This window comes from Labedaea rhizosphaerae (genome assembly GCF_004362825.1).
GTDB classification, from domain to species: domain Bacteria; phylum Actinomycetota; class Actinomycetes; order Mycobacteriales; family Pseudonocardiaceae; genus Labedaea; species Labedaea rhizosphaerae.
In genome coordinates this window covers 57,672-113,085 of the sequence record NZ_SNXZ01000004.1, presented here as the reverse complement: position 1 = coordinate 113,085, position 55,414 = coordinate 57,672, and the positions used below count along the sequence as shown (strand labels likewise).

Below are 55,414 nucleotides of genomic sequence, written 5' to 3'. Positions count from 1 at the left end.
ACGCGCTCGATGTCCCGGTCGGTCACCGGGAGCGTGCCCTCGAGCGCGGCCAGCACCGCTTCCTGGACCAGGGGGCGGACTTCGTCGACGGTGACGTCGCGGCCCAGTTCCGCGGAGAGCGACGTCACGCCGGCGTCCCGGATGCCACACGGGATGATCCGCTCGAACGCGGCCAGGTCGGCGTTGCAGTTGATCTCGAGGCCGTGCATCGTCACGCCGCGCTGGACGCGGATGCCGATGGCGGCGATCTTGCGTTCGATCCGCTGCTCGTCGGCGGCGAGCCACACGCCGCTGCGGCCCTCGACCCGGCCGGTGGCCACGCCGAGCTGGTCGCACACGTGGATCAGGGCCTGCTCGATGCGCCGGACGTACTGCACGACGTCGATCGGGTCGTCGAGCTTGACGATGGGGTAGCCGACCAGCTGGCCGGGACCGTGCCAGGTGATCTTGCCGCCGCGGTCCACGTCGATGACCGGGGTGCCGTCCTGCGGGCGGTCCTCGGGCTCGGTGCGCTTGCCCGCGGTGTAGACCGACGGGTGCTGCAGCAGCAGCAACGTGTCCGGGCCTTGCTCGTCGGCGCGCCGGTTCACCAGTTCGCGTTGCAGGTCCCACGCGGCCAGGTAGTCGATGGTGCCGAGGTCACGCACGTCCACGGGCTCGGTGGTGGCACGGCAGGAGCGGTCAGCTGCGGTCACGAGATCGAGGCTACGCCAGCGCCCTTGCGCACCGGCAGCACCCGCAACCCCACCCCGCCGAGCAACCCCACCCCGACCACGCCGATCGCCGCGCCGAGCACGTCGGTGCACCAGTGCACGTCGAGCACCACGCGACTGACCATCGTCACCAGCACGAGGACGGCCGACACCGCGACGACCCAGCGCACGAGTTTCGGCAGCAGCCACGACGACAGCACGACCGCGGTGACGGCCACGCACGTCACGGAGACCACGTGCCCGCTCGGGTACGCGTAGTCGGGGTAGGGCCGCGGCCGCTCTCGGCGGTAGACGAACTTGAACCCGGAAAGCGTGCGGCACAACCACATCAGCGCGAAGCAGCGGGTGAGCAGCCACACGGTCGCGAGCCGCCGGCGCCGCCAGTTGATCACCATCAGGCCGATCAGCAGCGCGGAGAACGCGAACGGCAGCGCGGGACCGAGAACCAGGTCGATGCCGTACGCCACCCGGCCCGGCGTGCCGTCCCAGCCGCCGCCGAGCGCGTGCGCGACCGAGGTGTCGAGCCAATCGGGCGGGCCGGACACGAGCGCACCCAGCAGCAGGAACGCGGCGACCAGGACGGCGCCGATGCCCAGCAGCCAGGCCGCCTGCTTCACCTTCCGGTCGCCGCGGCCAGTGCGGTGTCGAGCTTGTCGAAGCGGAACGTGAAGCCCGCCCGGGTCAGTGCCGCCGGGATCGCGCGCTGGCCGCCCAGCAGCGCCTCCTCGGCCAGGTCGCCGAGCACGAACTTCAGCGCGAACGCGGGCGCGACCCACGGCGCGGGCCGGCCGAGCACCCGGCTCAGCTCGGCGGTGAACTCCGCGTTGGTGACCGGCTTCGGCGCAGTCAGGTTCACCGGGCCGGTGACGTCCTGGTGCTCCACGAGGTGCGTGACGGCCGCGACGTGGTCGTCCAGGTGGATCCACGGCATGTACTGGGTGCCCTTGCCGAGCCGCCCGCCCAGCATCAGCGAGAACAGCGGCTTGAGCTTGCCGAGCAGGCCGCCGTGCGGGGACAGGACCAGACCCGTGCGCAGCAGGACCACGCGGGCGTCCGCGGCCGCCTGCGTCGCGCCTTCCCAGCGCTGGCACAGCTCCGCGAGGAAGCCAGTGCCCGGCCCGTGGCTCTCGTAGACGGGCTCGTCGCCGGCGTCGCCGTAGTAACCGACGGCCGAGCCGTTCACCAACGTCGGCACGCCGTGCTTGGCCACGGCCGCCGCGAGCACCTCGGTGGGCTCGGTGCGGCTGTCCAGCAGCACCTGCTTGCGCGCGTGGCTCCAGCGGCGGTCGCCGAGCCCGGCGCCGCACAGGTTCACCACCGCGTCCACACCGTCGAGCGCGTCGTCGTCGATGCGGCCCGCGGGCGGGTCCCAGGAGTGCTCGTCGGGGGCGTGGGCGGCGCGGCGGACAAGGCGGCGCACCTCGTGCCCGGACGCGCGCAACCGCGGCACCAGCGCGCTGCCGATCAGGCCGGACGACCCGGCGACGAGGACTCGCATGGTTTTGATCGTCTCCGACATCGGTTCGGGCTGCACGCTCGGGTGAGCAGAACGACACCGGGGGCACCCACGCGGCGCGTGGGTGCCCCCGGTGACGAGCGGGTTTGCCTACAGGCCGAGATCGGCCTCGAAGTTGCCTTCCTGCAGGCGGTTCTTGACCGCGGTGAGGAAGCGGCCGGCGTCGGCGCCATCCACGAGGCGGTGGTCGTAGGTCAGCGCGAGGTAGACCATCGACCGGATGGCGATCGTGTCGTCGCCGTCCTCGTTGGTGACGACGACCGGGCGCTTCACGACCAGGCCCACACCCAGGATGCCGACCTGCGGCAGCTGCAGGATCGGCGTGTCGAACAACGCGCCCTGGCTGCCGAGGTTGGTCAGGTTGAACGTGGCACCGAACAGCTCGTCCGGGGTGACCTTGTTCGCCCGCGTCCGCTCGGCCAGGTCGTTGATCTTGTGCGCCAGGCCGGTGATGGACAGGTCACCCGCGTCGTGGATGGCCGGGGTGAGCAGGCCGCGGTCGGTGTCCACCGCGATGCCGAGGTGCTCGGAACCGTGGTAGGTCACCTCCTTGCCGTCCTCGCTGATCGAGGCGTTCAGCTTCGGGTGCTGCTTGAGCGCCTCGACCGTCGCCTTGGCGAAGAACGGCAGGAACGTGAGCTTCACGCCCTCGGTCTGCTCGAAGCTGCGCTTCACCTTGTTGCGCAGCTTGGCGATCTTGGTCACGTCGACCTCGACCACCTGGGTCAGCTGCGCCGCGGTCTGCAGCGACTCGACCATGCGCTTGGACACGGTCTGGCGCAGCCGGGTCATCTTCTGCGTGGTGCCACGCAGCTTGGCCGCGTCGGCCGAAGGCTGCACCGGCGCGGACTGCGACTGGCGGGCCGCCGGGGCCTGCGCCGCGGCCGGCGCCTGCTGCTGCGGGGCCGGGGCTTTCTTGGCCTCGGCGGCGGCGAGCACGTCCTGCTTGCGGATGCGGCCGCCGACGCCGGTGCCCTTGACCGAGGCCAGGTCGATGTCGTTCTCCGCGGCCAGCTTGCGCACCAGCGGGGTCACGTACGGGGCGTTGCCGTCGCCGCTGCCGTTGTTGGACGGCTCGGGCTCGGCGTGCTTCGGGGCCGCGTCCTGGCGCTGCTGGTCCTGCTGCGCGGGCGGTTGCGGCTGCTTGGGCGCTTCCTGCTTGGGAGCCTCCTGCTTCGGGGCCTCCTGATTGGACTCTGCCTGCTTGGGCGCTTCTTGCTGGGGTTCGGGCTGCTTGGGCGCCTGCTGGGCCGCACTGGCCGAGTCACCGATCACGCCGAGCTGGCCGCCGACCTCGACGGTCGAGTCCTCGCCCGCGGTGATCTCCAGCAGCGTGCCCGCCACCGGCGACGGGATCTCGGTGTCGACCTTGTCCGTGGAGACCTCGAGCAGCGGCTCGTCCACCTCGACGGTGTCGCCGACCTGCTTGAGCCAGCGGGTGACGGTGCCTTCGGTGACGCTCTCGCCCAGCGCGGGCATCGGCACCGGGGTGCCCTTGCCGTTGCCGCCGGACGGCGCGTCCTGCGACGGCGCGGGGGCCGGCTGCTCGGGCTCTTCCTCCTGCGCCTGAGGCTGCTCCTGCTGGGGCTCCTCCTGCTGCTGGGGCTGCTGCTCCTGCTGCCCGGAGTCACCGGAGTCGCCACCGGACTCGGCGCTGTCACCGATCACCGCGAGCTCGCCACCGACCTCGACGGTGTCGTCCTCGTTGGCGGTGATCTTCTGCAGCACGCCCGCCGCGGGCGACGGGATCTCGGTGTCCACCTTGTCGGTGGAGACCTCCAGCAAGGGCTCGTCCACCTCGACGGTGTCGCCGACCTGCTTGAGCCACCGGGTGACGGTGCCCTCGGTGACGCTCTCGCCAAGCGCGGGCATCTGGACGGAGAAGGCCATGGGTTCGCTGACTCCTCGAGTGGTGCGTGGCTGACGGGTTGGGCGAGGTGATGCGGTCAGCCGTGCACGTGCAGTGGCTTGCCGGCCAGGGCGAGGAACGCCTCGCCGATCGCCTCGGTCTGAGTGGGGTGGGCGTGCACCAGCGGTGCGACGTCCTCGGGAAACGCCTCCCAGTTGTAGATCAATTGCGCCTCGCCGATGAGCTCCCCGACCCGCTCGCCCACCATGGTGATGCCGACGACGGGACCGGCCTCACCCTTGCCGCCGGCCTTGATCACCTTCACGCCGCCGGCCGTCTTCAGGATCTTGCTCTTGCCGTTGCCGGCGAGGTCGTAGACCAGCGTCTCCACGTCGCCGTGGCGTTCCTTGGCCTGCGCCTCGGTGAGGCCGACCGAGGCGACCTCGGGCTTGCAGTAGGTGACACGGGGGATGCCCGCCTCGTCGATCACCCGCGGGTCGAGCCCGGCGATCTCCTCGGCGACGAAGATGCCCTGCTGGAAGCCGCGGTGGGCCAGCTGCAGCCCGGGCACGATGTCGCCGACGGCGTAGACGTTCGGCAGGTTGGTGCGCAGCCGCTCGTCGGTGAGGACGAAGCCGCGGTCCATCGTGACGCCCGCTTCCTCGTAGCCCATGCCCGCGGTGTTCGGGCCGCGGCCGACGGCGACGAGCAGCAGGTCGGCCTCGAGGGTCTCGCCGGACTCCAGCGTGACCGACACCGAGGAGTCGTCCTGGGTGGCCCCGGTGAACCTCACCCCGGTCTTGAACGCGATGCCACGCTTGCGGAACGCGCGCTCGAGCTGCTTGGAGGCGTACTCGTCCTCGGCGGGGACCAGCCGGGGCAGCGCCTCGACCACGGTCACCTCGGCGCCGAAGGAACGCCACACGCTCGCGAACTCGACGCCGATCACGCCGCCGCCGAGCACGACGACCTTCTCGGGCACGTAGTCGAGGTTCAGCGCCTGGTCGCTGGTGATGATCCGGCCGCCGATCTCCAGCCCGGGCAGCGATCGGGCGTAGGACCCGGACGCGAGGACCACGTTGCGGCCGGTGTAGCGGGTTCCGTCCACTTCGACCGCGTTGGGCCCGACGAAGGTGCCGGTGCCCTCCACGACGTTGATCTTGTTGGCCTTGGCCAGGCCCTGCAGTCCCTTGTAGAGGCCGGACACGATCGTGTCCTTGTAGGAGTTCACCCCGCCCATGTCGATGCCCTCGAAGGAGGACTTCACCCCGAACTGGTCACCCTCGCGGGCGGCGTCGGCGATCTCGGCGGCGTGCAGCAGGGCCTTGGTCGGGATGCAGCCGCGGTGCAGGCACGTACCGCCGAACTTGCCCTTCTCCACCAGGGTCACGGACAGGCCCAGTTCGGCTGCCCGGAACGCGCAGGCGTAGCCACCCGACCCGCCACCCAGGATCACAAGGTCAGCGGAAGTGTCAGTCACGGGTTCTCCTCGTAAGGACATCGTCTTGGCTCACATCATCTTGTCACTACCTCGGGCAGGCTTGCGAGCAGGTCTGTCCTGCCGACAGCCGCGTCCCGGCACCTCGCCGGGACGGTTGCGGCATCATCGGAGCAGACCGCTCGGAGGTGGAGGACGTGGGCATATTCGACGCGCTGCGGCGCAGGAACCGGCCGGGGCAGCTGCGTGGGGCCAGCAAGCAGGACACCGCGCACCTGCTGGAGTGGGCCGGGCAGCGCCGGGGCGTTGAAGCGTTCCTCGAGCCGAGGACCACCGTGACTCAAACCACCGTGGTCTTGATCGCCCACGACGGCGAGTGGACCCGCCGCCGGGTCGCCGACGAGGACGCGGCCTACGACTTCGGCCGCAAGAACGGCATCCCGGTGTACGAGGTGACCAAGGTCGGCTATCCGCAGCGGATGCGCGACTACACGGCGCGCCAGAAACGCGGCGAGGTCTGAGGTTCCTGTGGCCCGCAAGCCCTGAATGGCCCATTCGGGGCGTTGAGCGTCAGGGATGGGCCATTCAGGGCGTGTCGCGGGTGAAGCCGTACTGGCGCTCCACTTTGGCCACCCGCAACCGGAACGCGTCGTACCACTGGCCACGGCCGCGCGCCCGGGCCTGGGCGTGCTCCAGGTCCGCGCGCCAGTTCTTGATGGACTCCTCGTCCTGGAAGTAGGCGACGGTGATGCCCACCCGGTCCTCGCCCCGTGCGTAGTCCGCGCCCAGGAAGCCGGGCTGTTCGCGGACCAGGTCGTCCATCCGCTGCGCGGTCTCGTGGTAGCCCTCGTCGTCGGGACCGAGCCGGGAGCTGAAGATCACCGCGTAGTACGGCGGTTCCGGGGTGCCCGCCAGGCCGGGGCCCGGCGGGAGCGCCTCGGACGCCACGTCAGCCCGCTTCGGCGATGTCGGCCAGCACGGCGGCGATGGTGCGCACCGGCACCCCTGTGCCGCCCTTGCTGGTGTAGCCCCACGGCGAACCGCCGTTGAAGGCCGGGCCGGCCACGTCGATGTGCGCCCAGTCGAGGCCGTCCGGCACGAACTCCTTCAGGAAGTGGCCCGCGACCAGCATGCCGCCCCAGCGGTGGCCGGTGACGTTGGCCAGGTCGGCCAGGCGGGAGTCCAGGTCGCCGCGCAGTTCCTCCGGCAGCGGCATGGCCCAGCCGCCCTCACCGGCGGCGCGGGCGAGCTCGGCCACACGGTCGCGGAAGTCGTCGGAGCCCATGACACCGGCCGTGCGGCTGCCCAGCGCCACCACCTGGGCGCCGGTCAGCGTCGAGGTCTCGATCAGGTAGTCGGGCTCGTCCTCGCTCGCGCGCACGATGGCGTCGGCCAGGATCAGCCGGCCCTCGGCGTCGGTGTTGAGGACCTCGACGGTCTTGCCGCCGTACATGCTCAGGACGTCACCAGGTCGGTATGCGCCGCCACCGGGCATGTTCTCGGCCATCGGCACGGTCGCGGTGACCTCGAGCGGGTACTTCAGCTTCGCGGCGAGCACGACGGAGGCGACGACCGCGGCCGCGCCGGACATGTCCGAGGTCATCTCGTCCATCTTGGCCGCGGGCTTGATCGAGATGCCGCCGGTGTCGAACGTGATGCCCTTGCCGACCAGCGCGACCTTCGCGCGGGCCTTGGGACCGCGGTAGGACAGGCGCACCAGGCGCGGCGGGCGGGCCGAACCGCCGCCGACGCCCAGGATGCCGCCGAAGCCGGCCTTCTTCAGGGCCTTCTCGTCGAGCACCTCGACGTCCAGGCCCGCGGCCCGGCCCAGCGCGGCCGCGCGGTCGGCGAACGAGGCGGGGTAGAGGTCGTTGGGCGGGGTGTTGATGAAGTCGCGGGCGGTGGCGACCGCCTCGGCGATCAGCGTCGCGGCCTTGAGCGTGGCGCGGTGGTCCTTGGCGGCGCCGTCGGCGGGGGAGAGCACGTCGACCCGGCCGAGCGGGGCGTCGCCCTTGTCGGACTTGTAGTCGGTGAACACGTACGCGCCCAGCGCGCTGCCTTCCGCGGCGGCCTGCAGGTCGATCGCACCCAGCGTGTTCAGCGCGCGCTTGGTGCCCGACAACGTGCGGGTCGCGGCGCCGCTGGAGCGGCGCACCTGCTCGGGCGTGACGGCGTCGGCGTCACCGAGGCCCACGGCGACGATGACCTTCGCCGCGAGGCCCTTGGGTGCGGGGAGCTTGACGACCTCTTCGGCCTTGCCGCTCGCGCCGACCGCGTCCAGGGCGGCGAGCAGGTCGCCGTCGTAGGCGGCCGCGACATCCTGGGCACCTTCGGCGAGCGCGATCCCGTCACCCTGTCGAGTGAATCCAATGATCACCGCGTCGGCCGTCGCGGTGGCGGAATCGGTCAGGGCCATTTTGGGCAACGTCACTGAACGCTCCTCGTAGGGGACGGTACGACCGGCAGATGGTGACGCATGCTAACGACCTCCACCAGGAGTGACGACACTGCATCGACGAGTTGGCGGGATGTAATCGATCTGTCACCGTACTGGGGTGGCGCGGTCCTCGACCGGTGAAAGATCCGGCGTGCTCGATGCTCTGCGTACCGGTCTCGGTGGCGCGGTGGGGGCTGGGCTGCTGTTCGGCATCGGACCAGGCGCGGCCGCCGCGGGCTGGTGGTTGCTCGCCGGCGCCGTGATCGCGATGCTCGCCGCGTTGTGCACGGCCGCGTCGGCCGCGGAACTCGGCGCCCGCAACCACGGCAGCAACGGGCTCGGCGTCTTGCGCATCCAGCTCGGCGTGCTGCCGGCCCGGATCGCCGCCGTGTCGATGACCGGCGGCCGGGTGCTCGCCGCCGCGGTGGTCGCCATCGTGGCCGGCCGGTACCTGACCCCCACGGCGCCGCTGGCCGGTGCGCTGGTCGTGCTGGTGGTCGGCGCGGTCACGGCGCTGCTCGGGCGCCGCCTTCCGCAGCGGACCCTGGTCGCGGTCGCCGGACCGGTCGTGCTGCTCGTCCTCGCGATCGTCGCGATTGCCTGCTTCGCGATCGCGCCGGTCGGCACCGCGACGCCGGCCGGGGTGGCCGGCGCGGACGACTGGACCGGCATCCTCGACGCGGCCGGGTTCGCGGTGTTCGCGTTCCTCGGCGCCGAGCGTGCGGCGTCCGTGCGGCGCGGACCCGCCGTGCCCCTGGTCGCCGTGCCGCTGCTGATGGTCCTGCTGCTCGGGATCTACCTGGCCGTCGCGGGCGGAGCGCTGCACCAGCTCGGCGGCGCCCGGCTCGCGCTCTCCGGCGCACCGCTGCGCGACGCGCTCGTCGCGGCCGACGGCGCCGGGATCGGTCAGCTGCTCGCGGTCGGCGCCGCGATCGCGGCCGTCGTCGTGCTCAACGGCCTGTTCCGTGAGCTCAACGCCATGGTCGAGGAGCTGGTGGTGGGTCAGGAGCTGCCGGATCGGCTGCGCACCGCGGCCGGCCCGGTCGGGCTCACCGTCCTCGGCGCGGTCGTCGTGCTGACCGCCGTGCTGGTCCGGTGGCCGGGCTGGCTCGCGCCGTCGATGGCGGTCGCGGGCAGCCTCTGCGTGCTCGGCTGGGCGTTCACCAACAGCGCGGCCCGCCTCGTGCCCGACGCCCGCCGGTTCTGGCCCAAGCGGGCGCCGTGCTTCGGGCTCGGCTTCTCCGTGCTGGTGTCCGTGGTGACCGCGCTGGACCACCCGATCCCGGTGGTCGCCGTGCTTGTGTTCGGCACGGCGCTGCTCACCGGGTCGGCCGGTCTCACAGCGTGGCGAGGGCGAATATCAGCAGCGCCACGGTGATGACGATCGTGATCGCGTAAGGCCCGCCTGCCACATCACGCGGGAAGAACTTGTCGTCGTTGCGCTTGTACCACCACACCGCCCACCAGATGCCGCCGCCGATGCCCAGCAGCACGCCGAAGACGTCCAGCCACGCCCAGCCGAGCAGGATCGCGACACCCATGATGAACGGGGTCATGGCGGCGACCGACGCCACCTTGAGATCCGAGCCGATGCCGGCCGATACGGAGTTCTCTGCCTCAGTCACAGTTGCGCATCGTAGGGCGTCCGGTGGGCGACATGTCGATTTCGGACCGAGTCGTTGCGAGATACCGTGCTGGGTATGACCGCACCCATGCCGTTCACCAGAATCCCCAACCCAGCGCCGGCGACCCCGGAGCGGGTCGCGGAGGTAGTGGCACGGCCCGGCTTCGGCCAGTACTTCACCGATCACATGGTGACAGTGCGCTGGAGCAAGGCCCAGGGCTGGCACGACCCGAAGGTCGAGCCCTACCACGACATCCCGCTCGATCCGGCCGCCATGGTCCTGCACTACGGGCAGGCCATCTTCGAAGGGCTCAAGGCCTACCGCCACCCCGACGGTTCGATCCAGTCGTTCCGGCCCGAGGCCAACGCCGAGCGGATGCGTGCGTCCTCGCGGCGCATGGCGATGCCCGAGCTGCCGGACGAGCTGTTCCTCGGTTCGCTGCGCGAGCTGATCGCCGTCGACGGCCGGTGGGTGCCCGAAGAGGACGAGGAGTCGCTCTACTTCCGGCCCTTCATGTTCGCCACCGAGGTCGGCCTCGGCGTGCGGCCGTCGAGCGAGTACCTGTACGTGCTGATCGCGTCGCCGGCTGGCTCGTACTTCCCGGGCGGGATCAAGCCGGTGAGCGTGTGGCTCTCCACCGAGTACGTGCGCGCGGCCCCCGGCGGCACCGGCGCGGCGAAGTTCGCGGGCAACTACGCGGCGTCGCTGGTGGCGCAGGCGCAGGCCGCCGAAAAGGGCTGTGACCAGGTGGTTTGGCTCGACGCCGTGGAGCGCCGCTGGGTGGAGGAGATGGGCGGCATGAACCTCGCGTTCGTGTTCGGCTCCGGTGCCGACGCCCGTGTCGTGACCCCCGAGCTGTCCGGTTCGCTGCTGCCCGGCATCACGCGTGACTCGCTGCTGACCCTGGCCCGTGACCTCGGGTACCAGGTCGAGGAGCGCCGCATCTCCACCGACGAGTGGGAGAAGAAGGCGGCCAGCGGCGAGCTGACCGAGGTCTTCGCCTGCGGCACCGCCGCGGTGATCACGCCGGTCGGCCACGTGAAGCACGCCGACGGCGAGTTCTCCATCAGCGGCGGCGAGACCGGCGAGGTCACGATGAAGCTGCGCGACACGCTGACCAGCCTGCAGCGCGGCCTGACCCCCGACACCCGCGGCTGGATGACCCGCCTCGGCTGATCTTGGTCTTTTGGCTGGATGGCTTTCGGCGGCACCTTCTGGTTGCCTCTGCGGGCTGGTTGCCCCCGCGGGTCATCGCTCGCGGGGGCCCAGCCAGTCCTCGGTGTGCCGGTGACGGCCCAGGTGCAGCTCGTCGAACAGGTCCTCACCCGGGCGCGGGTCCAGGCCGAGCATCGTGAGCGCCTGGTTGATCGGCCATTCCCCGGGTGGTCCGGTCAGTTCGAGCACGTCGGCCTCGTACACCACGATGCCGTCGCGGTAGATGCGCGCGGCCTGCCCGCCGTCGCCGCCGAAGAACCCGGCCTCGACGTGGGCGACCGGGGCGACCATCGAGCAGCCGGCCAGGAGCTTGCGCACCCCCGGCGCCGGGCGGCGGAAGGTGTGCGGGCCCTCGGCGACCTTGGCCAGCCAGTCCCCGGTGACAGGAAGCAGCGCAAGGTCGTGCGGCAGCGCCACCCACTCGCCGGCCCGCGCGAGCACGTGCGGTTCACCGATGACGGCTTCCAGCTCGTACACGCCGGTCAGGGTAAGCCCGTTCGGGCCAGCGGTCAGGTCGGGAATGAGGCCCGCTGGCCACGGGTGGCCCTTCTATTAGGAGCGGCTGCCGCGGGTGTTTGCCGCCGGGTGGTTGGGTTGGTCTCGGGGTGGGGCGGCGAACACCCTTGCCAACGGGGCGGTGGTTTGCGTTGCTTGGGTGGCTGGGTTGAATGGTTTCGTTGCGCCGTTCCCTGCGGTTTGTCGGGTGGTCCCGACGGTGGCCGGGCTGCGTGAGAAACCGGAATATTCCACCATTCTCAACTAGGCCGTTTGGCCGATTGTTGTGGTATGATGGGGGTATGGAGCTGGGGGAGCTTAACTCGACTGTCGCGCAGATGCGGCGGCTGGAGTTGAAGCTGCTCGACGACATTTCCCACCTCGAGTGGAAAGAGTCCGGGTACCCGCAGTTGTGGCGGTTCCTGCAGGACGTCCTGCACGTCACCGCCCTCGAAGCGAAACGCCTCGAACACCACGTTGAGCTGCTGTGCCCAAAGATCGGGATCACCGGACAACCGATCCCGCCGCGGCTGCCTGCCGCGCGGGCGGCGATGGCGGCCGGGGAGATCTCCGGTGCGCATGTCGACAAGATCGCCACCACGGTCCAGCTTGTTCCCGTCGAACACGCCGAACAGGTCGAAGCGGACATGACCGACCTGGCGCGGAGGTTCAACCCGACCCAGCTCATCCGCCTGGGCGAGCGCATCGTCGACGCTCTGAACCCCGACGGTGCCAAGCCGATCGAACGAACGGTGGTCGACGCGCAGAACACGCTGGACCTCTACGAACACCGCGATGGGTCGCTGTCAGGCCAGTTCCGCTTCGGCGGCGAAGACGCCAGCGTGCTGCGCGCGCTGCTCTCCCCACTGGCCAAGCCGCAGCCTCAGGATGACCGGACGCTGAGCGAGCGGCAGGGTGACGCCCTGGCGGAGATCATCGGCTTCGCTGCCGACTCCGGCCAGGCTCCTGCTGAGGGTGGCGAGCGCCCGCACATCGCGGTCACGGTCTCCTTGGAGACCCTGCAAACCAGGATCGGTCGGGCCATCCTCGACGATGCCCGCGCGCTGACCCCGGAGCAGGCCCGCCGCGTGGCCTGCGAGGCGAAACTCATCCCCATCGTGCTGAACAGCAAATCTCAGCCGCTGGATATCGGCGAAACTCGCCGCCTGGCCGATAAACGATTGCGCAGAGCCCTCGCCATCCGCGACGGGGGCTGCGCTGCACCGGGCTGCGCACGAACACCACACCAATGTCACGCCCACCACATTCAGCATTGGGCCGACGGCGGATCAACAACATTGGATAACCTGGTACTGGTGTGCCCTTATCACCATCGGTTGATCCATCACACCGAATGGACGGTGCATATGGATAACGGGCTGCCGGTATTCACCCCACCCCCCTGGCTGCAACGCGCCGGATAAAAGACGCCGCGTAAATTCCTGTAACTCAGCCACCGCCGGGACCACCCTGCTCGCGGCAGGCTGCCCTCGCAACGCAACCCCTCAACCGGGCCACCCACGCCACGCAACCACCGGCCACCGGTGGCAAGGGTGTTCGCCGCCCCCGGCCCTGAGGCCAAACCAGCCACCGGCGGCGAACACCCGCGGCAGCCCCACCCACATGAGACCAACCGGGAACGACCATTTCAACCCGGGTCAGCCACCCAGTCCCAGGCACCACCCCACGGCAGCCACCTTCAGTCGGGGCCATCCCAGTGCCAGGGCATCACCACTACGGCAGCCACCCTCACGCCGAGGACAACCATTTCGGCCCCACCCCACGGCCCCCACCCCTGGCCGAGGCCACCCGGAACACTCAACCTCGTGCGAGCCAGCCAACCCCACATCGAGCGCAGCCGCCCCACCGACAGCGGTCCGGAGTGGACAGGAACTACCGTTGACCAGCTAGAACAGCGTGCAGCCGCACAGCACGATCGTCGTCGCGGCTTCGGCGCAGGCGCCCAGCACGTCCCCGGTGATCCCGCCGAACCGCCGCCGCGTGTGCCGCACGATCACCACGACCACCGCAGCGGCCACGGCCACGGCGACCGGCCCGACCCACGGCTTGTCCGGCACCGCGAACCCCGCGCCGATGGCCACCGTCAGCCACCACAGCACGGCCACCACCGGGTGTTGCGTCCCCGCCACCAGTGCTCCGAGCCCGTCCGGGCGCGCCGCCGGCACGCCGTGCGCGCAGCACACCGCGAACGCGGCCCGCCCGGCCACCAATCCACACAGGACCGACGGCCACCGGTCCGGCACCAGCGCGCCGAACGCCGCCGCCTGCGCGCCGAGCACCACGATCAACGTCACCATGGCGAACGGTCCGGCGCCGCCGTCCTTCATCACGGCCAGCGCCCGCTCGGGCGGCCCGTAGCAGCCGAGGCCGTCGGCCGTGTCGGCCAGGCCGTCCAGGTGCATGCCGCGGGTGGCCAGGGCCAGCACCCCGACCGTCACGAAACCGGCGATCAGGCCCGGCGCGCCCAATGCGGACAGTCCGAAGAGGACACCGACCGCCACACCGCCGAGCAGCAGACCCACGACCGGCGCCAGGGCGATCGCTCGCCCCGCCATCGCCCGGTCCACCGCCGCGGGCCCGCGCACCGGGAGGATGGTCAGCCACGACAGAGCCAGCCGCATCCCACTCACATCATCACGGCGCCGGGAGCGGCACGTCGGGCCCCGGGACGCCGGCATTGTCGAATGTCGCCAACGCGGCTGGCACCCGCAGCGCCATCGACAGCGGCGGGATTGCCGGTGCCCTCGTCCATCAGGGCGCCGGCAGGGGCACGTCGGGTCCGGACACCCCGGCATCGTCGAAGGTCGCCATCTCGGCCAACACGCGCACTGCCATCGACAGCAGGGGGATCGCGGCCGTCGCCCCGGTGCCCTCGCCCAGGCGCATGTCCAGCTCCAGCAACGGCGTCAGGTCCAGCTGGTCGAGCACCAGCGTGTGCGCGGGTTCCACCGACCGGTGCCCGGCGACCCACCACGCCTTCGCGCCCGGCGCCAGCTCCTCCGCGACCAATGCCGCCGCGCCGGACACGAGGCCGTCCAGTACGACCGGCGTGCGGCGTACCGCGGCCCGCGCCAGGAACGCGGCCATGGCGGCGATGTCGGCGCCGCCGGCTGTGCGCAGCAAGGCGACCGGGTCGGCGGCGACGGCCCGCGCGCGACGCAGGCCGTCGCGGATGGCGGTGGCCTTGCGCATCCAGCCTTCGTCGTCGATGCCGGTGCCCCGGCCGACCACCGCGACCGGTTCGGCGCCGGTGAGCGCGGCGATCAGCACGGCCGCCGGGGTGGTGTTGCCGATGCCCATGTCGCCCGCGACCAGCAGGTCGGCACCGCTGTCGATCTCCTCGTCGGCGATGGCCCGGCCGGCGGCGATCGCGGCGGTCACCTCGTCCTCGGTGAGCGCGTCCTCACGGTCGATGGACCCCGACGAGCGGCGGACCTTGTGCTGGGCAACGGGTTCCGGCGTGTCGGCGGCGACCGACAGGTCGGCCACCCGCACGGTCGCGCCCGCGACCTGGGCGAGCACGTTGATCGCGGCGCCGCCGGTGAGGAAGTTGGTGACCATCTGCGCGGTCACCTCGGGCGGGTAGGCCGAGACGCCGTGCTGCGCGATCCCGTGGTCGCCCGCGAACACCACGATCCGCGGCCGCGCGAACGGCTTGGGCGGGCACTGGCCCTGGCACGCGGCGAGCCAGATGCCCAGCTCCTCGAGCCGGCCGAGCGCGCCGCCGGGTTTGGTCAGCTGCGCCTGCCGCGCGACCGCCGCGCGCCGCACCTGCTCGTCCGGCGGGACAACCGCGTACTCGTTCGGCTCGCTCACCCGATCACCCCTTCAGTCGCACCGGCAGCCCGGCCACGAGCAACAGGACCTCGTCGCACGCCTGCGCCACGGCGGCGTTCAACGCGCCCAGCTCGTCGCGGAAAAGCCTGCCAGAGCGGGTTTGCGGCACCACGCCCAGGCCGACCTCGGCCGAGACGAGCACCAGCCGGGCTCGGCATCCGCCCACTGCCTCGACCAACTCGGCGACCCGCGCGCGGACCGGCTCGACCGGCCCGTCCCACGCCCGCGCGTCGTCGAGTTCGCCGGTCAGCCAGGTGGCGAGGTCGTCGACGAGGATCGGCGGGTCGCCCGGCGCGGCGTCCCGCACGAGCTCGGCGACCTCGGTGGTTTCCACGGTGTGCCAGCCTGGCGGCCGCTGAGCGACGTGCTTGGCGATCCGCGTGTCCCACTCGGCGTCGCCCGGGATCCGGCGCGCGGTGGCGACGTAGGTGGCGAGGTCGTCGGTCAGCAGACCTTCGGCGTGCGCGGACTTGCCCGATCTCGCTCCACCGAGGACCAACGTGCGCACGCGGGGCACGCTACCGTCGAGCGATGGCATACCGGTGGGTGTACGCGGGTGGCGAGTCCGACGCGTTCGACGACCAGCAGGAAGCCGAGGAGTGGCTCTCGGCCGAGTTCCAGGGCCTGCTCGACAAGGGCGTGGACGACGTGACGCTCATGACCGATGACGAGGTCGTCTACGGCCCGATGAGCCTGCACCCGCCGGAGTGAGTGCTAGGGGCGAATTCGCGGCTTGAGGTGCGGGCGCAGCACCATCCCGTTCACGCGCTGGAAGCCGAACCGCTCGTAGAACGGCACCACGTCGTCGTCGCAGCAGATGTCGACGCCATACAACGAGCCCAGGTCGTCGAGGACGCGGTTCACCAGCTCGGTCCCGACGCCGGTGTGCTGGTACTCCGGCAGCACCTCCAGCAGCGGCAGGTACGCCATCAGCACACCGTCGGTCAGCGCGTTCACGAAGCCGACGACCCGGTCGTCGTCCCAGGCGATGACCACCCGGGACGAGCCGCGCAGCAGGTCGAGCCGGCGTGTGGGCGGCGACGGCCAGCCCACGAAGAAGCCGGAAAGATCCTCTTCGGTCACGCCGTCCACATCAGACCGGTACTTGATCATGTAGCGCAGCCTACGCGCCCGGGGAACACTGCGACCCATGGCGGAACTGGCTGATCAAGCGCCCCTGGAAGTCGGCAAGGGACGGGCCAACGCGACCTTCGTCGCCGTGCTCCTCGGGATGCTGCTCGCCGCGCTGGACCAGACGATCGTGTCGACGGCGTTGCCGACCATCGTCGGCGACCTGGGCGGGGCCGGGCACCTGTCCTGGGTGGTCACCGCCTACCTGCTCGCGCAGACGATCATGACCGCGCTGGTCGGCAAGTTCGGCGACCTGTTCGGGCGCAAGCAGATGTTCCTCGTCAGCGTGCTCGTGTTCCTCGCCGGCTCGTTCTTCTGCGGGTTCGCCGGGTCGATGACGTGGCTGATCGTCTGGCGCGCCATCCAGGGCCTCGGCGGCGGTGGGCTGATGGTCACCGCGAGCGCGCTGATCGCCGACGTGATCCCGCTGCGCGACCGCGGCCGCTACCAGGGCGTGCTCGGCTCGGTCTTCGGCCTGGTCACGGTGATCGGGCCGCTGCTGGGCGGGCTGTTCGTCGACCACCTGTCGTGGCGGTGGGCGTTCTACGTGAACATCCCGGTCGGCGTCGTGGTCATCGCCGTGGCGCTGACCGCGATCCCGTCGGTGCCGCGCCCGGTCAAGCCGAAGATCGACTACCTGGGCATCACGCTGATCGCGCTGGCCGCGAGCGGACTGACCCTCGTGACCAGCTGGGGCGGCACCACCTACCCGTGGCTGTCCACGACGATCATCGTGATGGCCGTGGCCTCCGTCGTGGCCTTGGTGCTGTTCGTCCTGGTCGAGTTGCGTGCGCCCGAGCCGATGCTGCCGATGCGCCTGTTCCGCAACCCGGTCTTCGCGGTGTGCGGGCCGTTGAGCTTCATCATCGGCTTCGCGATGCTCGGCGGGATGACGTTCCTGCCGACGTACATGCAGTTCGTTCAGGGTGTCTCGGCGACGGCGTCGGGGTTGCGGCTGCTGCCGATGGTGGTGGGGCTGCTGTTCACGTCGATCCTGAGCGGCAACATCGTCAGCCGCACCGGCCGGTACAAGGTCTTCCCGGTGCTCGGCTCGGCCGCCATCGCGGTCGGGCTGTTCCTGTTGTCCTTGTTGGACGAGAACACCGGGTTTTGGCTCTCTGCCGTGTACATGTTCGTGCTCGGCCTCGGTGTCGGGCTCGCCATGCAGGTGCCGGTGATCGCCGTGCAGAACACCGCCGAGTACCACGACCTCGGCGTGGCCACGTCCGGCGTGACATTCTTCCGCACCATGGGCAGCTCGTTCGGTGTCGCGATCTTCGGCACCGTCTACGCGAGCCAACTGGGTGACCACCTGGGTTCGGCGCTGCGGACGGCGCCGCTGCCGCCGGGGGTATCGCCGGCCGTGGTGCAAAGCCCGCAGGGCGTGCACGCGTTGCCGCCGCCGACGGGGCCCGCGGTCGTGCACGCCTACGCCGAGGCGTTGCAGGTGGTGTTCCTCGCGGCGGTCCCGGTCGGGGTGGTGGCGTTGGTCCTTGCCTTGCTGCTCAAGGAAGTTCCGCTGCGCGACACCGCGCGGGCCTCGGCCACCGAGCTCGGCGAGGGCTTCGCGGTGCCCGCCATCGCCGACCCGGACTTCGAGCTGCGCCGCGCCGTGGCGACGTTGTGGCGCCGGCACCGCGACACCGCGTTGCCCGCGATCCAGCGGCGCGCCGACCTGTCGGTCACCGAGGCGGAGGGTTGGATGTTGCTCATGGTGCGCAAACACCAGGTGGACGGGCACACGTCGTTGCGCGACATCGCGCTGGACACCATGGTGCCCAGCGGCATCTTCGAACCGACCGCCCGCGAACTGCAGGGGGACGGCTACCTCACCGAGAACGGCGACGGCACCTACGAGTTCACCCAGCGCGGCGCGGACGCGATCGAGCGGCTCGCCGTCGCCTGGCGGGAATGGCTCACCGACAAGCTCGCCGATTGGCACCCGGACGACGACCCGGGGCTGCGTGGCGCGGTCGACCGGCTCGCCGACCGGCTGCGCGACGAGAACCTCCACCTCACGGCAGGACGTACCTGATGCCCAGTCGCGCCGAGCGCTACCTCAACCACCTGGACGGCCTCGCCGACGACGTCGAGCCGGACTTCTACCGGCTGGATTCCACAAAGGACGGTCTGGCCGACATCACCGCGATCGTCTACCACGACCTGCCCGAGCCCGGTCACCTCATCGGGGTGACCTACGGCCTGTCCCTGTCCGAGCACCCGGACTGGCGGCACGGCAAGCCGGAGCTGTCCATCTGCGTGCAGTCGCAGGATGTGGCGTGGGCGCTGGCGATCGCCCACCTCGCCGAGTCTCTGCGCGGGGACTGCCCGTTCGACTACGGCGCCACGATCGACCTCGGTGAGCCGGTCAGCGACGAGTCGGCGATGACCGGCTTCGTGGTCTTCGCGCCGGTGGTGCTCGACCGCGAGGACTACGAGCACATCCCCGTCGGCAACGACCCGGAGGACGTCGTGACCATCGTGGGTTGCTACCCGGTCCACGACACCGAGCGGCGGTTCGTGCAGGAGCACGGCCTGGAAGCGTTCTGGGGACTGGACTGGGACCCCTACGACGTCACTCGGCCGCCTGCGGTCTGACCGCGAGCACCACCACCGCGTCGCTGTTGGCCCGGCGCTTGCGGCTGTTCAGTTGCCGGATCTCGAAGCCGGCGGACTCGATCGACCGGGCCAGCTCCACGAACGACTGGCGCAGCACGTGGCGGTGCGCGGCGATCACCAGCCGCCCACCTGGTTTGAGCACGCGGTGCAGTTCGGCCAGCCCGGCGGGCAGGTCCCACAACATCACGTTGTTCACCGACACCACGGCGTCCACTTCGGACTGCGCGCAGCCGGTGTGCTCGGCGGTGCCCGCACGGACCTCGGCGGCCGGGCAGTGGCGAGCCGCCATCTCGCGCATGGTCGCCGACGGGTCCACGCCGATCACGCGACCGCGTGGGCCGGCCAGCCGTGCGGCTTCGGCCAGCCCGACGCCGGGGCCGGACCCGACCACCAGCACGGTGTCCGCGGGCCGCACGGCCGCCAAGGCGACCGCGCGGTGTTCCTGTTCGGCGTTGCCGCGGCTCATGATCCACCCGCCGAGCCGGCCGAGCAGGCCTCGTGGGTGTCCGAACGCGGCGTCAAGGAGATCGGCCATGTCTCCAGGTCACCACCGGGCGGGTGGCCCGGCATCGGGGTTCACCCGGAAACCGGCCCCGATGCGAGCGGGGGATGCCCCGCAGGCCGTGGCGGCAGCCTGCGGGGCAAGTCTGGGTCAGGCCGTCCCGGTGAGGGCGCCAGGATCAGGCGTCTGGGTCAGGGCGTCTGGGTCAGGGTCGGGTCGGTCTGCACGACCCCGGCCAGCGCCGCGTCGATCTTGGCCATGACCTCGGCGTCGAGCTTCACGCCCGCGGCCTTGACGTTCTCGCCGACCTGCTCCGGGCGGCTGGCGCCGATGATCGCCGACGCCACGTTGTCGTTCTGCAGCACCCACGCGATGGCGAGCTGTGCCATCGACAGGCCCACCTCGTCGGCGATCGGCTGCAGGCCCTGCACCGCGGTCAGCACGTCGTCGTCCATGAACCGGCTGATCATGCGCTGCCCGGCCGGGTCGGTGGCACGCGAGCCCTCGGGTGCCTGCCGGCCCGGCTTGTACTTGCCGGTGAGCACGCCCTGCGCGATCGGCGACCAGACGATCTGGCTGAGGCCTTCACGCTTCGAGGCCGGGATGACCTGGTCCTCGATCACGCGCCAGAGCGCCGAGTACTGCGGCTGGTTGGAGACGAACGGCACGTTGAGCTCGCGGGCGAGCGCGGCGCCGCGGGTGATCTGCTCGGCGTTCCACTCCGAGACGCCGATGTAGAGCACCTTGCCCTGGCGGACGAGGTCGGAGAAGGCGAGGAAGGTCTCCTCCAGCGGCGTGTTCCGGTCGAACCGGTGCGCCTGGTAGAGATCCACGTAGTCGGTCTGCAGCCGCGTCAGCGAGGCGTTGCAGGACTCGATGATGTGCTTGCGGCTCAGGCCGCGGTCGTTCGGGCCGCCGGGGCCGGTCGGCCAGAACACCTTGGTGAAGATCTCCAGGCTCTCGCGCCGCTGCCCGTGCAGGGCGCGGCCGAGCACGGTCTCGGCCTTGGTGTTGGCGTAGACGTCGGCGGTGTCAAAGGTGGTGATCCCGGCGTCGAGTGCGGCGTTGACGCAGGCCTTGGCCTGGTCTTCCTCGATCTGGGACCCGTGGGTCAGCCAGTTGCCGTACGAGATCTCACTGACCGAGAGGCCGCTTCGGCCCAATCGACGAAACTCCATGCCGTCAATCTAGTTCGCGTTGCTAAGGAATGCGCGCCAGGTGTGGGTGAACTCTCGCGACTTTGTGACAGTGCTAATATAACAGCCCTGTTCTATCGAGGAGGCCGGCGTGAGCGACGCCCTGTACCCGCCGATCGAGCCGCACGAGCACGGCATGCTCGACGTCGCCGACGGCAACCACGTCTACTGGGAGGTCTGCGGCAACCCCGACGGCAAGCCCGCGCTCTTCGTCCACGGCGGACCGGGCTGGGGCGCGTCCGAGACCCGGCGCCGCGACCTCGACCCGGCCCGCTACCGGTACGTCCTGTTCGACCAGCGCGGCTGCGGTCGCAGCACCCCGCACGCGTCCGACCCGGCCACCGACATGCGGGTCAACACCACCGAGCACCTGATCGCCGACATGGAACGGCTGCGCGCGCACCTCGGCATCGAGCGGTGGCTGCTCTACGGCGGGTCCTGGGGTTCGACGCTGATCCTCGCCTACGCCGAGCGCTACCCGCACCGGGTCTCGGAGATCGTGATCGTCGCGGTGACCACGACCGCGTGGGACGAGATCGACTGGCTCTACCACGGGTTGCGCCGGTTCCTGCCCGAGCAGTGGGAAGCGTTCGCCGCCGGGCACGACGGCGACCTGCCGACCGCCTACAGCCGGCTGATGGAAGACCCCGATCCCGCGGTGCGCCTGGCCGCCGCGAACGCGTGGGCCGCATGGGAGGACGGCGTGCTCGCAACCGAACCGAACGGCGGCGGCGGGCCGTTCACGAGCCGGACCGAACGCGACCGGATTGCGCTGGTGCGCATCTGCAGCCACTACTTCGCGCACCGCGCCTGGCTCGTCGACGGCGAACTGCTGCACGGGGCGCACCGGCTCAAGGGCATCCCCGGGGTGTTGATCCACGGCAAGCTCGACCTGTCCGGCCCGATGATCACGCCGTGGCTGCTGGCGCGGGCGTGGCCGGACGCCGAGCTGACCGTCGTCGACGACGCCGGGCACACCGGCAGCGACGCGATGGACCGGCTGATCCGCGAGGCGCTCGACGCGTTCGCTAGCTGACCTTCTCGCCCGCCTTGACCCGCGGCTTCGGGATGCGCAGCTTGCGGATCTGCACGGCGCGCGTGGCGACGTACCAGATGGTGCCGCCGGTCTTGATGTACTCCTTGGGGAACTTCTTGCGGGCCATGTCGGCGATCTTGCGGCCGAGGATGACCGACTGGCCGATCATCATGACGAAGATCAGCAGCGAAATGAGCGTCACGTACTGCTGGACCACCGGCGACGGCACGGTGATCGAGATGAAGACCAGGATCGCCAGCGGCATGAACAGCCCGAGCACCGTGCGCTGCGAGTCGACGACGTCGCGGATGTAGGCCTTCACCGGGCCCTTCTCGCGCGGCGGCAGGTACTTGTCGTCGCCGGACATCATCCGTTCGCGCTGCTTGAGGCGCGCCTCGCGACGGCGGGCGGCGAGTTCCTTGCGCTCCTCCTTGCTGCCCCGGTTGCGCTTCATCGCCTCGCGCGACGTGCGCGGCGGCGGCGCGACCGGGCCGCGGCGCTTGGCCTCGGCGTCGCGGCGCTTGGGGGTCGGCCTGCCCTTGGCCGGGGTGTGCGCCTTGCTGGCGACGACCTGCTCATCGTCGACAGAGGTCTCCTCGCCAACGACCTCGGCCGGCTCGGACTCGGAACGGCGCAGGAACTTCACGCCGCCAAGCTTATGACAACGGGTTGGCACCTACGCTGCGGCCATGCGCGTACTGATCGCACCGGACAGCTTCGGCGGGACGTTGAGCGCCGCGGACGCCGCTTCGGCCATCGCGGAGGGGTGGCGGGCGGGGGCGCCGTCGACTGATCTGGTGCTGCGCCCGCTGGCCGACGGGGGTACGGGCTTCCTGGACGTCCTGTCGACCGTGCTGTCCGGGGACGTGCACCGCGTCTCGGTCACCGGGCCGGCCGGAACGCCGGTGTCCGCGCGGTGGCTGGCGGTCGGGGACACCGCGTACCTGGAGATGGCCGAGGCCGCGGGCCTGCACCTGGTCGCGCGCGCCGACCGGCCCGCGCTAGCCGAGCACGCGACCACCTTCGGCGTCGGCGAGCTCCTCGCGGCGGCGCGCGACGCGGGGATGCGGCGGGCCGTGCTGGGTCTCGGCGGATCGGCGACCACCGACGGCGGGTCCGGTTTTCTCGCCGCTCTCGGTGCCGTGCCCGTGGCCGAGGACGGTGCACCCGTCCCGCCGGGAGGCACCGCGCTGGCCGGGTGCGCCCGGCTCGACGGCACGCCCGACGTCGGCTCGCTGAGCCTGGTCGCGGCGGCTGACGTGGAGAACCCGCTGCTCGGCCCGCACGGCGCGGTGCACACGTTCGGGCCGCAGAAGGGGGCCGACAAGGCGGCCGAGGAACGGCTCGAACGCGCGATGACGCACTGGGCCGACGTGCTGGCCACCCTGGGCAAGGACGTGCGGGACGAGCCGGGGGCGGGAGCGGCCGGTGGACTCGGGGCGGCGTTGCTGGCCCTGGGCGCGCAGCGGGTGTCGGGGGCCGGGCTGGTGCGGGAGCTGACCGGCCTCGACCAGGCCGTGGCGACGGCGGACCTGGTGATCACCGGGGAGGGCAGCTTCGACTGGCAGTCCCTGCGGGGGAAGCTGGTGACATCGGTGGCCGAGGTGGCGGCTGCGCGCGGGGTGCCGGTGCTCGTGCTGGCCGGTCAGGTGGCGGTGGGCCGTCGGCAGGCGGCGTCGGTCGGCGTGGAAGCGATGTATTCGGTGACTGAGCACGCCGGTTCGGTCGAGGCTTCGATGGCCGATCCGGCGGGCACCCTCACGGCGTTGGCCCAGGACGTCGCGGCCGAGTGGTCGCGCCGGTAGGGGTCTGTGCCGGACATCACCGGGTCGGCGGGGCCGCCCGCACCCCGGCCGGTGTGACACCATGGACCGAGAACGGGAACAAACCGGCGACGGGTCCGGTTACGTTGGACGGAAGATCGTCGCCGAGAAGGAGAGCCATGACCACCGCTCAGGACGCGACCGGGACCACCGAGGCGGCCACGCACGGCGTGACCCTGACCGACGCCGCGGCGGAGAAGGCCAAGGCGCTGCTCGACCAGGAGGGCCGCGACGACATGCACCTGCGCATCGCCGTCCAGCCGGGCGGTTGCGCGGGTCTGCGTTACCAGCTGTTCTTCGACGAGCGCACGCTCGACGGCGACCTCATGCGTGAGTTCGGCGGCATCAACGTGGCCGTCGACCGGATGAGCGCGCCGTACGTCGAAGGCGCCGTGATCGACTTCGTCGACACCATCGAGAAGCAGGGCTTCACGATCGAGAACCCGAACGCCAGCGGCTCCTGCGCCTGCGGCGACTCGTTCCACTGATCGCTGAACACCCTGCTCGCTGGACACGAGGAAGCCCCCGCCTTCGGGCGGGGGCTTTCGTGTGTTCGGGCCATGCCCTGAATGGCGCATACAGGGCGTTGAGTGCCCCGAATGGGACATTCAGGGCTCAGACGTACTCGTCCAGGCCCTTGACCTGGTCGAGGTTGCCCTCGCTGACCTGCCACGCGGTGGCGGCGACCGGGAGGTCGGCCGGGCGGAAGGTGTCACGGAACGTGGTGGGCAGCTGTGCGCAGTCGTCGATCAGCTCGCCGATGGAATCGGCTTCGGGTGTGGTCACCCATCGACCGTAAGGCCGTTCGGCGGAGATCGACAGCCTTACCCTTGGGTAGTGTTCGGTAACGGCGGGGGCCGTACCCGAACGGGTGGCCCGACCACGACTCGAAGGAGCCACCGGTGCCCGTTGCCGTGACCGGAAGCATCGCGACCGACCACCTGATGCACTTCCCCGGGCGGTTCGCCGACCAGTTGATGGCCGACCAGCTGCACAAGGTCTCGTTGAGCTTCCTGGTCGACGACCTGGTGGTCCGTCGCGGTGGCATCGGCGCCAACGTGGCCTTCGGCATGGGCGTGCTGGGCCTGCGCCCGATCCTCGTCGGGGCGGTCGGCCCGGACTTCGCCGACTACCGGTCCTGGCTGGAGCGCCACGGCGTGGACTGCGGCGGCGTCAGGGTCTCGGAGGTCGCCCACACCGCCCGCTTCGTGTGCACCACGGACGACGACATGAACCAGATCGCGTCGTTCTACGCCGGCGCGATGGCCGAGGCGCGCCTGTGCGAGCTGCACCCCATCGAACAGCGCAGTGGCGCGCTCGACCTGGTGCTGATCTCCCCGGACGACCCCGAAGGCATGCTGCGCCACGCCCGCGAGTGCCGTGAGCGCGGCTACCGCTTCGCCGTCGACCCGTCGCAGCAGCTGGCCCGGATGGAGGGCGAGCACATCCGCGAGTTCGTCACCGGCGCGGAGTTCCTGTTCAGCAACTCCTACGAGTGGGACCTGCTGCTGAAGAAGACCCGCTGGTCGGAGGAAGAAGTCCTCGACCGCGTGGGCATGCGCGTGACGACGCTGGGCGACAAGGGCGTCGAGCTGGTCGGCAAGGACGGCACCGTGCTGCACGTGGCGGCCGTGCCGGAGTACCGCAAGGCCGACCCGACGGGCGTCGGCGACGGCTTCCGCGCCGGCTTCCTGTCCGCGCTCACGCAGGGGCTCGGCCTGGAGCGCAGCGCGCAGCTCGGCTCGTACATCGCGGTGCTGGTCCTGGAGACCGTCGGCACCCAGGAGTGGGCGTTCGACCGCGCCGACGCCCTCGCCCGCTTGGAGGCCGCCTACGGCCCCGAGTCGAGCGCCGAAATCGCGGCCATCCTGCCCGGAAACTAATCGAACAAGTGTTCCATTTCCGCAGGTCAGAGGGTAAAATGGTGGTGGTCGGGGGGAGCTGACGACCGGGATGGAGCGTGCCGCGTGGACCGGGTTTCGATCACCGCTACGTCGTTTCTGGACTACGCGCTGGGTGGCCAGCGTGGGCGGGTGCAGGTGGTGAACGCACAACGGAGCATCTATCGGGCGGAAGAGTTGCGGGGGAGGGCGTTCTACCAGCCGATCCGTCATGCGCTGCGGGAGGCGGTGGGGGCCGAGGAGCCGGCGAAGGTGCTGGACGCGGCCGTCCGGTCCGCGACGCGGCAGGGGCAGGCGAGGGCCTTCGAGGAGATCGCCGAGGGGTTCCTGCCGTGGTTGCGGCGCCAGCGGGCGGTCGCCGTGCCGGTGACGTCGGGATCGTGGTCACTCGGCGAGCTGGACCTGTCCGTGCGCCCGGATCTTGGGTTGCGCGGGCGCGACGGCAGCACGATGGCGGTGCTGGCGTACTTCAAGGAGCCGGTGCTGACCCGCGAGGTCGCCATGATCGGCGTGCGGATCATGCAGCAGTCGCTGGGCCCGGACGTGCGCGCGGTCGTGCTGGACACCAGGCGCGGCAAGCACTTCTCGTGGACCGCACGGACCAACGCGCAGAACCTGGACGCGTTGATCGCCGGCGAGGTGGCCGGATATGTGACGCATTGGCGGCTGGTGGCCTGATGATGAACGCATGCGTCTCGCTGATCTGACCGTTCCGGACACCGCAGCGGCGGCGGCTGCCCGTGAGGTGGCCGCCGCCTACTGCTCGCCGGCCCTGTTCAACCACTCCGTGCGCGCGTACTTGTTCGGGGTCGTCTACGCCCGCACGAACGCGATCGCGATCGACCACGAACTGCTCTTCGTGGCCGCCATGCTGCACGACCTGGGGCTCGTCGCGCCGTTCGACAGCCACCGGGTCGACTTCGAGTACGCCGGCGGGCACGTGGCGTGGGTCTTCGGCGCCGGCGCGGGCTGGCCGGCGGAGCGCAGGCAGCGGGTCGCGGACGTGATCATCGCGCACATGGTGGACGTGCCCCCGACGATCGATCCCGAAGGACACGTCCTCGGGGAGTCCACAGGAATCGACATCTCCGGCCGTGGGGTGGACGTCGTCGCCGAGGTCAAGGACGAGGTGCTGGCCGCATACCCGCGCCTGGACCTGGTGACGGAGTTCCTGGCGTGCTTCGCCGACCAAGCCGAACGCAAACCCGACAGCACGGCCGGCGTGGCCATGCAGCGTGGCTTCGCCGCCCGCGTCTCGGCGAACCCGCTGGATTGGCCGAAGGCCAACGGGTGATCCTTTCGGGTTGCATCCTTTTGCAGAGGTTTGCACCACCGCCGCAGCGCCCTAGTTTGTGAGGCATGGGAAGCAAACCCGCCCCGGCCGGCTATCGCGAACTCGGCGCAGCGTTGCGGAAACTGCGCAAGGAAGCCGGCTTGACCGGTCGTCAGGCCGCCTTCCGGTCCGGCTGGGACCCGACCAAGATCTCGCGCATCGAGTCCGGCCAGGTCCACCTGGACGTTGCCGCGGTGTGCTGGTACCTGGGCAAAATCCAGGCCCCACACGACGAAGCAGTGCCGCTGATCGACCGGTGCCGACAGATACGGCACAACCCAGGCTTCTGGCTCACCGCACACGGTGAGCGGATCCCGGATGTGTTCAGTTCGCTGCTCTATCACGAGTCAACGGCGAACGGTGTCACGAACTACGAGGCGCAGACTATTCCGGGCTTGCTCCAGACCGATGGCTATGCCCGGACGATAATCGGCGAAAACATCAGCTACACCAAGGATGATGTCGAGTCGAGCGTGGCTGTAAGGATCGGCCGCAGCTGGGTGCTCGGTCGCAACGACTGTCTGTTCGACTTCTACATTCACGAACAGGCGCTTCGAACGATTGTCGGCAACACGGCCATCATGGCGGAGCAATTGCTCGCGCTTACCTTGCTGGCTGCCGCTCCGAACGTGACGGTGCGGGTGGTACCGGGTTCGATCGGCGAGCACCCGGCCCTGCTCGGCTCGTTCCGAGTCTACGAGTTCGAAGAGCACGAGCCGCTCGTTCACTTGGACCACGCCACCGTGGCTTCCTTCTGGTTCGAAGATCGGGACTTCGTCGAGCCCTACCGCAAGCTCGTGCGCTACCTCACCGATGTCGCATCGAGCGTGGAAGAATCTCGGTCGTTCATCGCCGCTTTGGCGGACGATTACGACCGAGGGAGCAGCGGGCATGGACTCCACGTCGTGGAGGAAGAGCAGCCATAGCGGTAGCGATGGCGCCAGCAACTGTGTAGAGGTCGCGTGGCGGAAAAGCAGCTTCAGCGGTAGCGCCGGGAACGGCGACTGCGTGGAAGTGGCGCTCGATCACGTCGAAGCAGCCGTGCGTGACTCCAAGAACTCCGCCGGGCCTCGGCTCTCTGTCCCATACGAGGCCTGGCGGTCCTTCCTCACCACCATCCAGCCCTGAACTCCGCCGGGCCTCGGTCCTTCCCAGCTGAGGCCCGGCGATCCTGTTCCTAGAGCTTGACCGGGTAGCGCGGCTCCGCGATCCGGCGCCGCACGACGAGGGGAGCAGCACTCATGGATTCCACCCAGTGGAGGAAGAGCACCTTCAGCGGTAGCGCCGGAAACGGCAGCTGTGTCGAGGTCGCGTGGCGCAAGAGCACCTTCAGCGGTGATACCGGCAACAGCAACTGCGTAGAAGTGGCGCTCGGCCAGCTCGAAGCGGCCGTGCGTGACTCCAAGAACTCCGCCGGGCCTCGGCTCTCTGTCCCCTACGAGGCCTGGCGGTCCTTCCTCACGACGATCCAGCCCTGAACTCCGCCGGGCCTCGGTCCTTCCCAGCTGAGGCCCGGCGGTCCTGTCCCCGAAGCTCGAACCGCTACAGCTTGACCGGGTAGTGGGGCTCGGGGATGCGCGGCCGCACGGTGCCCTCGATGAAGATCCCGTGCCACAGCATGAACACCAGCAGCGCCCAGATCCGCCGGCTGTGGTCCACGTTGCCGTCGCGGTGGTCGTCGAGCATCCGCAGGATGGCCTGCTTGTCCAGCAGCTCATCGGTCTGCGACTTGATGATGATGTCGCGCGCCCAGTCGTACATCTCCGCCTTGAGCCAGTGGCGGATCGGCACCGGGAAGCCGAGCTTGCGGCGGTTGAGCACGTGCGCGGGGACGATCCGCTTCATCGCCTGGCGCAGCGCGTACTTCGTGGTCTCCTTGGTGATGCGCTCGTCGATCGGGATCCGCGAGGCGATCTTGAACACCTCGGGGTCGAGGAACGGCACGCGCAGCTCGAGCGAGTTCGCCATCGTCATCTTGTCGGCCTTGACCAGGATGTCGCCGCGCAGCCACGTGAACAGGTCCACGTGCTGCATGCGGGTGACCGGGTCCCAGTCCTCCGACACCTGGTACCAGGGCGCGGTCACGTCGCGGTGCCCGATCCGGTCGTCGAACGTGCGCAGGACGCTGCGCAACTGGTCGTCGCGGAAGATGCGGGCGTTGCCGTAGTAGCGCTCCTCCAACGGCAGCGACGCCCGGCGCAGCAGGTCCTTGCCGCGAGTGCCCTCGGGGATCTTCGTGGAGACCTTGCCCATGGCCTTGCGCAGCGCGCCCGGCACCTTTTCGAAGGCGGCCAACGAAATCGGCTCGCGGTAGATCGTGTACCCGCCGAAGAGCTCGTCGGCGCCCTCGCCGGACAGCACGACCTTCACGTGCTTGCGTGCCTCGCGCGCGATGAACCACAAGGGAACCAGCGCGGGGTCGGCCACCGGGTCGTCGAGGTACCAGACGATCAACGGCAGCGCGTTCATCATCTCCTCGGGGGTCACCGTCCGGACGACGTGCCGCACCCCGATCGCCGCCGCCGACTCGGCGGCGACGTCGACCTCCGAGTAGCCCTGCCGCTCGAAGCCCGTGGTGAACGTCACCAGGTCCGGGTTGTAGTCGCGGGCCAGCGCCGCGATGGCCGTGGAGTCGATGCCGCCGGAGAGGAACGAGCCGACCGTCACGTCCGCGCGCATGTGCTTGGCCACCGAGTCGCGCAGGACCTCGGCGATCTCGTCGTAGAGGCGCTCCTGCTCGGCCTCCCCGGACACGCTGCGCGCGTGGAACTCGGGGAAGAAGTAGCGCTTGGTGCGCACCCGCCCGCCCGGCTCCACGAAGAACGACGTGCCCGACTCGATCCGGCGGATCTGCTGGTGCAGCGTCTCGGGCTCCGGCACGTACTGCAGCACCAGGTAGTGCTGCAACGCCTTGCGGTCGAGCTGCTGGCGGATGCCCATCGCGCGGGTCAGCTGCAGCAGGCTCTTCTTCTCGCTGGCGAACGCGACCCCGCCGGGACCTTCCTGGAAGAACAGCGGCTTGATGCCGAACGGGTCCCGCGCGCCGAAGAGGACCCGGCGCTGCTGGTCCCAGATCAGGAACGCGAACATGCCGCGCAGCCGCGCCACCGCGTCCGGGCCCAGGTAGTGGAACGCGGCGACGATGGTCTCCCCGTCGCCGTCGGTCGCGAACCGGGCGCCGAAGCGTTCCTGCAGCTCCGCGCGCAGCTCGAGGTAGTTGTAGATCTCGCCGTTGAACACCAGGGCGTACCGGTTCGGCGCCTCGGGCGGGCCCCACAGCAGCGGCTGGTGGGCGTGCTCGATGTCGATCATCGACAGCCGGTTGAAACCGAACGCGACCTCACCGCCCGACCAGGCGCCGCCCGGCTCGTCCGGGCCGCGGTGGCGCTGGCAGCGCATGGCCGCGACGACATCGGCCCGCGCCGCGTTGGCTTCGGCGGGGGAGTTGGTGACCAGGCCAAGCAGTCCGCACACGCTTGTCGAACACCTCTCGGATCGGCTGGGCTCACGCTCGTCGAACGACGTCCCAGTATGCCTTCCGCCGCGGCGCGTCCCGGCATCGGCAGGTGTGAGCAAAACCCGATCACCCCTGCAAGGTGTGACCCGCCTCGCTCGGATAGGCTCCGCCGTGACTTCAGGCTGCGCATGGCCCGAGGTCGGCGCACGATGCTGGTCGAGGAGGAGTCGCGCAGTGAGGAAGCAGCGCACCGCGAGTACGCAGGCGGGACGAGTGGCGAAGCTGCTCGGCCTGGTCGCACTTGTCGGTCTGGCCGCCACCGGCTGCTCCGGTGACGAGGTCCTGCGGTTCGGCTGGCCGGTGGGTGTCACCGCCGAAGCCGACCGGATGCGCGACCTGTGGACCTGGTCGGTCGTCGCGGCTCTGGCCATCGGCGTCATCGTGTGGGCGCTGATCCTCTGGCCGGTCATCGCGCACCGCAAGCGTGGCGACGAGCTGCCCCGGCAGTTCCAGTACAACCACGGTCTCGAGTGGATCTACACCGGCGTGCCGGTGATCATCGTGGTGGTGCTGTTCGCGTTCACCACGTCCGCCCAGAACTTCGTCAACGCCGAGACGCGCGACCCCGACGTCACCGTCGACGTGCTCGCCTCCCAGTGGAACTGGAGCTTCGGCTACATCGATGTCAAGGGCTTCCAGGGCAGCAAGGGCAGCGCGCCCGTCGCCCCGGACGGCGAGATGGTGCGCACCGTCGGCAACCCGGCCGAGATCCCGATGCTGGTGCTGCCGGTGAACAAGCGCATCGAGTACCGCCTGCACTCCAAGGACGTCATCCACTCGTTCTTCGTGCCGGAGTTCCACTTCAAGCGGGACGTCTTCCCGTTCCCGGAGAAGAACAACCAGGACTCGACGTTCCAGAACACCATCGACCGCACCGGCTCCTTCGTCGGCCGCTGCGCGGAGCTCTGCGGGACCTACCACTCGCAGATGAACTTCGAGGTCCGGGTGCTGCCCGACGACGTGTTCACCCAGTACGTGCAGCTGCGCACCCAGACGAACCCGCAGACGAACCGGCCTTACACGGCTCCGGAAGCGCTGGCCAAGCTCAACTGCGGCGAGCTGTGCACGCCGCACGCGGTCACCACCACGCCGTTCAACACCGACCGCACGGCTCGCAACCCATCCGGCTGAGCAGGCCAGGACGTTCGGGCGATGAAGGATTGCGAGAAGCGAGGAAACCATGAAGGTTGAGGCACGGATCTTCCTGTCGATCACCGGCTTCTGCCTGCTTGCCGCGGTCGGCTACGCGGTGTGGTCGCAGCTCGACCAGGGCTTCGTCGAGCCGGTCGGCACGATCGGCCTGCTGCTGACCATGAGCCTCGCCATGATCGTCGGCACGTACTTCCAGTTCGTCGCCCGGCGCGTCGAGCAGCGCCCGGAGGACAACCCGGGCGCCGAGGTCAGCGACGGCGCCGGTGAGCTGGGCTTCTTCAGCCCGGGCAGCTACTGGCCGGTCGCCCTCGCGGCCGCGGCCGGGGTCGCGGCCATCGCGACCGCGTTCTGGCAGGTGTGGCTGCTCGTGGTCGGCATCGTGCTGGTGCTCCTCGCCGTCGGCGGCCTCGTCTTCGAGTACCACATCGGCCCCAACCGCGACTGAATCCGCCGGCCCGAATGTTCGGGTCTGGTTCGGGGATCGGCGTTGAGCTGGTAGCCCCTGGGTCGGCCTGACCAGACTCGGGGCATGACCGAACTCGACGAGCACGCCGCGGTGCGGCGCCTGATCGACCGGTTCGGCTTCGGGGCCAAGCCCGGCGCGCTCGCCAAGGCGCAGGACGCCGGGTTCGCGACGACCCTCGACGCGGTCCTGGCCCCCGGCACGGACCCGGGCGCCCAGGCGACGCCCGTGCCCGAGCTGGGGCCCGAGCCCGAGAAGCCGAGCAAGAAGCAGCCGGACCCGCAGGCCAAGAAGCGGGCCAAGCAGGAGCTCAAGAAGCAGTCGGCGGCGATCACCGAGTGGTGGCTCGACCGCATGGCCGCGACCGACGCGCCGCTGGTCGAGCGGATGACGTGGTTCTGGCACGGCCACTTCGCCACCAGCAACCAGAAGGTGCGCAGCGCGCGGCTCATGCTCGCGCAGAACGAGACGTTCCGGCGCCTGGGCCGCGGCGATTTCGGTGCCCTGGCCCACGCCATGATCGTCGACCCGGCCCTGCTGGTGTGGCTCGACGGCCAGAAGAACAAGGTCGGCGCGGCCAACGAGAACCTCGGCCGCGAGTTCATGGAGCTCTTCAGCCTCGGTATCGGCAACTACTCCGAGACCGACGTGCGCGAGGCGTCGCGCGCGCTGACCGGGTGGCTGGTCGACCGGGACGCGGGCAAGGCGCGGTTGGTGCCCCGCAGGCACGACACGAAGGACAAAACGGTGCTGGGCCACACCGGCAACCTCGACGCGTCGTCCTTTGTGGACATCCTGGTCGCGCACCCGGCGTCGCCGCGGTTCATCGCCGGGCGCCTGTGGGCGCGGCTCGTGTCGGCGACTCCGCCGCCCCCGGACGTGCTGAACCGGCTGGTCGCCGCGTACGGGCCGGGGCACGACATCACCGCTCTGCTGCGGGCGATCGCGTCCGAACCGGCCTTCAAGGACAGCGCGACCACGCTGGTGAAGCAGCCGGTGGAGTGGCTCGTCGGACTGTTGCGTGGGCTTGGGCTGCGGCCGTCCCAACTGCCCGAGAAGACGAAGCTCCGGGTGCTCGCCGGGTTGCGCGGGATGGGCCAGATCCCCTTCCTGCCACCGAGTGTGGGTGGCTGGCCGTCGGCGGCGTCGTGGCTGACCACGGCCGCCGGCCTCGCCCGCGTGCAGACCGCCCGGCTGCTGACCGAGGCGTCGAAGGTGCCGGACGGCACGGACGCCGATGCCGCCGCGCGGTTGCTCGGCGTCGACAAGTGGAGCGACCGCACGCGCGCCGCGTTGGCGAAGGTGTCCGGGAAGGACCTCGTCGCGGTGGCCGCGGCTTCGCCCGAATACGTCGTGAGCGGATAGGAGAGCCGGAATGGACCGCTTGACCCGCCGCCGTTTCCTGACGCTGACCGGCGTGACGGCCGCCGGCGCGCTCGCCGTCGGGGCGACCCAGGTGAACTGGGACGACCTGCTGACCGCGGCGCAGACCGACCCGCTCGACCCGTCGGCCGGGGTGCTCGTCGTCGTCACGCTCTACGGCGGCAACGACGGGTTGAACACGCTGATCCCGGCGTCCAACCCGGCCTACCAGAACGCCCGGCACGACCTCGCCTACCAACCGAACGAGGTCCTCGACCTGGGTGAGGGGCTCGGCCTGAACCCCGGGATGAAGGGGATGGCCGGGTTGTGGCACGACCAGAAGCTCGCGGTCGTGCGCGGGGTCGGGTACCCCAAGCCCGATCACAGCCACTTCCGGTCGATGGCCATCTGGCAGACGGGGTCGCCGGACACGCAGGCCAAGACCGGCTGGCTCGGGCGGTGGCTCGACGAGACCGGTGACGACCCGTTGCGCGCGTTGTCCGTGGAGCCGGTGCTGCCGCCGTTGCTGGCCGGGGAGAAGACGGCTGGGGCTTCGCTGCCCAACGGTGGTCTGCACCTGCCGACCGGGAAGTTCGGTGAGGCGGTGCGGGCGCTCGGGGCCGCGTCACCGGACGAGCTCCCCGATCAGGCCCGCGCCGCGAAGTCGATCGCCGACCTGTACGAGGCGGCGAAGGTGCTGAACGGCGCGTCGTCCCCCGACGACCCGGACTCGGAAGACGACCAGGAACGGCAGAACGGCGCGTCCGCGGGTGGGCGCGGTGCCCTTGGCGCACAACTGGACCTGGTCGCCGGGTTGGTGGAGGCGGGGGTGCCGACGCGGGCGTATTCGGTGTCACTGGGCGGTTTCGACACGCACGCCGATGAGCGGGGGACCCAGCAGCGGTTGCTGACCGAACTGGACGCCGCTGTGACGCCGTTCGTCCAGCGGATGCGCAGGACCGATCGCGGCAAGAACGTGGTCGTGCTCGTCTACTCGGAGTTCGGGCGACGGGTGGCGGCCAACGCCTCCGAGGGCACCGACCACGGCACCGCGGGGACGATGTTCCTTGCGGGAGAACGGGTCCGCGGCGGCTTCCACGGCGAGGAGCCCAGTCTCACCGATTTGGACAACGGGGACCTGAAGGAGACCACGGACTTCCGCTCGGTCTACGGCACGCTGATCGAGAAGGTGCTGGGATCTGATGCCGGGCCTGTGTTGCCCGGGTACCGGGACCGGTTGGACTCGGTGCTGGTGTAGTGCTGGCGCGCGCCCGGACGAGGTTGAGGGGGCGGTCTGCTCGGTCGCTTGGTCCCTGCGTTGCCGGGTAGCGGTTGCGTTGTCGGTCCTGTTGCGCTTCCGCGGTGGGGGTGGCGGGCGGGGGCGGTCGGCCTTCGGGAGGATGGGCGAGGCGGACATTTGAGCTGTTGGGGAGTCGAAGTGTCGGGTGGGCAGGAGCGCGGGGTGACGCCGGACCAGGACGTAGAGGAACCACTGCTTCTCTTCGAGACGGAACTCTCGGTGCGCCAGGCGTGGTGGGGGATCTGGTTCTTCGTCGCGTTCGGGGCGTTGTGCTGGATCGCCGCCGGCATCAAGGTGTCGCCGGTGTGGTTCGCCGGTCTCCTGCCCGCGGCTTTCGCGGCTTGGGCCAACGTGAACCTGCGCAACGTCGTCACGGTGACCCAGGAGCTCAAGTGGATCCTGCTCGCGGTGGCCGGCCTGGTTGTCGACTACGGCGCCTTGTTCGTGTTCCTCAAGACGCAACGCTGAGCAGGTTCAGGCGAGTTCCGTCGACCGGGCGGCCCAGCGGCCCAGCAGATCCGCGGCCGCACCCGTGTCGATGGCGGCGGCCGCCTGGTCCAGGCCTGCGGCCAGCTCCTTGGTCAGGTCGACGCCGAGGGAGCCGTGCATGCCGCGGTAGGCAGCGATGGCGCCCGCGGCGTTGATCAGGACCGCGTCGCGGACCGGGCCCGGGCGGCCGGCCACCAGGGCGCGGACGACCTCGGCGTTCACCGCCGCGTCGCCGCCGACCAGGTCGGCGGCCTGGGCTGGTTCGACGTTCAACGCCCTCGGGTCGATGGTGGTCTTGTGAACCTGGCCACCCGCCACCACCCACGCCGTCGTCGTGGTCGTGGTGGTGATCTCGTCGAGGCCGTCGTCGCCGCGGACCACCAGGGCACTGCTGCCCCGGCTCGCGAAGACCTCCGCCAGGACGGGGGCCAGGCGCTCGTGGGCGCAGCCGACCAGGCCCGAGCCCGGCTGGGCCGGGTTCGTCAGCGGCCCCAGCACGTTGAACGCGGTGGGGATGCCCAGCTCGCGGCGGGTCGGGCCGGCGTGGCGGAAGGCCGGGTGGAAGCGGGGCGCGAAGCAGAAGCCGATGCCGAGCTCGGCCACGCAGGTTCGCACCGCCGCCGGAGCCAGCTCGAGCGCGATGCCGAGTGCCTCCAGCACGTCCGCGGAACCGCAGTTGGACGAAGCCGAGCGGTTGCCGTGCTTCACCACGGGCACGCCGGCGGCCGCGGTGACGAGGGCCGCCATCGTGGAGATGTTCACACTGCCGGACTGGTCACCGCCGGTGCCGACGACGTCGACCGCGTCGCCGCTGATGTCGACGCGGGTCGCGTGGGTGAGCATGCCCTCGGCCAGGCCCGCGACCTCGGCGGGCGTCTCACCCTTGGCGCGCAAGGCAACCACGAAGCCCGCGATCTGCGCGGAGGTGGCGTCGCCGGACATGATCTTGTCCATGGCCCAGCGGGTGTCGTCGGCGGCCAGGTCGGCGCCGGCGATCAGGCTGTTGAGCAGCCCGGACCAGCTCCGCGGCCCGGTTGCGCTCATCCCCGGACGGCGAGACGGTCCGACCGCAGCACGTCGGCGATCGTCTCGGCGGCGGTGAGGGGGTCGAGCGGGTGCACGAGCACCGCGTCGGCCTGCGACCACGTGGCCAGCCAGCGGTCGTCCTTGCGGCGCACGGCCACGACGATCGGCGGGCAGTCGTCGATCTCGTTCTTGAGCTGGCGGCAGAGGCCGAGGCCACCGGTGGGCTGGGCCTCACCGTCGAGGATGGCCAGGTCGACACTGCCCGCGTCCATGGCCATCAGCACCTCGGAGATGTTGCCGACCTCCTGGTAGACCACGCGGCCCACGTCCGCGGCGGGGCGACGGCCGACCGCTGTGATGATCGTCTCGCGCACCTCCGGCCGGTGGCTGAACACGAGGATCTTGCGCGGCTCGCTCATCGGGACAGCCCTTCGACAACTCGACCGGGGACGTACGCGGGCCATCGTATCGACCGCCACAGCGGCGCCCCGGCGCGGGTTACCGGGCTGGTCAAGCGCGTCGTGACCTGCGAAGAAGCGATCATGACCAGGGTGCGCGCACCACCCGGACGGCCCAGTCGGCGGTGTGACCCACACGATGCTCGACCCGACCAAGCCGGGGTGCGGTTAGCAAGACATAATGCGACGCGTGACAACGGCAGCCCCCAACATCAGCCAGCGCGTGCACTCGCTGAACCGGCCGAACATGGTCAGCGTCGGCACCATCGTCTGGCTGTCCAGTGAGCTGATGTTCTTCGCCGGCCTCTTCGCCATGTTCTTCACGGTGAAGGCGCAGACGCCCGGCGAGTGGCCGCCGCCGCCCGCCGAACTGGACGTCTGGGGCTGGTCGGTCTGGTTCACGATCATCCTCATCGCGTCGTCCGTGACCTGCCAGCTCGGCGTGTTCGCGGCGGAGAAGGGCGACGTCTACGGGCTGCGGCGCTGGTACGCGCTGACCCTGCTGATGGGCGCGATCTTCATCTTCGGCCAGGCCGTCGAGTACTACAAGCTCGTCGTCGACCACCACACCACGCTGTCGTCGTCGGCGTGGGGCACCGTGTTCTACCTGACGACCGGGTTCCACGGCTTGCACGTGACCGGCGGGCTCATCGCCTTCGTCTACCTGATGATGCGCACGAAGATGAGCAAGTTCACGCCGGCACAGGCCACCGCCGCGATCGTCGTGTCGTACTACTGGCACTTCGTCGACGTCGTCTGGATTGGCCTCTTCATCTGCGTCGAGCTGCTCAAGTGAGCACCACGGCACCGACAGAGCGCACGAACTGACAGCAAGGGTTGCCGCGAGAATGACCACCAAGAAGATCCTCGAACCGGGTGAGGAAAAGCCGGTCTCGAAGCGTGCGCGCTCCACGAAGCTGCGCCGCAAGCTGACCCGGTTCGTCGCGCTCGGTTTCGCGCTCGTCGTCGTCGGGATGCTCTACAGCGCGTTCGCGCCGACCCCGCAGACCGCGCAGGCGCAGGGCGACCCGGCACTGGTCCGGCAGGGCCAGAAGCTCTACGAGGACTCCTGCATCTCCTGCCACGGCGCGAACCTCGAGGGCGTCAAGGACCGCGGTCCCAGCCTGATCGGCATCGGCAGCGCGGCGGTCTACTTCCAGACCTCGACCGGCCGGATGCCCGCCCAGATGCAGCAGGCGCAGAACGAGCGCAAGCCCGCGTTCCTCAAGCCGGACGAGATCGCCGCGGTGAGCGCCTACGTGCAGGCGCACGGCGGCGGCCCGCAGCTGCCCGCCGAGCACGGCGAGGCGCTGGTGGGCGACAACCCGGCCGCCGGTGGCGACCTGTTCCGCCTCAACTGCGCGTCCTGCCACAACTTCACCGGGCGCGGCGGCGCGCTCTCCTCGGGCAAGTACGCCCCGACGCTCGACGGCGTCACCGAGGAAGAGATCTACGCCGCGATGCTGACCGGCCCGCAGAACATGCCGAAGTTCTCCGACCGCCAGCTCACCCCGGACGAGAAGAAGAACATCATCGCCTACGTCAAGTCGGTGACCGACGGCAACAACAACCCCGGTGGCAACCCGATCGGCGGGCTCGGCCCGGTGCCCGAGGGCATGATCGTGTGGATCGTGGGAATTGCCGCAGTAATAGGCGTGACGCTGTGGATCGGAGCCAAGGCATGAGTGCCGACGAGCGGCAGCTGCCCACGGAGGCAGAGCTCGCCGAGATGAGCCGCGACGAGCTGGTCCAGCTCGGCATGAAGATGGACGGCGTGGAGATCATCTCCTACGACGACCCGTGGCCGGTCAAGGGCACCCGCGCCGAGAAGCGCGCCGAGCGCCTCGTCGCGCTCTGGTTCCTGATCGCGGCGATCGCCGGGCTCGCGTTCATCGGCGTGTTCATCGCGTGGCCGTGGAAGTACGCGGCCCCCAGCAGCGGTGACTACGGCCTGTACTCGCTCTACACGCCGCTGCTCGGTCTGACCCTCGGCCTGGCCGTGGTCGGTGTCGGCGTCGGCGCCCTGCTCTACACCAAGCGGTTCATCCCGCACGAGGTGATGGTCCAGGACCGCCACGACGGTCGGTCGCCCGAGATCGACCGCCAGACCATCGTCGCCGAGCTCGCCGACGCGGGTAGCCGCAGCGGCATCGCCCGCCGGTCGCTGATCAAGCGCACCGCGGGCCTCGGCGCCGGCGTGATGGGCCTGGGCATCGGCATCTTCGCCGTCGGCGGCCTGGTCAAGAACCCGTGGGCGAACTCGGACAACGAGAACGGCCTCTGGCACACCGGCTGGCTCGAGACCGGTGGCGAGCGTGTGTTCTTGCGCACTGACACCGGCGACCCGCACGAGGTCAAACTGGTCAGCCCGGACGACATGTCCGCGGGCGCGATGATGACCGTCTTCCCGTTCCGGGAGAGCGAGCGCAAGGACCCGGAGAAGCTCTCGGAGGCGCTCACCCGCTCGGACAACCCGGTGATGTTGATCCGCCTGCGCCCCGAGGACGCCGCGAAGGTCATCAAACACGCAGGTCAAGAGGACTACAACTTCGGCGACTACTACGCCTACACCAAGGTGTGCAGCCACCTCGGCTGCCCGACCTCGCTGTACGAGCAGCGGACCAACCGCATCCTCTGCCCGTGCCACCAGTCGCAGTTCGACGCCCTGGAGTACGGCAAGCCGATCTTCGGCCCGGCGACCCGCAAGCTGGCCCAGTTGCCGATCGCGGTCGACGAATCGACCGGATTTTTCTACGCTAAAGGTGACTTCAACGAAGCCGTGGGTCCGGCGTTCTGGGAGCGTAAGTCATGAGTGGTATCACGACCCCCACGAAGCCGAACACCCTTGCGTCCCGGGCGGCGGCCGGCACCGCGAACTGGGTCGACGACCGGTACCACCCGGCCGGCGGTCTGCGCAGGCAGCTGAACAAGGTCTTCCCGACGCACTGGTCGTTCCTGCTCGGCGAGATCGCGCTGTACAGCTTCATCGTCCTGCTGCTGTCGGGCACCTACCTGGCGCTGTTCTTCGACCCGTCGATGATGGAAGTCACCTACAACGGGTCGTTCGACAACCTGCGCGGCCTCGAGATGTCGCGGGCCTACGAGACCGCGCTGAACCTCTCGTTCGACGTGCGTGGCGGCCTGTTCGTGCGCCAGGTGCACCACTGGGCCGCGCTGCTGTTCATGGCCGCGATCGTGGCCCACATGTTCCGCGTGTTCTTCACCGGCGCGTTCCGCAAGCCGCGTGAGGTCAACTGGGTCATCGGCGTCAACCTGTTCCTGCTCGGCGCCACCGAGGGTTTCGCGGGCTACTCACTGCCCGACGACCTGCTCTCCGGTGCGGGCCTGCGGATCATGTCCGGTCTGATCATGTCGATCCCGATCATCGGGACGTGGATCCACTGGCTGCTGTTCGGCAGCGAGTTCCCGGGCGTGGACATCATCCCGCGGCTCTACACCGCCCACATCCTGCTGCTCCCCGGCATCCTGCTGGCGCTGATCGCCGTGCACGTCGGCTTGGTGTGGTACCAGAAGCACACCCAGTTCCCGGGCGTGCGGCGCAAGGAGACCAACGTCGTCGGCGTGCGCATCATGCCGGTGTTCGCGGTCAAGGCCGGTGGCTTCACCGCCGTCGTGATCGGCGTCATCGCGCTCATGGGTGGGCTCTTCCAGATCAACCCGATCTGGAACTTCGGGCCCTACAACCCGGCGCACATCTCGGCGGGCACCGTGCCCGACTGGTACATGGGCTGGACGGACGGCCTGCTGCGGCTCTGGCCGTCGTGGGAGGTCTACCTCGGGAACTACATGATTCCCGCGCCGTTCTTCCCGTTCATGATGGGTCTGCCGCTGCTGGGCGGCGTTGCCATGGTCTACCCGTGGATCGAACGCAAGCTGTCCAAGGACCGGGCGCACCACAACCTGTTGCAGCGCCCGCGTGACGTGCCCGTGCGCACCAGCCTCGGCATGATGGCGATCACGTACTTCATGGTCTCGCTGATGTCCGCGGGCAACGACATCATGGCCGACAAGTTCAACATCTCGTTGAACGCGACCACGTGGATGGGCCGGATCGGGCTGCTGATCCTGCCGCCGATCGCGTACTTCGTGACGTACCGGATCTGCATCGGCTTGCAGCGTTCGGACCGCGCGGTGCTCGAGCACGGCATCGAGACCGGCATCATCAAGCGGCTCCCGCACGGTGAGTTCATCGAGGTGCACCAGCCGCTGGGCCCGGTCGACGACCACGGCCACCCGATCGCGCTGGAGTACCAGGGCGCCCCGGTGCCGAAGAAGATGAACAAGCTCGGCTCGGCGGGTTCGCCGCGGCCTGGTTCGCTGCTCACGCCCGACCCGGAGTCGGAGACGCTCGCGCTGGCCAGGGCCCGCGCGAACGGCCACGGCGGCGGTGGTCCGGCCGAGATCGACACCGGCGACGATCCGAGCAAGGAGCTCTGAGCGTTTCCACCACCCGAAGCGGCACCCCACGGCTGGGGTGCCGCTTCGGTGCGTTTAGCCTGCCTCGGTGATCCGAGCGAGGCGCATCGCGGCCGTGCTCGCCGCCGTGCTGACTGTGTTGTCCTCGGCGGCGTGCGGGCTCGACGACCCGACCGTGAGCAGCGGCGCGGACCGGCCGACCACCGCGGCCACGGTGCCGGTGGGCACGTCGTCGGCACCGGCCAAGTCGTCGGCGTCGGCTTCGGCCAAGCCGACCACGACCAAGGCCAAGCCCAAGCAGGACTGCCCGTACCCGGACTCCGGGTTCGACTGCGACCTGCAGCGCCGGTTCAAGGCCGCTGAGGCGTACGTGGCGAAGCGGCCCGGCACGGTGGGGATCGTGGTCCGGGACCGGCAGACGGGCGCTGTGTGGCGCAACGAGCACGCGGACGAGCACGTGTGGACGGCGTCGACCATCAAGCTGGCGATGACCGTGAACCTGCTGCTGCGCGATCGCGACGGCGACATCACGCTCACCGCGGGCGACAAGGGCCTGATCGAGCGGATGCTGCACAGCTCCGACGACGAGGCCGCGGACAGCCTGTGGTTCAAGTACGCGGGCAGCGACCACATGGCGTTCAACAACGCCTTCCCGCAGTACGGCATGAAGTCGGTGTTGCCGCAGCGGGGATTCACGAAGTTCTACCCGTACTGGGGCTTCCAGAAGTGCACGCCGGAAGACCTCGACGGGCTGATCAACTACGTGCTGGGCAAGCTGCCGTCGGACCTGCGCGGCTACATCGTGCCGAAGATGCGCGCGGTGGCCGCGAACCAGCAGTGGGGCGTGTGGGGCGCGGGATCGGCCGCGCAGCCGGGCAACAAGGACGGCTGGTCCGAGGAGCAGGGCGGCTGGGTGATGAACTCGGTCGGCTTCGTCGGGCCGGGGGAGCGGTACACGCTGGCCGTGATGAACAGCCTGAAAGGCGAGGGCGGCTACGACGAGGGCCAGGCCACCGACACCCAGGTGGCCGCCCTGATCTTCAAGGGCCGCTTCTGACCGCCTTCGATCGCGCCGAACGCCGTTCGTGGTCGGGCAAGGCCGACGCCTATGCCGCGAGTTTCGCTGAGTTGTGCGCGCACCCGGTGCCGGCGTTGCTGGACGTGGCCGCGGTCCAGCCGGGTGCCGGTGTGCTGGACGTCGGCGCCGGAACCGGCGCCGTGGCGGCCGCGGCCCGAGCGCGCGGCGCCTCCGTGGTAGCCGTGGACGCCGAACCCGACATGACCGCGTGCGTGGCCGACCGGCTGCCCGGGGTCGCGACGGTCTGCGCGGCGTTGCCGGAGCTCCCGTTCGCCGACGAGGCGTTCGACGCGGTGGTAGGCAACTTCGTGGTCAACCATGTCGGCCGGCCGCGGCACGCGGTTGCCGAACTGCGCCGGGTGACCCGGTCGGGCGGGCGCGTCGCGGTGACCGTGTGGGCCGCGCCCGCTGCGGCTGGACAGGCGTTGCTGGGCCGGGCGGTCGCGGCGGCGGGGGTCGCGGGTGGCGCTGTCTTGGGACTCGACCCGGCAGATGACTTTCCACGCACACCAGCGGGTTTCGCCGCTGTGCTCCGTGGCGCAGGCCTTGCCGGCGTGCGATGCCAGGCTGTCGAATGGGCGCACCGGACCACCGTCGAGCGGTGGTGGCGTGGACCGGCCGAAGGGCTTGCCGGCGTCGGGCGACTGCTGGCGGGGCTGACCGCCGCCGAGGTCGTTCGGGTCGAGGCCGCCTACCGGCGGCTGTGCGGCGGATTCACGGCACCGGATGGCACCCTGGTGTTGCCACACCGGGCGTTGCTCGCCCATGGTCGTGCTTGACGGTCAGTCGCCGATCGCGAAGGCCTCGTCGGTGTCGCGCCGGGAGAACGACCGGAACGCGATGTGGGTGGCTGTCTCGAGCACGCCGGGCACCTTGCTGATGCCCCCGGGCACGATGCCGGCGAGGTCCTCGTGCCGCTCGAAGCCGAGGACCGCGATCAGGTCGACGTCGCCCGCGCAGGAGTAGACCTCCTTCACCCCGTTGATGTCCGCGATCGCTTGCGCGGTCTCGGGAATGCTCTCCGCGGCCGCCTTGATCAGCACGAAGGCCGTGATCACTGGTCGTCTCCTCGCTGTCGGTGCGCCCCAGCGTACGAGCCTCGTCGTTGGTCGGCGCACGCCGGCCATCGGCCACGGCGTGAACCGGCGCCTACGCGGGTTTGACCGGCTGTCGCAGGATCGTCTTGAGCTTGGCGGGTGGGGTGCGTCGTGCGTCGCTGAGGTAGATCTCGTGGTGGTCGCCGTTGAAGGCGAGGCCGTGCTCGGGCAGGTACTGGTTGTGCAGGCGATCCAGGGTGGGCGTCTCGTCGTCGTAGGAGCCGACGTGCAGGATCTGGACGCTGGTTCCCTCGGTCATGGTGTGCAGGCGAACGGCGTCGATCGCCGGGGGTGCCTTCTTCTTCGCGACGTCGTCGATCGCCGACCGGACCATCTCCTCGGTGATCCACGTGGGCTGGCTGATCAGCATGGTCCACTCCCACGCCTGCTTGTCCCGCGACAGGAACACCGCCGGGTCGTCGGCCCGCCACAACCCTTCCAGCGGGCCCACCACGAAGTCCCGGTCGAGCGTGCGCTTGCTCGCGAACTTCAGCGTGTAGGCCACCCCGTACAACGCCTCGATCGCCTGCGCGTACGCGGCCGAGGTGTTCGGATCGCCCTGGCCGTCGACCGCGAGGTAGCGGAACTCGGGCACGTCGACGACCGCGAACTCCTTCGCCGACGGGGCGTAGAGCTGCCTGTGGGCCTTCTTGACGTCGTACTTGTCCACGTGATCTCCAGTGCTCACTCGGAAGTGGTGCGTTGTCTGGGCACCGCCGCCTCGGCGCGGGCGAGCCAGCTGCGCCACCGGCCGGCCGACCGGACCGGCTGCCACCAGGGCTCCGACGTCTGCACGAGGCGGGTGCCGGGCTGGTCGAGCCAGCGCAACACCACCCCTAACTCCTCCGGCGACGCACCTCGCAACGGGTCGTCGCTGGGCAGCACCGTCTCCGCCGCCGCCACCAGTTGGGCCACCACCGGCATCGGCCGCACCCCGCGCGGGGCCACGCCGGCCGACGCCAGGCGGCCATAGCGGATCACCGCGAAGAGCCAGCCGCCCTTGCCGTCGGAGCGGGCGGCGACCACCTCGGCCAGCGCCGCCAGCGAGCCCAGGCGCTGGGCCCGGTCGAGCGCACGCACCAGCACCGCTAACCGGTCCCGCTCCACGGCCGCCTGCTCGTAGCGCTGCGCCTGCGCCAGCACCTCCATCCGCGACGCCAGTTCCGCCAACGGCCGGGTGCGCAACCCGGCCACCAGCTCCTGCGCCGTCACCACGAACGGCGCGTACTCCTCGACGCTCTGCCGCCCGGCGCACGGCGCCTGGCACCGGTGCAGTTCCGCCAGGGCGCAAGGCTTCCCGGTCGGCCGGGTGGCCGAGATGCGTTGCGTGCACGGCCGGATCCCGGTGACCTCCTGCAGGGCCAGCACCACGTCGTCGGCCATGCGACGCGACCGGATGGGGCCCAGGGCGCCCGGGCGCGGGGTGCGGACGACCGACAGCCGCGGGAAGGGCTCGTCGGTCAACGTCAGCCACCACGAGTGGTTCGGGTTGCGCGACCGGCGGTTGTAGCTGGGCTTGTGCGCCGAGAGCAACCGCAGCTCGCGGACCTGCGCCTCCAACGGGTGCGCGCACGTCACGAAATCCACCCGCGAGGCCAGCGCCACCATCTCCCGCAGCCGCGGCCGGGTCTCGCTCGCGGTGAAGTACTGCCGCACCCGCCGCCGCAGGTTGGTCGCCGTGCCGACGTACAACACCTCCTCGCGCGGCCCCATGAACAAGTACACGCCCGGCTCCTCCGGCAGGTGCGCCGCCATGCCGCGCTTGCGCCGCTGGGTCGCGGTGACCTCGGGCAGGTAGTCCATCAGCTCTTCCAGCGACTGCACGCCGATCGAGCCGACCCGCTCCAGCAGGCCGTGCAGCACGTCGACGGTCGCGCGGGCGTCGGCCAGCGCCCGGTGGTTCGGCGTGGTCCTGGCGTGGAAGAGCTGTGCCAGCGCGGAAAGGCGGCAGCTGGGCGCCTCGTCGCGGGTGAGCACGCGGCGGGCCAGCTTCACCGTGCACACGACCGCGGGCTTCGGCCACGGGTAGCCGTAGCGCTTGCACGCCTCCTTCAGGAAGGTCATGTCGAACCCGGAGTTGTGCGCGACGAACACCGCGCCGGAGGCGAACTCCAGGAACGCGGGCAGCACGTGCTCGAACGTCGGCGCCGCGCTGACCATGGCGTCGGTGATGCCCGTGATCGACACGATCTCCGGCGGGATGCCCCGGCCCGGGTCGACGAGCGTGGCGAACTCGCCGAGCACCTCGCCGCCGCGCACCTTGACCGCGCCGATCTCGGTGATCGCGTCCTGCTCGGCGCTGCCCCCGGTCGTCTCCAGGTCGACCACCACGAACGTGGTGTCGCGCAGGGGCGTGCCCAGCTCGTCGAACGCGAGCTGGACCTGCGTGGTTTCGGATGCGGTCGTCATCACGGCGGACGCTAGAGCACCCCACCGACAGTTCCGCTGCGTAGGCCTTCCGCTGCGGCAACCGACAAGCGTCGGCTCGATCGATCGGCCGAATCCGGGCGCTCCGCTAACCTGTAGGGATGGCAGCGCCGTCCGAGTCCCCGGGATCGGAATCGCCGGGTCCGGCTCCCGAGACGTCCGAAGTGGACGGTCTCGCGGCCGACGACGAGCTGCTCCCCGAGTCCACAGTGGACTGGAACGGGCTGCCGGACGCCGTGCGCGCGCGGCTGGCCGACCTCGGCGCCGAGGCGCTCGGTGAGCTGTCCCGCCCGGACGTGCCGCAGAACCTGCGCCCGGTCGCGAAGTTCGCCCCCGCCAAGCGTGCGCGGCTCGGCGGCCCGGCCATCGTCGGCGCACTGCGGGACTCGCGGGTGTTCCGGACCGCGGTCGTCGAGTGGGTACGCGAGCACCACGCCTCCGCGCTGGACCTGACCAGCGGCGACGCGGCCGCGTCGGCCGCCGCGGCGGTGCTGCTGGGCGAGGAGAACGCCTCCTTCTACGTGGAGCTGGTCGCGCGCCGGGCCGGCGACGCCGCCCTGCGGGCCGAGCGCGACGCGGCGAAGTCCCGCGCGGAGAAGGCCGAGCAGGAGGCCGCGCGGCTGCGCAGCGAGCTCGACGCGGTGGCCGGGGTGTCCGACCGGATCCTCGACGAACGCGAGGCCGAACTCGACAAACTGCGCAAACGCCTGCGCGAGCAGGGCGTCAAGCTGCGCGCGGCCCGTGACGAAGCCGAGCGGGCCGTCGCCGCGGTGGCGGAGGTCCGGGCCGAGTACGAGGACCTGATCGCCAAGCTGATCGAGGAACGCGACACCGAGCACGAACGCGCCGAGACCGAGCGCGCCAACGCCCAGCGCGCCAAGGCCGACATGGAGATCGCCCGCCAGTCCGCCCGCGAGGCCCGCCAGGCCGACGAGGTCCGCCTCTCGCTGCTGGTGGAAACCCTCGACGGCGCCGTGACCGGGCTGCGCCGCGAACTCGCCCTCGGCGGCACGGGCCCGCGACCGGCCGACCTCGTCCGCGGCGCGACCGCCGGGCAGGGCACCGCGGGCCGGGTGGACGACCCGGCCGCGCTCGACCGGCTGCTCGCCTTGCCCGCCGTGCACCTGGTCGTGGACGGCTACAACGTCACCAAGACCGGCTATCCCGAGCTGCCGCTGGCCGACCAGCGCGACCGCCTCGTGCACCAGCTCTCGTCCCTGGCCGCGCGCACCGGCGCCGAGGTCACGCTGGTGTTCGACGGGGCGGGCGTGATCGCCGTGCCGATCGCCGCGCCGCGGGGCGTGCGGGTGCTGTTCAGCGACCCCGGCGTGCTCGCCGACGACGTCATCCGGGCCCTGGTGACCGCCGAACCCGAAGGCCGCCCGGTCATCGTCGTGACCTCCGACCGCGCCGTCGCCGACTCGGTGCGCAGGCGCGGGGCCCACTCGGTGCCCTCGGCCGTCCTGCTGGCCCGCCTCGGGCGGGTGTGAGCGTCACGTCGGCGGCCCTTGCCGCGTTGTCACAGGTGTCAGGGTCGAGGAGGTGTGATGCGGCGCGCGCGGGTGGTGACGGCGGTCGTGGTCGTGCTCGCGGGCTGGGTCGCCACGCCGGTCGCCCTCGCGGCGCCGACGCCTGAGCCAGGCGCCCCCGGAGCGGTGCCCGACACCCGGCCGGGCACGGCGTTCGCCGACCCTCGGGTCGCGCAGCTGCAGGTCACCGCGACCGAGGTGCAGCACGAGCTCGCCGGGCTCGCCACCCAGATCCACACCGCCGAGACCGACCTCGGCAAGGCGACCGCCACCGCCAACGCCGCGCGTGACCGTCGCAAGCAGGCCGACGCGGTCGTGGCCGCGCGCCAGGGCGAGATGGACCGCTACGCGGTGGCCGTGTTCGGCGCCATGGGCCAGCCCAACAGCATGCAGGCGTTGTTCAGCGCGGCGAGCCCCGAGGACTTCCTCGACGGCGCCGACCTGCTCGGCGAACTGCGCAGGCAGGCCGAGCAGCGGCTGACCGCGGCGATGCAACGACAGCGTTCCGCCACCGCCGCCGAACAACAGGCGAGCCAGGCCGAACAGCTTGCGGCGCAACGGAAGAACGCGCTCGACCGGCGCACCGCGGACGCGACCAACCGGGCCGCCGCCGTCTCCTCGGAGCTGCGCGGGCAGGTCGCCGCGGCCGACAACGCGGTGATCGCCATGCAACGCGCGCAGGCCCAGCGCAACGCCGACACGAAGGCGAACTGGCAGGCCTACCTCGACCGCCTGCACGCCGCGGGCATCACCCCGCCACCCGCGGGCGCGCTGCGCGACCCCGCGCACCTGCCGGGTGGCCTGACCCGCCTCGGCGCGCCTGGCGTCGCTCAGACCTCCGCACACGGCCAGACCCTGTTGGTGCTGCCCAAGGAGACCATCGACGCGGTCTCGGCGGCCATGGGGACGCTGGGCAAGCCCTACGTGCCGCACAAGAGCGGCGGCGGGCCGGTCGCCTACTCGTGCGACGGCCTCGTGCACACCGTCTACGGCGGGGCCGGGCTGTCGCTGCCGCCGTCGGTGGGCGAGCAGTTCGCCCAGCTCGCCCCGGTCGCGACCGCCGACGTCCAGCCCGGCGACCTCGCGTTCCTCGGGCCGCGCCAGTACGGCGTGCAGGGCGTGGGCATCGTGCTCGACCAGCACACCATGCTCGCCGCGGACGGGCGGCTGGCCGGGGTCGTGGTGACCGACCTGCCCGGTCCGGACACGGTGCTCGGGTTCGCCCGGCCCGCGTTGGCGCACCGGCCCGCCCAGCCCGTGCCCGCCGCCACCGACCGCGGGCTGACGTGGCGGTGCGGTGGCGTCCAGCTGCCGCCGTCCCCGTCCGGGCAGACCTCCGGGGCGTGGGGCGGTTACCCCAACGGGTTGATCCCGGCCACCGCGCTGTGCCCGATCGGCATCGGCGCGCACGTGCTGCGCTGCGACGCCGCTGAGTCGTTCAAGGCGATGTCCCAGGCGTACCAGGCGGTGTCGGGCCGGCCGTTGTGCGTGACGGACTCGTACCGGACGTTCGACCAGCAGGTGAAGCTGTACGCGCAGAAGCCGGCGCTGGCCGCGGTACCCGGGACCAGCAACCACGGCTGGGGCCTCGCCGTGGACATGTGCGGCGGCGTCGAGCACTGGGGCACGCCCGAGCACGCGTGGATGGTGGCCAACGCGGGCGCGTTCGGCTGGACCAACCCCGGGTGGGCGCAACCGGGGCGCGGCCGCGAGGAGCCCTGGCACTGGGAGTTCAGCTGAGACGGGAGTTCAGCTGATCTTGGAAATTCGCTTGACTCCCGAAATTGTCAGACCCCCTGCTTAGCCTCGGTCCCGAAAGGTTGAAACGCCTGGAAGGGGACCTCGAGATGATCGTGGACTGCGAGACCTGCGTCGTGCGTGGCGACGCGTGCAAGGACTGCGTGATCACCGTGTTGCTCGGGGCGCCGCCGAGCGTAGAACTGGGCTCGCCGGAGCAACGCGCCATCGACGCGCTCGCCGACGCCGGTCTCGTCCCGAGGCTGCGCCTGGTGCCCGCGGTTTCGTCCGAAACGCCCGGCAGCAGCACGTCAAACGCCGAACGGTCGCCAGGTTGCGGTGAGCGGCGAGAGCCTCGAGTGAGCTGAGCGACCCCCTTCCCGCGCCCCGCAAACGAGCCCCGGCTGACGTGGGCATTCCCAGTGTGCAGGGGGCCAACTGGGAAAGCGGCGGGACAGGTGTAGGCACGGTCACATTGCGCGGTCGGTGCTGCTCCATTGGTGTTTCGGGGCCAGTTGGCAACCTTTTTACGGGGTGGCGGTAGACGCCTGGACTCACTTTTCGTAACCTGTCCGAGATCTCGCGGCAGGTAGCCGCCCACACAGGAGGGCGACTCCGCGGGATCGCCGCCGAGTCGGTCTTGTCGGGGGACCGGACCGGAACCTTCCGTAACGGTTGGGCCAGCGGGGTTGCAGGCTGTCTTCTGCCCGTGACCTGCTGAGCGTCGCCGGGACGTTTCGTTCCCGGGCGTGTGCTTGGCCCGCGGCGGTCAACGGACGAAGGAGACACGCGCGACGTGGCGTCGCAACGACTGAAGCGCACGATGCGCGGGGCGCTCACGGCTGGTGCCGTGATGGCGATTGTCAGCCTTTCCCCTACCCCCGCCCTTGCCGATCCTCCCGCCTCCGGCACCACCACCCAGCCCGCCCCGAAGACCGCTTCGGAGGCGATGAAGCAGTACCAGGCGCTGTCGAAGCAGGCCGAGACCGTCAACGAGGACCTCCTCAAGGCCAAGGACGACCTCAAGCACAAGCAGACCGACCTGCAGCGCGCGAACTCCGACCTCGCCAAGGCCAAGACCATGGTCAAGGACGCGGGCACTCGTGAGAACGAGTTCCGCGACCAGGTCGACCAGCTGGCCGGCGCCTCGTTCGAAGGTGCCCGGTTCAACCAGCTCTCGGCGCTGTTCACCGGGACCAACGCGCAGGACTTCCTCGACCGGGCGTCCGCGCTCAACATCCTGGCCAGCGGCAACGCCAAGGTGCTGGAAGGCCTGCAGAGCGCGGTGAACGAGGCGCAGCAGGGCCAGACCCTCGCCGCCGACGCCCAGCGCCGCGCCGCGACGGCCAAGACCACGGCGCAGAACCTGGTCAACCAGATCCAGCAGAAGAAGACGGACCTGGAGAAGCAGGCCAACAAGGTCCGCGAGGCGTACAACAAGCTCTCCGGTGCCGACCGCGACTCGCTCAACGGCAACTACGACCCGACGCTGTTCATCGCGCCGCCCGGCACCGCCGGCAAGGCGATGCAGGAGGCGCTCGCGCAGGTCGGCAAGCCCTACGTGTGGGGTGCCGCAGGCCCGAACAGCTTCGACTGCTCCGGGTTGACCATGTGGGCGTACGGGCACGCGGGCATCTCGCTGCCGCACTCGAGCCGGGCCCAGTACCAGATGGGCGTCCCGGTGAGCCGGGACGCGCTGCAGCCGGGTGACCTGCTGTTCTTCGGCAGCAGCGCGAGCTCCATCCACCACGTCGCGATGTACATCGGTGACGGCAAGGTCGTCCACGCGGCGACCTCCGGCCAGCCGGTCAAGATCTCGCCGGTGGAAGGCGCGGGCAGCGACTACTTCGGTGCGAAGCGCATCGTGTCCAGCTGACCTGCTCCACGACAGACGAAGCCGCCCGGAACCGCCCAGGTTCCGGGCGGCTTCGTCTTTGTCCGGGTCCGCCCTCCCGCTCGCGCGGTTTTCCACAGGCACCCGGTTGTCCACAGATCCCGCCAACCGCCGTTCCGGAGCCCCCAGTCCGATAGACTGGGACTCGGGGAGCCCCCCGTGGCGGGTGGGGGCTGTGTACGCGCGCGCGAGGCGAAAGCGTTTGTCCGCAACGGGTTTTGGGCCCGGAGTAGGTTTGTGATCATGGTGGATGCCTGGCAGGCGCGGGCCAACGAGTTGTACGAGCGGGCGACGTTCGCCGCCGACCCGCGAGCGCTGGCCGAGGGCGAGGCGCTGCTCGACTCGATCGAGGCCGACCTGGCCCTGGCCCGTGGCCGCCTCCTGCACGCGAAGTTCCTCGCCGACCGGCAGGAGGACCCGGCCGAGCTGGCCAACTTCGAGCGAGCCGTCGCGCTCTACGTCAAGCTGGACGACCCGACGGGCGAGGCCGAGGCGCGGTTCTGGCTCGGGCTGGTCCACCAGGTCGTGCGCGGCGACACCGACACCGCGGCGCCGCACTTCGAGCGCGCGCTGGCCGGCGACCCGCTCGTCCGCAGCTACGCCGCCCGCCACCTCGGCTTCCACGCGCAGGCCAAGGGCGACACCGGCCAAGCCGAGCGGCACTTCGAGGAGTCCCTGCGCCTGCGCCGCGAACTCGGCCACGGCCCCGCGACCGCCGCCGCGCTGCTCCCGCTGGCCACCCTGGCCGCCGAGGCCGGCCGCGCCGACGAGGCGACCGCCATGCTCGCCGAAGCCGAACGCCTGGCCGAGCGGGCGCCGGGGGTGCAGAGCTGGATCGCCGCCACCCGCGCCGACCTCGACGGGTGAAATACGATCGACCGGTGACTGCCGCGAGGGTTCGGGCCTGGCTGGGCGCGTTCGTGGCGTTGTGCGTGGTCACGGGCATCGCGCTGCTCGCGTGGCCGAACACGTCGACCGCACCCGGCCAAGGCGCCGTCGCCAGCTCGCCGAACCCGCAAGGCGACGCGACCGGCGCGGCCAAGTCCACCGCCGTGCGCGGACTGCTCCAGCGCCGCGCCGACGCCCTGCTGCACCACGACAAGAAGGCCTTCCTCGCCACCGTCGACCCCAAGGCCACCGCGGCGTTCCGCACCACGCAGACCAACCTGTTCGACAACCTCGCCGGCGTCCCGCTCGGTCACTGGGCCTACCGCATCAACCCCGTCGACGCCGTCGACCCGGCCGCGCTGCGCCCGGCCGATCCCGCCGACCTCGCCGGCCCGGCCGCCCGCGGCGACGAGCTCTGGGCGCCGCGCACCGACCTCGACTACGCCCTGCGTGGCGTCGACGCCCAGCCCACGACCAAGACGATGGGCTACCTCTACGTCCGCCGCGGCGCCCAGTGGTACCTGCGCTCGGACACCGCCCTCGACCGCACCGACCGGCGCACCTGGCGCGGCCCGTGGGACTTCGCGCCGGCCAAGGAACTGACCACCAAGCGCGGCTTCGTGCTCTACCACCCCGGCGACGAGGAGATGGCCCGGCGCCTGGCCGACGAGCTCGACAGCGCCGTGCAGGCCGTGTCCAACGTGTGGGGCACCAACTGGCCGATGCGGGTGGCGATGGTGCTGCCAGCGACCGCGACCGAGATGCGCGCGCTGGTCGGCCCGGACTTCCCGATCAACGCCGTCGTCGCCGTGTCGGTCGCCGACCACGTCGACCGCGACCACCACACCGTGCAGGGCCAGCGCGTGGTGTTCAGCCCGAACGGCTCGCGCGGGCTCTCGCCGGTGGCGCTGCGGGTGGTGGTGCGCCACGAGTTCACCCACATCGCCGCCCGTGCGGACACAGTGGACGGCACACCGCTCTGGGTGCTGGAGGGCTTCGCCGACTACGTCGGCTACCGCACGAGCGGGGTCGAACTGGCCCAGGGCGCACCGGATCTCGCCCAGCAGGTGGCGGCCGGCCAGGCGCCGAGCGGGCTGCCGACCGACGCGGCGTTCCGGTCGAGCGGGCACGAGCTGGACCTCGCCTACCAGCAGGCGTGGACGGTGATGAAGTTCCTCGGCGACAAGTTCGGCCAGGCCAAGCTGGTCCAGGTCTACCGCGCGCTCGCCGGGGCCGGCGCGCAGCCGGGGGAGAAGCTGGACCAGCAGCTGCGCGGGCTGATCGGCATGGACCGCACCGCACTGGTCGCCGAGTGGCGCGAGTACCTGCGTCGCCAGCTCGGCTGAGCCGCCGGTAGGGTCGCCGACGTGCGCAGGACATTGCTGGTGACCAACGACTTCCCGCCGCGAGCAGGCGGCATCCAGCACTACCTGCACACGCTGGCCATGCACCTGCCCGACCAGGAGTTGGTCGTCTACGCGCCGTCGTGGGAGTCGCCGAACGGCTCGCACCCGGAGTTCGACGCGAAGCAGCCGTTCACCGTCGTCCGGCACCCGACGTCGCTGATGCTGCCGGTGCCGTCGGTGGCCAAGCGCGCCAAGGAGATCGCCCGCGCGGAGGGTTGCGACACCGTCTGGTTCGGCGCGTCCGCGCCGCTCGGGCTGCTCGCGCCGGCGTTGCGCAAGGCCGGGGTGGACCGGTTCGTCGCCAGCACGCACGGGCACGAGGTCGGCTGGGCCATGCTTCCCGGTTCGCACCAGGCGTTGCGCCGCATCGGGTCCACTGTGGACGTCCTGACGTTCGTCAGCCGCTACACCCGGTCCCGGTTCGCCGCCGCGTTCGGCCCGATGGCCGCGCTGGAGCACCTACCGTCCGGTGTGGACACCGAGCGATACCGGCCGGACCCGGCCGCACGCGAGGAAATCCGCGCCCGCCACGGGCTCGGCGACCGGCCGACGGTCGTCTGCGTGTCCCGGATGGTCCCGCGCAAGGGGCAGGACATGCTGATCCTGGCGATGCCGAAGATCCGCGAGCTGGCGCCGGACGCGGTGCTGCTGCTGGTCGGCGGCGGCCCCAACAAGCACCGGATGCGCGCGCTCGCGGACGCGACCGGCGTCGGCGAGCACGTGGTGATGACCGGCTCGGTGCCCTTCGACGAGCTGCCCGCGCACTACGTCGCCGGAGACGTCTTCGCGATGCCGTGCCGCACCCGCGGTGGCGGGCTGGACGTGGAAGCGCTCGGACTGGTGTTCCTGGAGGCGTCGGCGGCCGGGCTCCCCGTGGTGGTCGGCGATTCCGGCGGGTCGCCGGAGACCGTGCGGGAAGGCGAGACCGGGCACGTGGTGTCCGGGCGCGACCTCGACGGGATCGCCGCGGCGGTCGGCGGCCTGCTGGCCGACCCGGAACGAGCCGCGGCCTACGGCGCCGCGGGCCGCGCCTGGGTCCAGCGAGACTGGCGCTGGGACGACCTCGCTGCCCGCCTGGCCGGCTTCTTGAACGGCTGACCCCGACCAGCTGATCCCGCGCACCCGTTGACTGGCCCGCTGACAAGCCCGCTGCCTGGCCCGCCGAAAATGTCGCGCCTCGCGTAGACCAGACCCCCACCCTCCCGGGGGGCGGCCCCTGTTCCAGTCTATCGGTTCTCAAGCGCCGCAACGGGAATCGACGAGATCTGTGGACAACCAGTCGCCTGTGGACAACTCGCCGAACAGATGTGCTGGACGGGCAAGCTGAACGGGAGAAGGGTGACCCGGGCGGCCGGTCCTCGGCGGCTGCCCGGGTCGGCTCCTCCTGGGCCACCCTCCCCGCGACTGCGATCGGTCAGTCGCGGACCGCCCAGGTCTCGAGGGTCGAGAAGTCCTCATCGTCGACGGCCGGCGCGGGTCGGCGGGGCCGTGCGGGAGCCGCCTCGACCGTCGCCTCGACGGGAGCCTTGACGGGCGGCACCTCGGCAGCGGCAGAATCCGCGGCGTTCATCTTGTCCAGCCCGGTCGCCGCCGCGAGCTGCTCGGCCACGTCGATGCCGATCACCGGGGTCAGCACCGCGATGCCCTGCGACAACGCGTCCGCGGCGGCTTCCGTGGTCAGCCGGTGGATCTCCGCGGCGAGCTTCGCTCCGCCCAGCCTCAGCGCCGCATCGGACAGCGTGAGCTCGACCAGCCGACCGTCCAGCGTCACGGTCAGCGCGATGCCCGACCCGCTGGTCGACGCACGGATGGCGCCGAGCCGGTCGAAGAGCCCCTCGGTCGCGTCCGAGAACTGCTCCGCGCGGTCGAACAGCTCCTCGATCGGCTCGTCGCGCAGCGCCTCGGGCTCCCACGGCGTGTCCAGCCACGGCAGGCGGTGCCGGGTCATGACAACCTCCAGCTGTCCGGCACGGTGGCCTCGGCCTGCTCGGCGGCCTCCGCGTCCAGACCGAGCCCGAGCGCGTCCACGTGCTCGGCGGGCAGGTCGGCCAGCACGTCGTGCAGTGCGTGCTTGGTCTTCTGGTTGGCCTTCGCGGTGGCCGTGCCGACCAGGTCGAGGATGGTCTCGGCGAGCCGCGCCGGGCCGAGACCCAGCGCGTGGTCGTCGATCTTCAGCTCGGCGAGCCCGCCGCCCGGGTAGGTCGTCACGGAAACCGTGTCGTGGTGGGCGCTCGCGGTGGCGGTGATCTCGTTCACGACGGGTGCACCCCGCCGTAGAAGGTGCCGCTGGACAGGGTGTGCGTCTGGCGCCGGACGGCGTCGCCGCTGTTGCCCTCGATGGTGTGCACGGTGTTGCCGTCCACGCTCTCCACGATGGCGATGTGCGTGCTGGTGGTGGTGTTCTGCGGGCCGGAGCCGAAGAGCAGCACGTCGCCCGGCCGCACCTGGTCGAGGTGCTTGCTGTCGT

General features: G+C 70.7%; 60 protein-coding genes (2 of these 60 only partly in view). 34 read left to right on the top strand and 26 right to left on the bottom strand.

Annotated features, from left to right (window positions below):
- From lipB to lpdA, 5 genes are all read right to left on the bottom strand, one after another.
- Window positions 1-695 carry the 5' portion of a lipoyl(octanoyl) transferase LipB gene (lipB, locus tag EV186_RS23230; RefSeq protein WP_133851522.1) on the bottom strand. 46 nt of this gene lie to the left of the window's left edge, so only the first 695 of its 741 coding nucleotides appear in the window; its start codon is at window positions 693-695; its stop codon lies off the left edge, out of view.
- On the bottom strand, window positions 692-1,330 hold the full coding sequence (locus tag EV186_RS23225; RefSeq protein ID WP_133851521.1) for a phosphatase PAP2 family protein: 639 nt from the start codon (window positions 1,328-1,330) through the stop codon (window positions 692-694). Before EV186_RS23225 ends, lipB begins: the two co-directional genes overlap by 4 nt.
- On the bottom strand, window positions 1,327-2,211 hold the full coding sequence (locus EV186_RS23220; protein ID WP_133851520.1) for a TIGR01777 family oxidoreductase: 885 nt from the start codon (window positions 2,209-2,211) through the stop codon (window positions 1,327-1,329). Before EV186_RS23220 ends, EV186_RS23225 begins: the two co-directional genes overlap by 4 nt.
- Window positions 2,212-2,319: 108 nt before the next feature.
- Window positions 2,320-4,119 (bottom strand): 2-oxoglutarate dehydrogenase, E2 component, dihydrolipoamide succinyltransferase, encoded by a 1,800-nt coding sequence (gene sucB / locus EV186_RS23215; RefSeq protein WP_133851519.1) that lies wholly within the window; start codon window positions 4,117-4,119, stop codon window positions 2,320-2,322.
- 56 nt (window positions 4,120-4,175) lie between these two features.
- Complete coding sequence (gene lpdA / locus EV186_RS23210; RefSeq protein ID WP_133851518.1) at window positions 4,176-5,558, bottom strand: dihydrolipoyl dehydrogenase; 1,383 nt, start codon at window positions 5,556-5,558, stop codon at window positions 4,176-4,178.
- Window positions 5,559-5,704: 146 nt separating this feature from the next.
- On the opposite strand from lpdA, the gene EV186_RS23205 reads away from it, so the two are divergent.
- The gene (locus EV186_RS23205) at window positions 5,705-6,037 is read left to right on the top strand and encodes an oxidoreductase (protein WP_133851517.1); all 333 of its coding nucleotides are present in this window, start codon (window positions 5,705-5,707) and stop codon (window positions 6,035-6,037) included.
- A gap of 64 nt (window positions 6,038-6,101) precedes the next feature.
- Here the strand turns inward: EV186_RS23205 and EV186_RS23200 are convergent, their stop codons facing one another.
- Window positions 6,102-6,464 carry an antibiotic biosynthesis monooxygenase family protein gene (locus EV186_RS23200; RefSeq protein WP_243754222.1) on the bottom strand — a complete coding sequence of 121 codons (363 nt, stop codon included), beginning with the start codon at window positions 6,462-6,464 and terminating at the stop codon, window positions 6,102-6,104.
- Window position 6,465: 1 nt separating this feature from the next.
- The gene (locus EV186_RS23195) at window positions 6,466-7,947 is read right to left on the bottom strand and encodes a leucyl aminopeptidase (protein ID WP_133851516.1); all 1,482 of its coding nucleotides are present in this window, start codon (window positions 7,945-7,947) and stop codon (window positions 6,466-6,468) included.
- A gap of 157 nt (window positions 7,948-8,104) precedes the next feature.
- On the opposite strand from EV186_RS23195, the gene EV186_RS23190 reads away from it, so the two are divergent.
- A complete protein-coding gene (locus EV186_RS23190) occupies window positions 8,105-9,331 on the top strand; it encodes a hypothetical protein (protein WP_133851515.1) in 1,227 nt (408 codons plus the stop codon).
- Here the strand turns inward: EV186_RS23190 and EV186_RS23185 are convergent.
- Complete coding sequence (locus EV186_RS23185) at window positions 9,291-9,578, bottom strand: hypothetical protein (RefSeq protein ID WP_133851514.1); 288 nt, start codon at window positions 9,576-9,578, stop codon at window positions 9,291-9,293. The genes EV186_RS23190 and EV186_RS23185 overlap by 41 nt on opposite strands.
- Before the next feature lie 75 nt (window positions 9,579-9,653).
- On the opposite strand from EV186_RS23185, the gene EV186_RS23180 reads away from it, so the two are divergent.
- Entirely contained in the window at window positions 9,654-10,754 is a 1,101-nt protein-coding gene (locus tag EV186_RS23180; RefSeq protein WP_133851513.1) for a branched-chain amino acid aminotransferase, read from the top strand.
- Between the two features lie 72 nt (window positions 10,755-10,826).
- On the opposite strand, the gene EV186_RS23175 is transcribed toward EV186_RS23180, so the two are convergent.
- The gene (locus EV186_RS23175) at window positions 10,827-11,270 is read right to left on the bottom strand and encodes a hypothetical protein (RefSeq protein WP_133851512.1); all 444 of its coding nucleotides are present in this window, start codon (window positions 11,268-11,270) and stop codon (window positions 10,827-10,829) included.
- A gap of 320 nt (window positions 11,271-11,590) precedes the next feature.
- Between EV186_RS23175 and EV186_RS23170 the strand changes: the two genes are divergently transcribed.
- A complete protein-coding gene (locus EV186_RS23170; protein WP_166659292.1) occupies window positions 11,591-12,712 on the top strand; it encodes an HNH endonuclease signature motif containing protein in 1,122 nt (373 codons plus the stop codon).
- 483 nt (window positions 12,713-13,195) lie between these two features.
- Here EV186_RS23170 and EV186_RS23165 read toward each other — a convergent pair whose 3' ends face one another.
- The 3 genes from EV186_RS23165 to EV186_RS23155 form a co-directional block, all read right to left on the bottom strand.
- Window positions 13,196-13,930, bottom strand: a complete 735-nt coding sequence (locus EV186_RS23165) for an adenosylcobinamide-GDP ribazoletransferase (protein WP_208115765.1) — start codon at window positions 13,928-13,930, stop codon at window positions 13,196-13,198.
- 130 nt (window positions 13,931-14,060) lie between these two features.
- Window positions 14,061-15,125 (bottom strand): nicotinate-nucleotide--dimethylbenzimidazole phosphoribosyltransferase, encoded by a 1,065-nt coding sequence (gene cobT, locus EV186_RS23160; RefSeq protein WP_133851509.1) that lies wholly within the window; start codon window positions 15,123-15,125, stop codon window positions 14,061-14,063.
- 4 nt (window positions 15,126-15,129) lie between these two features.
- Window positions 15,130-15,684: a bifunctional adenosylcobinamide kinase/adenosylcobinamide-phosphate guanylyltransferase gene (locus EV186_RS23155; RefSeq protein ID WP_133851508.1), complete on the bottom strand. Its 555-nt coding sequence runs from the start codon at window positions 15,682-15,684 to the stop codon at window positions 15,130-15,132.
- Between EV186_RS23155 and EV186_RS23150 the strand changes: the two genes are divergently transcribed.
- Window positions 15,678-15,857 carry a hypothetical protein gene (locus EV186_RS23150; protein ID WP_133851507.1) on the top strand — a complete coding sequence of 60 codons (180 nt, stop codon included), beginning with the start codon at window positions 15,678-15,680 and terminating at the stop codon, window positions 15,855-15,857. The genes EV186_RS23155 and EV186_RS23150 overlap by 7 nt on opposite strands.
- 3 nt (window positions 15,858-15,860) lie before the next feature.
- Here the strand turns inward: EV186_RS23150 and EV186_RS23145 are convergent, their stop codons facing one another.
- Window positions 15,861-16,259 (bottom strand): GNAT family N-acetyltransferase, encoded by a 399-nt coding sequence (locus EV186_RS23145; RefSeq protein ID WP_208115764.1) that lies wholly within the window; start codon window positions 16,257-16,259, stop codon window positions 15,861-15,863.
- Window positions 16,260-16,296: 37 nt separating this feature from the next.
- Here EV186_RS23145 and EV186_RS23140 point away from each other — a divergent pair, with 37 nt between their 5' ends.
- Window positions 16,297-18,312, top strand: coding sequence for a DHA2 family efflux MFS transporter permease subunit (locus EV186_RS23140; RefSeq protein WP_133851506.1), 2,016 nt, complete (start codon window positions 16,297-16,299; stop codon window positions 18,310-18,312).
- The gene (locus EV186_RS23135) at window positions 18,312-18,875 is read left to right on the top strand and encodes a suppressor of fused domain protein (RefSeq protein WP_133851505.1); all 564 of its coding nucleotides are present in this window, start codon (window positions 18,312-18,314) and stop codon (window positions 18,873-18,875) included. The genes EV186_RS23140 and EV186_RS23135 overlap by 1 nt, the downstream gene beginning before the upstream one ends.
- On the opposite strand, the gene EV186_RS23130 is transcribed toward EV186_RS23135, so the two are convergent.
- Window positions 18,853-19,431, bottom strand: a complete 579-nt coding sequence (locus EV186_RS23130; RefSeq protein WP_133851504.1) for a class I SAM-dependent methyltransferase — start codon at window positions 19,429-19,431, stop codon at window positions 18,853-18,855. The two genes, EV186_RS23135 and EV186_RS23130, sit on opposite strands and share 23 nt — an antisense overlap.
- A gap of 158 nt (window positions 19,432-19,589) precedes the next feature.
- Window positions 19,590-20,576, bottom strand: coding sequence for an aldo/keto reductase family protein (locus tag EV186_RS23125; RefSeq protein ID WP_133851503.1), 987 nt, complete (start codon window positions 20,574-20,576; stop codon window positions 19,590-19,592).
- 109 nt (window positions 20,577-20,685) lie between these two features.
- Between EV186_RS23125 and pip the strand changes: the two genes are divergently transcribed.
- A complete protein-coding gene (gene pip, locus EV186_RS23120) occupies window positions 20,686-21,630 on the top strand; it encodes a prolyl aminopeptidase (RefSeq protein ID WP_133851502.1) in 945 nt (314 codons plus the stop codon).
- Here pip and EV186_RS23115 read toward each other — a convergent pair.
- Window positions 21,623-22,276, bottom strand: a complete 654-nt coding sequence (locus tag EV186_RS23115) for a DUF3043 domain-containing protein (protein ID WP_133851501.1) — start codon at window positions 22,274-22,276, stop codon at window positions 21,623-21,625. The genes pip and EV186_RS23115 overlap by 8 nt on opposite strands.
- A gap of 43 nt (window positions 22,277-22,319) precedes the next feature.
- Between EV186_RS23115 and EV186_RS23110 the strand changes: the two genes are divergently transcribed.
- Both EV186_RS23110 and EV186_RS23105 read left to right on the top strand, forming a co-directional pair.
- Window positions 22,320-23,435: a glycerate kinase family protein gene (locus EV186_RS23110; RefSeq protein WP_133851500.1), complete on the top strand. Its 1,116-nt coding sequence runs from the start codon at window positions 22,320-22,322 to the stop codon at window positions 23,433-23,435.
- Window positions 23,436-23,572: 137 nt separating this feature from the next.
- Window positions 23,573-23,941: a HesB/IscA family protein gene (locus tag EV186_RS23105; RefSeq protein WP_133851499.1), complete on the top strand. Its 369-nt coding sequence runs from the start codon at window positions 23,573-23,575 to the stop codon at window positions 23,939-23,941.
- A gap of 127 nt (window positions 23,942-24,068) precedes the next feature.
- Here the strand turns inward: EV186_RS23105 and EV186_RS39025 are convergent, their stop codons facing one another.
- Complete coding sequence (locus EV186_RS39025) at window positions 24,069-24,239, bottom strand: hypothetical protein (RefSeq protein ID WP_166659291.1); 171 nt, start codon at window positions 24,237-24,239, stop codon at window positions 24,069-24,071.
- Window positions 24,240-24,397: 158 nt separating this feature from the next.
- Between EV186_RS39025 and EV186_RS23100 the strand changes: the two genes are divergently transcribed.
- The 6 genes from EV186_RS23100 (at window position 24,398) to EV186_RS23075 (ending at window position 28,165) form a co-directional block, all read left to right on the top strand.
- Entirely contained in the window at window positions 24,398-25,336 is a 939-nt protein-coding gene (locus EV186_RS23100; protein ID WP_133852120.1) for a carbohydrate kinase family protein, read from the top strand.
- 84 nt (window positions 25,337-25,420) lie between these two features.
- Window positions 25,421-26,032, top strand: coding sequence for a hypothetical protein (locus EV186_RS23095; protein ID WP_133851498.1), 612 nt, complete (start codon window positions 25,421-25,423; stop codon window positions 26,030-26,032).
- A gap of 10 nt (window positions 26,033-26,042) precedes the next feature.
- A complete protein-coding gene (locus EV186_RS23090) occupies window positions 26,043-26,648 on the top strand; it encodes an HD domain-containing protein (protein WP_133851497.1) in 606 nt (201 codons plus the stop codon).
- 65 nt (window positions 26,649-26,713) lie between these two features.
- The gene (locus tag EV186_RS23085) at window positions 26,714-27,613 is read left to right on the top strand and encodes a helix-turn-helix domain-containing protein (RefSeq protein ID WP_133851496.1); all 900 of its coding nucleotides are present in this window, start codon (window positions 26,714-26,716) and stop codon (window positions 27,611-27,613) included.
- Entirely contained in the window at window positions 27,501-27,815 is a 315-nt protein-coding gene (locus EV186_RS23080; RefSeq protein WP_341815345.1) for a DUF397 domain-containing protein, read from the top strand. The genes EV186_RS23085 and EV186_RS23080 overlap by 113 nt, the downstream gene beginning before the upstream one ends.
- Window positions 27,816-27,928: 113 nt before the next feature.
- Window positions 27,929-28,165, top strand: coding sequence for a DUF397 domain-containing protein (locus tag EV186_RS23075; protein WP_133851494.1), 237 nt, complete (start codon window positions 27,929-27,931; stop codon window positions 28,163-28,165).
- A gap of 64 nt (window positions 28,166-28,229) precedes the next feature.
- Here the strand turns inward: EV186_RS23075 and asnB are convergent, their stop codons facing one another.
- A complete protein-coding gene (gene asnB, locus EV186_RS23070; protein ID WP_133851493.1) occupies window positions 28,230-30,161 on the bottom strand; it encodes an asparagine synthase (glutamine-hydrolyzing) in 1,932 nt (643 codons plus the stop codon).
- Between the two features lie 217 nt (window positions 30,162-30,378).
- On the opposite strand from asnB, the gene ctaC reads away from it, so the two are divergent.
- The 5 genes from ctaC to EV186_RS23045 all read left to right on the top strand — a co-directional run bounded on the left by ctaC (window position 30,379) and on the right by EV186_RS23045 (window position 34,949).
- The gene (gene ctaC, locus EV186_RS23065) at window positions 30,379-31,335 is read left to right on the top strand and encodes an aa3-type cytochrome oxidase subunit II (protein ID WP_243754221.1); all 957 of its coding nucleotides are present in this window, start codon (window positions 30,379-30,381) and stop codon (window positions 31,333-31,335) included.
- A 49-nt stretch (window positions 31,336-31,384) separates the two neighbouring features.
- Entirely contained in the window at window positions 31,385-31,801 is a 417-nt protein-coding gene (locus EV186_RS23060; RefSeq protein WP_133851491.1) for a cytochrome c oxidase subunit 4, read from the top strand.
- 84 nt (window positions 31,802-31,885) lie between these two features.
- Window positions 31,886-33,184, top strand: coding sequence for a DUF1800 domain-containing protein (locus tag EV186_RS23055; RefSeq protein ID WP_133851490.1), 1,299 nt, complete (start codon window positions 31,886-31,888; stop codon window positions 33,182-33,184).
- A gap of 10 nt (window positions 33,185-33,194) precedes the next feature.
- On the top strand, window positions 33,195-34,439 hold the full coding sequence (locus EV186_RS23050; protein WP_133851489.1) for a DUF1501 domain-containing protein: 1,245 nt from the start codon (window positions 33,195-33,197) through the stop codon (window positions 34,437-34,439).
- A gap of 180 nt (window positions 34,440-34,619) precedes the next feature.
- Entirely contained in the window at window positions 34,620-34,949 is a 330-nt protein-coding gene (locus EV186_RS23045) for a hypothetical protein (RefSeq protein ID WP_133851488.1), read from the top strand.
- A gap of 6 nt (window positions 34,950-34,955) precedes the next feature.
- On the opposite strand, the gene trpD is transcribed toward EV186_RS23045, so the two are convergent.
- Window positions 34,956-36,014 (bottom strand): anthranilate phosphoribosyltransferase, encoded by a 1,059-nt coding sequence (trpD, locus tag EV186_RS23040; protein ID WP_133851487.1) that lies wholly within the window; start codon window positions 36,012-36,014, stop codon window positions 34,956-34,958.
- The gene (locus EV186_RS23035) at window positions 36,011-36,415 is read right to left on the bottom strand and encodes a hypothetical protein (protein ID WP_133851486.1); all 405 of its coding nucleotides are present in this window, start codon (window positions 36,413-36,415) and stop codon (window positions 36,011-36,013) included. The genes trpD and EV186_RS23035 overlap by 4 nt, the downstream gene beginning before the upstream one ends.
- Before the next feature lie 220 nt (window positions 36,416-36,635).
- Between EV186_RS23035 and ctaE the strand changes: the two genes are divergently transcribed.
- From ctaE to EV186_RS23005, 6 genes are all read left to right on the top strand, one after another.
- Complete coding sequence (gene ctaE / locus EV186_RS23030) at window positions 36,636-37,250, top strand: aa3-type cytochrome oxidase subunit III (RefSeq protein ID WP_208115763.1); 615 nt, start codon at window positions 36,636-36,638, stop codon at window positions 37,248-37,250.
- Window positions 37,251-37,302: 52 nt separating this feature from the next.
- Window positions 37,303-38,139 carry a cytochrome bc1 complex diheme cytochrome c subunit gene (gene qcrC / locus EV186_RS23025; RefSeq protein ID WP_133851485.1) on the top strand — a complete coding sequence of 279 codons (837 nt, stop codon included), beginning with the start codon at window positions 37,303-37,305 and terminating at the stop codon, window positions 38,137-38,139.
- A complete protein-coding gene (qcrA, locus tag EV186_RS23020) occupies window positions 38,136-39,266 on the top strand; it encodes a cytochrome bc1 complex Rieske iron-sulfur subunit (RefSeq protein WP_133851484.1) in 1,131 nt (376 codons plus the stop codon). The genes qcrC and qcrA overlap by 4 nt, the downstream gene beginning before the upstream one ends.
- Window positions 39,263-40,912 carry a cytochrome bc1 complex cytochrome b subunit gene (gene qcrB / locus EV186_RS23015; protein WP_133851483.1) on the top strand — a complete coding sequence of 550 codons (1,650 nt, stop codon included), beginning with the start codon at window positions 39,263-39,265 and terminating at the stop codon, window positions 40,910-40,912. Before qcrA ends, qcrB begins: the two co-directional genes overlap by 4 nt.
- Window positions 40,913-40,979: 67 nt before the next feature.
- A complete protein-coding gene (locus EV186_RS23010; protein WP_208115762.1) occupies window positions 40,980-41,948 on the top strand; it encodes a serine hydrolase in 969 nt (322 codons plus the stop codon).
- Between the two features lie 86 nt (window positions 41,949-42,034).
- Window positions 42,035-42,748 (top strand): class I SAM-dependent methyltransferase, encoded by a 714-nt coding sequence (locus EV186_RS23005; protein WP_208115761.1) that lies wholly within the window; start codon window positions 42,035-42,037, stop codon window positions 42,746-42,748.
- Window positions 42,749-42,751: 3 nt separating this feature from the next.
- Here EV186_RS23005 and EV186_RS23000 read toward each other — a convergent pair whose 3' ends face one another.
- From EV186_RS23000 to EV186_RS22990, 3 genes are all read right to left on the bottom strand, one after another.
- A complete protein-coding gene (locus tag EV186_RS23000) occupies window positions 42,752-43,027 on the bottom strand; it encodes an Lrp/AsnC family transcriptional regulator (protein WP_133851482.1) in 276 nt (91 codons plus the stop codon).
- 91 nt (window positions 43,028-43,118) lie between these two features.
- Window positions 43,119-43,754 (bottom strand): GyrI-like domain-containing protein, encoded by a 636-nt coding sequence (locus EV186_RS22995; RefSeq protein ID WP_424983206.1) that lies wholly within the window; start codon window positions 43,752-43,754, stop codon window positions 43,119-43,121.
- Window positions 43,751-45,475 (bottom strand): DEDD exonuclease domain-containing protein, encoded by a 1,725-nt coding sequence (locus tag EV186_RS22990; RefSeq protein WP_133851481.1) that lies wholly within the window; start codon window positions 45,473-45,475, stop codon window positions 43,751-43,753. The genes EV186_RS22995 and EV186_RS22990 overlap by 4 nt, the downstream gene beginning before the upstream one ends.
- 119 nt (window positions 45,476-45,594) lie before the next feature.
- Here EV186_RS22990 and EV186_RS22985 point away from each other — a divergent pair, with 119 nt between their 5' ends.
- From EV186_RS22985 to EV186_RS22955, 7 genes are all read left to right on the top strand, one after another.
- Window positions 45,595-46,983, top strand: coding sequence for an NYN domain-containing protein (locus tag EV186_RS22985; protein WP_133851480.1), 1,389 nt, complete (start codon window positions 45,595-45,597; stop codon window positions 46,981-46,983).
- A 57-nt stretch (window positions 46,984-47,040) separates the two neighbouring features.
- Window positions 47,041-48,762 (top strand): D-alanyl-D-alanine carboxypeptidase family protein, encoded by a 1,722-nt coding sequence (locus EV186_RS22980; protein ID WP_133851479.1) that lies wholly within the window; start codon window positions 47,041-47,043, stop codon window positions 48,760-48,762.
- A gap of 80 nt (window positions 48,763-48,842) precedes the next feature.
- The gene (locus EV186_RS22975; protein WP_133851478.1) at window positions 48,843-49,127 is read left to right on the top strand and encodes a hypothetical protein; all 285 of its coding nucleotides are present in this window, start codon (window positions 48,843-48,845) and stop codon (window positions 49,125-49,127) included.
- Between the two features lie 581 nt (window positions 49,128-49,708).
- Complete coding sequence (locus EV186_RS22970) at window positions 49,709-50,635, top strand: NlpC/P60 family protein (RefSeq protein WP_166659290.1); 927 nt, start codon at window positions 49,709-49,711, stop codon at window positions 50,633-50,635.
- A 261-nt stretch (window positions 50,636-50,896) separates the two neighbouring features.
- Complete coding sequence (locus EV186_RS22965) at window positions 50,897-51,520, top strand: tetratricopeptide repeat protein (protein WP_133851476.1); 624 nt, start codon at window positions 50,897-50,899, stop codon at window positions 51,518-51,520.
- 14 nt (window positions 51,521-51,534) lie between these two features.
- Window positions 51,535-52,887: a gluzincin family metallopeptidase gene (locus EV186_RS22960; protein ID WP_133851475.1), complete on the top strand. Its 1,353-nt coding sequence runs from the start codon at window positions 51,535-51,537 to the stop codon at window positions 52,885-52,887.
- A gap of 21 nt (window positions 52,888-52,908) precedes the next feature.
- On the top strand, window positions 52,909-54,045 hold the full coding sequence (locus EV186_RS22955; RefSeq protein WP_133851474.1) for a glycosyltransferase family 4 protein: 1,137 nt from the start codon (window positions 52,909-52,911) through the stop codon (window positions 54,043-54,045).
- A 316-nt stretch (window positions 54,046-54,361) separates the two neighbouring features.
- Here EV186_RS22955 and EV186_RS22950 read toward each other — a convergent pair whose 3' ends face one another.
- The 3 genes in view from EV186_RS22950 to EV186_RS22940 are tightly spaced (each overlapping or abutting the next) and all read right to left on the bottom strand, a layout consistent with a single transcriptional unit that may run on beyond the window.
- Complete coding sequence (locus EV186_RS22950) at window positions 54,362-54,895, bottom strand: hypothetical protein (protein WP_133851473.1); 534 nt, start codon at window positions 54,893-54,895, stop codon at window positions 54,362-54,364.
- Complete coding sequence (locus EV186_RS22945; RefSeq protein ID WP_133851472.1) at window positions 54,892-55,203, bottom strand: YbaB/EbfC family nucleoid-associated protein; 312 nt, start codon at window positions 55,201-55,203, stop codon at window positions 54,892-54,894. The genes EV186_RS22950 and EV186_RS22945 overlap by 4 nt, the downstream gene beginning before the upstream one ends.
- Window positions 55,200-55,414, bottom strand: partial view of a CHAP domain-containing protein gene (locus EV186_RS22940; RefSeq protein ID WP_133851471.1) — the end only. 925 nt of this gene lie beyond the right edge of the window; 215 of the gene's 1,140 nt are visible here — the last part of the coding sequence; its start codon lies off the right edge, out of view — the gene reads right to left on this strand; it ends in the stop codon at window positions 55,200-55,202. The genes EV186_RS22945 and EV186_RS22940 overlap by 4 nt, the downstream gene beginning before the upstream one ends.

Bases quoted from the DNA above. Each gene is read 5' to 3' on its own strand.
- EV186_RS23220 (WP_133851520.1), bottom strand. From the start codon at position 2,211: ATGCGAGTCCTCGTCGCCGGGTCGTCCGGCCTGATCGGCAGCGCGCTG.
- sucB (WP_133851519.1), bottom strand. From the start codon at position 4,119: ATGGCCTTCTCCGTCCAGATGCCCGCGCTTGGCGAGAGCGTCACCGAG.
- EV186_RS23055 (WP_133851490.1), top strand. From the start codon at position 31,886: ATGACCGAACTCGACGAGCACGCCGCGGTGCGGCGCCTGATCGACCGG.
- EV186_RS23035 (WP_133851486.1), bottom strand. From the start codon at position 36,415: ATGAGCGAGCCGCGCAAGATCCTCGTGTTCAGCCACCGGCCGGAGGTG.
- EV186_RS23140 (WP_133851506.1), top strand. From the start codon at position 16,297: ATGGCGGAACTGGCTGATCAAGCGCCCCTGGAAGTCGGCAAGGGACGG.
- EV186_RS23165 (WP_208115765.1), bottom strand. From the start codon at position 13,930: ATGCGGCTGGCTCTGTCGTGGCTGACCATCCTCCCGGTGCGCGGGCCC.
- EV186_RS23090 (WP_133851497.1), top strand. From the start codon at position 26,043: ATGCGTCTCGCTGATCTGACCGTTCCGGACACCGCAGCGGCGGCGGCT.
- EV186_RS23105 (WP_133851499.1), top strand. From the start codon at position 23,573: ATGACCACCGCTCAGGACGCGACCGGGACCACCGAGGCGGCCACGCAC.
- EV186_RS23180 (WP_133851513.1), top strand. From the start codon at position 9,654: ATGACCGCACCCATGCCGTTCACCAGAATCCCCAACCCAGCGCCGGCG.
- EV186_RS23080 (WP_341815345.1), top strand. From the start codon at position 27,501: ATGTCGCATCGAGCGTGGAAGAATCTCGGTCGTTCATCGCCGCTTTGG.
- EV186_RS23100 (WP_133852120.1), top strand. From the start codon at position 24,398: ATGCACTTCCCCGGGCGGTTCGCCGACCAGTTGATGGCCGACCAGCTG.
- EV186_RS23170 (WP_166659292.1), top strand. From the start codon at position 11,591: ATGGAGCTGGGGGAGCTTAACTCGACTGTCGCGCAGATGCGGCGGCTG.
- EV186_RS23075 (WP_133851494.1), top strand. From the start codon at position 27,929: ATGGATTCCACCCAGTGGAGGAAGAGCACCTTCAGCGGTAGCGCCGGA.
- EV186_RS23130 (WP_133851504.1), bottom strand. From the start codon at position 19,431: ATGGCCGATCTCCTTGACGCCGCGTTCGGACACCCACGAGGCCTGCTC.
- EV186_RS22950 (WP_133851473.1), bottom strand. From the start codon at position 54,895: ATGACCCGGCACCGCCTGCCGTGGCTGGACACGCCGTGGGAGCCCGAG.
- EV186_RS23155 (WP_133851508.1), bottom strand. From the start codon at position 15,684: ATGCCATCGCTCGACGGTAGCGTGCCCCGCGTGCGCACGTTGGTCCTC.
- trpD (WP_133851487.1), bottom strand. From the start codon at position 36,014: ATGAGCGCAACCGGGCCGCGGAGCTGGTCCGGGCTGCTCAACAGCCTG.
- EV186_RS23050 (WP_133851489.1), top strand. From the start codon at position 33,195: ATGGACCGCTTGACCCGCCGCCGTTTCCTGACGCTGACCGGCGTGACG.
- EV186_RS22970 (WP_166659290.1), top strand. From the start codon at position 49,709: ATGAAGCAGTACCAGGCGCTGTCGAAGCAGGCCGAGACCGTCAACGAG.
- EV186_RS23060 (WP_133851491.1), top strand. From the start codon at position 31,385: ATGAAGGTTGAGGCACGGATCTTCCTGTCGATCACCGGCTTCTGCCTG.
- EV186_RS23150 (WP_133851507.1), top strand. From the start codon at position 15,678: ATGGCATACCGGTGGGTGTACGCGGGTGGCGAGTCCGACGCGTTCGAC.
- qcrA (WP_133851484.1), top strand. From the start codon at position 38,136: ATGAGTGCCGACGAGCGGCAGCTGCCCACGGAGGCAGAGCTCGCCGAG.
- EV186_RS23135 (WP_133851505.1), top strand. From the start codon at position 18,312: ATGCCCAGTCGCGCCGAGCGCTACCTCAACCACCTGGACGGCCTCGCC.
- EV186_RS23125 (WP_133851503.1), bottom strand. From the start codon at position 20,576: ATGGAGTTTCGTCGATTGGGCCGAAGCGGCCTCTCGGTCAGTGAGATC.
- qcrB (WP_133851483.1), top strand. From the start codon at position 39,263: ATGAGTGGTATCACGACCCCCACGAAGCCGAACACCCTTGCGTCCCGG.
- qcrC (WP_133851485.1), top strand. From the start codon at position 37,303: ATGACCACCAAGAAGATCCTCGAACCGGGTGAGGAAAAGCCGGTCTCG.
- EV186_RS23145 (WP_208115764.1), bottom strand. From the start codon at position 16,259: ATGATCAAGTACCGGTCTGATGTGGACGGCGTGACCGAAGAGGATCTT.
- EV186_RS23085 (WP_133851496.1), top strand. From the start codon at position 26,714: ATGGGAAGCAAACCCGCCCCGGCCGGCTATCGCGAACTCGGCGCAGCG.
- EV186_RS22980 (WP_133851479.1), top strand. From the start codon at position 47,041: ATGCGGCGCGCGCGGGTGGTGACGGCGGTCGTGGTCGTGCTCGCGGGC.
- EV186_RS22990 (WP_133851481.1), bottom strand. From the start codon at position 45,475: ATGACGACCGCATCCGAAACCACGCAGGTCCAGCTCGCGTTCGACGAG.
- ctaE (WP_208115763.1), top strand. From the start codon at position 36,636: ATGCGACGCGTGACAACGGCAGCCCCCAACATCAGCCAGCGCGTGCAC.
- EV186_RS22965 (WP_133851476.1), top strand. From the start codon at position 50,897: ATGGTGGATGCCTGGCAGGCGCGGGCCAACGAGTTGTACGAGCGGGCG.
- EV186_RS23110 (WP_133851500.1), top strand. From the start codon at position 22,320: ATGCGCGTACTGATCGCACCGGACAGCTTCGGCGGGACGTTGAGCGCC.
- EV186_RS22985 (WP_133851480.1), top strand. From the start codon at position 45,595: ATGGCAGCGCCGTCCGAGTCCCCGGGATCGGAATCGCCGGGTCCGGCT.